This window comes from Ochrobactrum sp. PL_is483 (genome assembly GCF_055816855.1).
The window spans coordinates 1-57671 of sequence record NZ_JBVPGS010000034.1; the positions used below are offsets into that span (position 1 = coordinate 1).

The 57671-nt window shown below is 59.7% G+C and carries 48 protein-coding genes and 2 pseudogenes (1 of these 50 running past the window's edge); 20 read left to right on the forward strand and 30 right to left on the reverse strand.

The genetic code is table 11. From position 1 onward, the window contains the following. Positions 1-112, forward strand: a 112-nt coding sequence (locus AC0TNJ_RS10310) for an IS3 family transposase (protein ID WP_473770730.1), incomplete at its 5' end; no start/stop codon positions are given. Between the two features lie 228 nt (positions 113-340). On the opposite strand, the gene selB is transcribed toward AC0TNJ_RS10310, so the two are convergent. The 6 genes from selB to fdnG form a co-directional block, all read right to left on the reverse strand. Beyond that, positions 341-2284: a selenocysteine-specific translation elongation factor gene (selB, locus tag AC0TNJ_RS10315; protein ID WP_473771036.1), complete on the reverse strand. Its 1944-nt coding sequence runs from the start codon at positions 2282-2284 to the stop codon at positions 341-343. Beyond that, positions 2281-3684, reverse strand: coding sequence for an L-seryl-tRNA(Sec) selenium transferase (gene selA, locus AC0TNJ_RS10320; protein ID WP_473771037.1), 1404 nt, complete (start codon positions 3682-3684; stop codon positions 2281-2283). The genes selB and selA overlap by 4 nt, the downstream gene beginning before the upstream one ends. A 6-nt stretch (positions 3685-3690) precedes the next feature. Next, positions 3691-4602 (reverse strand): formate dehydrogenase accessory protein FdhE, encoded by a 912-nt coding sequence (gene fdhE, locus AC0TNJ_RS10325; protein ID WP_473771038.1) that lies wholly within the window; start codon positions 4600-4602, stop codon positions 3691-3693. A gap of 73 nt (positions 4603-4675) precedes the next feature. Continuing rightward, positions 4676-5383, reverse strand: a complete 708-nt coding sequence (locus tag AC0TNJ_RS10330) for a formate dehydrogenase subunit gamma (protein ID WP_473767680.1) — start codon at positions 5381-5383, stop codon at positions 4676-4678. Continuing rightward, positions 5380-6321, reverse strand: coding sequence for a formate dehydrogenase subunit beta (gene fdxH / locus AC0TNJ_RS10335; protein ID WP_473767681.1), 942 nt, complete (start codon positions 6319-6321; stop codon positions 5380-5382). The genes AC0TNJ_RS10330 and fdxH overlap by 4 nt, the downstream gene beginning before the upstream one ends. 12 nt (positions 6322-6333) lie before the next feature. Next, entirely contained in the window at positions 6334-9420 is a 3087-nt protein-coding gene (gene fdnG / locus AC0TNJ_RS10340) for a formate dehydrogenase-N subunit alpha (RefSeq protein ID WP_473771039.1), read from the reverse strand. 503 nt (positions 9421-9923) lie between these two features. Here fdnG and AC0TNJ_RS10345 point away from each other — a divergent pair. The 4 genes from AC0TNJ_RS10345 (at position 9924) to can (ending at position 14321) form a co-directional block, all read left to right on the forward strand. Continuing rightward, entirely contained in the window at positions 9924-11024 is a 1101-nt protein-coding gene (locus AC0TNJ_RS10345) for a transglutaminase-like domain-containing protein (protein WP_473771040.1), read from the forward strand. Between the two features lie 13 nt (positions 11025-11037). Continuing rightward, entirely contained in the window at positions 11038-12090 is a 1053-nt protein-coding gene (gene selD / locus AC0TNJ_RS10350; protein ID WP_473771041.1) for a selenide, water dikinase SelD, read from the forward strand. Positions 12091-12259: 169 nt separating this feature from the next. Beyond that, entirely contained in the window at positions 12260-13549 is a 1290-nt protein-coding gene (locus AC0TNJ_RS10355) for a solute carrier family 23 protein (protein WP_473771042.1), read from the forward strand. Positions 13550-13658: 109 nt separating this feature from the next. Then, complete coding sequence (gene can / locus AC0TNJ_RS10360; protein WP_473771043.1) at positions 13659-14321, forward strand: carbonate dehydratase; 663 nt, start codon at positions 13659-13661, stop codon at positions 14319-14321. Here the strand turns inward: can and AC0TNJ_RS10365 are convergent. The 10 genes from AC0TNJ_RS10365 to AC0TNJ_RS10410 all read right to left on the reverse strand — a co-directional run bounded on the left by AC0TNJ_RS10365 (position 14306) and on the right by AC0TNJ_RS10410 (position 23202). Next, the gene (locus tag AC0TNJ_RS10365; protein WP_473771044.1) at positions 14306-14725 is read right to left on the reverse strand and encodes an acyl-CoA thioesterase; all 420 of its coding nucleotides are present in this window, start codon (positions 14723-14725) and stop codon (positions 14306-14308) included. The two genes, can and AC0TNJ_RS10365, sit on opposite strands and share 16 nt — an antisense overlap. After that, complete coding sequence (locus tag AC0TNJ_RS10370; RefSeq protein WP_122001206.1) at positions 14722-15750, reverse strand: histone deacetylase family protein; 1029 nt, start codon at positions 15748-15750, stop codon at positions 14722-14724. Before AC0TNJ_RS10370 ends, AC0TNJ_RS10365 begins: the two co-directional genes overlap by 4 nt. Further along, positions 15747-16274: a GNAT family N-acetyltransferase gene (locus AC0TNJ_RS10375; protein WP_473771045.1), complete on the reverse strand. Its 528-nt coding sequence runs from the start codon at positions 16272-16274 to the stop codon at positions 15747-15749. The genes AC0TNJ_RS10370 and AC0TNJ_RS10375 overlap by 4 nt, the downstream gene beginning before the upstream one ends. Continuing rightward, on the reverse strand, positions 16274-17221 hold the full coding sequence (gene kce, locus AC0TNJ_RS10380) for a 3,5-dioxohexanoate:acetyl-CoA acetone transferase (protein ID WP_473771046.1): 948 nt from the start codon (positions 17219-17221) through the stop codon (positions 16274-16276). Before kce ends, AC0TNJ_RS10375 begins: the two co-directional genes overlap by 1 nt. 12 nt (positions 17222-17233) lie before the next feature. After that, positions 17234-18601 (reverse strand): aminotransferase family protein, encoded by a 1368-nt coding sequence (locus AC0TNJ_RS10385; RefSeq protein ID WP_473771047.1) that lies wholly within the window; start codon positions 18599-18601, stop codon positions 17234-17236. 12 nt (positions 18602-18613) lie between these two features. Next, a complete protein-coding gene (locus tag AC0TNJ_RS10390) occupies positions 18614-20254 on the reverse strand; it encodes a N,N-dimethylformamidase beta subunit family domain-containing protein (protein ID WP_473771048.1) in 1641 nt (546 codons plus the stop codon). Positions 20255-20263: 9 nt separating this feature from the next. Then, positions 20264-21010 (reverse strand): amino acid ABC transporter ATP-binding protein, encoded by a 747-nt coding sequence (locus AC0TNJ_RS10395; protein ID WP_473771227.1) that lies wholly within the window; start codon positions 21008-21010, stop codon positions 20264-20266. A gap of 23 nt (positions 21011-21033) precedes the next feature. Next, complete coding sequence (locus AC0TNJ_RS10400; RefSeq protein WP_473771049.1) at positions 21034-21693, reverse strand: amino acid ABC transporter permease; 660 nt, start codon at positions 21691-21693, stop codon at positions 21034-21036. A gap of 10 nt (positions 21694-21703) precedes the next feature. Beyond that, positions 21704-22351 (reverse strand): amino acid ABC transporter permease, encoded by a 648-nt coding sequence (locus tag AC0TNJ_RS10405; protein ID WP_122001213.1) that lies wholly within the window; start codon positions 22349-22351, stop codon positions 21704-21706. A gap of 65 nt (positions 22352-22416) precedes the next feature. Continuing rightward, on the reverse strand, positions 22417-23202 hold the full coding sequence (locus AC0TNJ_RS10410; protein ID WP_176024815.1) for an ABC transporter substrate-binding protein: 786 nt from the start codon (positions 23200-23202) through the stop codon (positions 22417-22419). 134 nt (positions 23203-23336) lie between these two features. Here AC0TNJ_RS10410 and AC0TNJ_RS10415 point away from each other — a divergent pair, with 134 nt between their 5' ends. After that, positions 23337-24296 carry a LysR family transcriptional regulator gene (locus AC0TNJ_RS10415; protein ID WP_473767692.1) on the forward strand — a complete coding sequence of 320 codons (960 nt, stop codon included), beginning with the start codon at positions 23337-23339 and terminating at the stop codon, positions 24294-24296. A gap of 35 nt (positions 24297-24331) precedes the next feature. Here the strand turns inward: AC0TNJ_RS10415 and AC0TNJ_RS10420 are convergent, their stop codons facing one another. Next, positions 24332-25564: an MFS transporter gene (locus AC0TNJ_RS10420; protein ID WP_473771050.1), complete on the reverse strand. Its 1233-nt coding sequence runs from the start codon at positions 25562-25564 to the stop codon at positions 24332-24334. A 123-nt stretch (positions 25565-25687) separates the two neighbouring features. On the opposite strand from AC0TNJ_RS10420, the gene AC0TNJ_RS10425 reads away from it, so the two are divergent. Further along, positions 25688-26281, forward strand: a complete 594-nt coding sequence (locus AC0TNJ_RS10425; protein ID WP_122001217.1) for a TetR/AcrR family transcriptional regulator — start codon at positions 25688-25690, stop codon at positions 26279-26281. Between the two features lies 1 nt (position 26282). Here AC0TNJ_RS10425 and AC0TNJ_RS10430 read toward each other — a convergent pair whose 3' ends face one another. After that, the gene (locus tag AC0TNJ_RS10430) at positions 26283-26990 is read right to left on the reverse strand and encodes a DeoR family transcriptional regulator (RefSeq protein WP_473771051.1); all 708 of its coding nucleotides are present in this window, start codon (positions 26988-26990) and stop codon (positions 26283-26285) included. 367 nt (positions 26991-27357) lie between these two features. Here AC0TNJ_RS10430 and AC0TNJ_RS10435 point away from each other — a divergent pair, with 367 nt between their 5' ends. The 8 genes from AC0TNJ_RS10435 (at position 27358) to AC0TNJ_RS10470 (ending at position 37439) form a co-directional block, all read left to right on the forward strand. After that, complete coding sequence (locus tag AC0TNJ_RS10435) at positions 27358-28404, forward strand: autoinducer 2 ABC transporter substrate-binding protein (protein WP_162997307.1); 1047 nt, start codon at positions 27358-27360, stop codon at positions 28402-28404. Positions 28405-28484: 80 nt separating this feature from the next. Further along, positions 28485-29987, forward strand: a complete 1503-nt coding sequence (locus tag AC0TNJ_RS10440) for a sugar ABC transporter ATP-binding protein (RefSeq protein WP_473767696.1) — start codon at positions 28485-28487, stop codon at positions 29985-29987. Between the two features lie 11 nt (positions 29988-29998). Further along, complete coding sequence (locus tag AC0TNJ_RS10445; RefSeq protein WP_122000741.1) at positions 29999-30976, forward strand: ABC transporter permease; 978 nt, start codon at positions 29999-30001, stop codon at positions 30974-30976. Between the two features lie 13 nt (positions 30977-30989). Then, positions 30990-31988 carry an ABC transporter permease gene (locus AC0TNJ_RS10450; protein WP_473767697.1) on the forward strand — a complete coding sequence of 333 codons (999 nt, stop codon included), beginning with the start codon at positions 30990-30992 and terminating at the stop codon, positions 31986-31988. A 6-nt stretch (positions 31989-31994) separates the two neighbouring features. Further along, a complete protein-coding gene (locus AC0TNJ_RS10455) occupies positions 31995-33077 on the forward strand; it encodes an aldose 1-epimerase family protein (protein ID WP_473771052.1) in 1083 nt (360 codons plus the stop codon). Positions 33078-33096: 19 nt separating this feature from the next. Then, entirely contained in the window at positions 33097-34041 is a 945-nt protein-coding gene (rbsK, locus tag AC0TNJ_RS10460) for a ribokinase (RefSeq protein WP_473771053.1), read from the forward strand. Between the two features lie 30 nt (positions 34042-34071). Beyond that, positions 34072-35031: a deoxyribose-phosphate aldolase gene (gene deoC, locus AC0TNJ_RS10465; protein ID WP_122000745.1), complete on the forward strand. Its 960-nt coding sequence runs from the start codon at positions 34072-34074 to the stop codon at positions 35029-35031. An 11-nt stretch (positions 35032-35042) separates the two neighbouring features. Further along, positions 35043-37439 (forward strand): aldehyde dehydrogenase family protein, encoded by a 2397-nt coding sequence (locus AC0TNJ_RS10470; RefSeq protein ID WP_473771054.1) that lies wholly within the window; start codon positions 35043-35045, stop codon positions 37437-37439. A gap of 40 nt (positions 37440-37479) precedes the next feature. Here the strand turns inward: AC0TNJ_RS10470 and AC0TNJ_RS10475 are convergent, their stop codons facing one another. Next, positions 37480-38016: a lipocalin family protein gene (locus AC0TNJ_RS10475; protein ID WP_473771055.1), complete on the reverse strand. Its 537-nt coding sequence runs from the start codon at positions 38014-38016 to the stop codon at positions 37480-37482. Between the two features lie 141 nt (positions 38017-38157). Between AC0TNJ_RS10475 and AC0TNJ_RS10480 the strand changes: the two genes are divergently transcribed. From AC0TNJ_RS10480 to AC0TNJ_RS10490, 3 genes are read left to right on the forward strand one after another with little or no spacing between them, the layout of a single operon-like run. Further along, complete coding sequence (locus tag AC0TNJ_RS10480; RefSeq protein WP_473771056.1) at positions 38158-39237, forward strand: ABC transporter ATP-binding protein; 1080 nt, start codon at positions 38158-38160, stop codon at positions 39235-39237. A gap of 35 nt (positions 39238-39272) precedes the next feature. Then, the gene (locus AC0TNJ_RS10485) at positions 39273-40235 is read left to right on the forward strand and encodes an ABC transporter substrate-binding protein (protein WP_473771057.1); all 963 of its coding nucleotides are present in this window, start codon (positions 39273-39275) and stop codon (positions 40233-40235) included. 20 nt (positions 40236-40255) lie between these two features. Then, a complete protein-coding gene (locus AC0TNJ_RS10490) occupies positions 40256-41935 on the forward strand; it encodes an ABC transporter permease (protein WP_473771058.1) in 1680 nt (559 codons plus the stop codon). 39 nt (positions 41936-41974) lie between these two features. On the opposite strand, the gene AC0TNJ_RS10495 is transcribed toward AC0TNJ_RS10490, so the two are convergent. The 5 genes from AC0TNJ_RS10495 to AC0TNJ_RS10515 all read right to left on the reverse strand — a co-directional run bounded on the left by AC0TNJ_RS10495 (position 41975) and on the right by AC0TNJ_RS10515 (position 47545). Continuing rightward, positions 41975-43579 (reverse strand): FGGY-family carbohydrate kinase, encoded by a 1605-nt coding sequence (locus AC0TNJ_RS10495; protein ID WP_473771059.1) that lies wholly within the window; start codon positions 43577-43579, stop codon positions 41975-41977. 12 nt (positions 43580-43591) lie between these two features. After that, on the reverse strand, positions 43592-44320 hold the full coding sequence (locus AC0TNJ_RS10500; RefSeq protein WP_122000762.1) for an SDR family oxidoreductase: 729 nt from the start codon (positions 44318-44320) through the stop codon (positions 43592-43594). A 19-nt stretch (positions 44321-44339) separates the two neighbouring features. Further along, complete coding sequence (locus AC0TNJ_RS10505) at positions 44340-45584, reverse strand: sugar ABC transporter permease (RefSeq protein ID WP_063882537.1); 1245 nt, start codon at positions 45582-45584, stop codon at positions 44340-44342. Further along, positions 45584-46414, reverse strand: a complete 831-nt coding sequence (locus AC0TNJ_RS10510; protein ID WP_473771060.1) for an ATP-binding cassette domain-containing protein — start codon at positions 46412-46414, stop codon at positions 45584-45586. Before AC0TNJ_RS10510 ends, AC0TNJ_RS10505 begins: the two co-directional genes overlap by 1 nt. An 84-nt stretch (positions 46415-46498) precedes the next feature. Then, positions 46499-47545, reverse strand: coding sequence for an ABC transporter substrate-binding protein (locus AC0TNJ_RS10515; protein ID WP_473767874.1), 1047 nt, complete (start codon positions 47543-47545; stop codon positions 46499-46501). Between the two features lie 323 nt (positions 47546-47868). Here AC0TNJ_RS10515 and AC0TNJ_RS10520 point away from each other — a divergent pair, with 323 nt between their 5' ends. Further along, positions 47869-48882 (forward strand): substrate-binding domain-containing protein, encoded by a 1014-nt coding sequence (locus AC0TNJ_RS10520; RefSeq protein ID WP_473771061.1) that lies wholly within the window; start codon positions 47869-47871, stop codon positions 48880-48882. A 144-nt stretch (positions 48883-49026) separates the two neighbouring features. Continuing rightward, positions 49027-49134 (forward strand): annotated as a pseudogene (locus AC0TNJ_RS10525) (transposase); the annotation flags it as partial. A gap of 55 nt (positions 49135-49189) precedes the next feature. Here the strand turns inward: AC0TNJ_RS10525 and AC0TNJ_RS10530 are convergent. The 6 genes and pseudogenes from AC0TNJ_RS10530 to AC0TNJ_RS10555 all read right to left on the reverse strand — a co-directional run. Further along, positions 49190-49730: pseudogene (locus AC0TNJ_RS10530) on the reverse strand (IS6 family transposase); the annotation flags it as partial. Between the two features lie 17 nt (positions 49731-49747). Beyond that, a complete protein-coding gene (locus AC0TNJ_RS10535) occupies positions 49748-51742 on the reverse strand; it encodes a DUF4139 domain-containing protein (RefSeq protein WP_473771062.1) in 1995 nt (664 codons plus the stop codon). Positions 51743-51952: 210 nt separating this feature from the next. After that, a complete protein-coding gene (locus AC0TNJ_RS10540) occupies positions 51953-54280 on the reverse strand; it encodes a penicillin acylase family protein (RefSeq protein ID WP_473771063.1) in 2328 nt (775 codons plus the stop codon). A gap of 17 nt (positions 54281-54297) precedes the next feature. Then, positions 54298-55431, reverse strand: a complete 1134-nt coding sequence (locus tag AC0TNJ_RS10545; protein ID WP_473771064.1) for a M20/M25/M40 family metallo-hydrolase — start codon at positions 55429-55431, stop codon at positions 54298-54300. Then, on the reverse strand, positions 55428-56609 hold the full coding sequence (locus AC0TNJ_RS10550) for a M20 aminoacylase family protein (RefSeq protein ID WP_473771065.1): 1182 nt from the start codon (positions 56607-56609) through the stop codon (positions 55428-55430). The genes AC0TNJ_RS10545 and AC0TNJ_RS10550 overlap by 4 nt, the downstream gene beginning before the upstream one ends. A gap of 59 nt (positions 56610-56668) precedes the next feature. Next, positions 56669-57671: the 3' portion of an ABC transporter ATP-binding protein gene (locus AC0TNJ_RS10555; RefSeq protein ID WP_473771066.1), read on the reverse strand. 644 nt of this gene lie beyond the right edge of the window; the window shows 1003 of its 1647 coding nt (coding positions 645-1647); the start codon falls outside the window, past its right edge; it ends in the stop codon at positions 56669-56671.

Genomic DNA, 57671 nt, shown 5'->3' on the forward strand with positions numbered 1-57671 from the left:
TATCAATGAAGTTGATGGCTACATTCGGTGGTACAACGAGAAACGGATCAAGATATCGCTTGGCGCTCGAAGCCCAATCGAATATCGAAACAGTCTTGGCTTTGTGACGTAAAACCAGTCCAAGTTTTTATCCGCACCCCCCCGGGTCAGTTCTCAGTGGCAATCAACAGTGAATCTCATATTTCTGCAAGTGATCAAATAGAAGCCACAGGAAACGCCTTATTAATAACGTGAGAGCTCTCTATGAAGTTGTCAGCCGACATAAGACGTCGGATGCTCCGTTACCCAACTATTCGATAGCAGAGACCCTCTGCGTTGCGCTGCTGTGACGCTCACGACATTATCCCCCTTGAGCGAAATCGCCGAACAAGTCCAGCTTGCGGCGGTTAAGGCGGCGCATGTCCCCACGCCTTATCGTGACGCTGTTGCGGTCGAAGAATTCCAATATCTGGATTGCCACCTTGCGGCCGCTATCGACCCGGTCACGAAAGCGCGCCGCGATGAACCAGCCGCTGTCGAAGGCCGCATCCATATCTGACAATATGCCAATCATTTCGGCGATCGTCGCCCGCAGGAAGAAGTGGTCGTGCGCCACTTCATGCACCCGGCCCATGCGCCCGGCGAGCTTGAGCAGGCGGCGAATATCCTCCTCCCGCTCGTCGAGGACACCCGCAATATCGCGCACGCGCGGCGGACGGAAACGGGCGGCGCCGCCAAGCAGCGGCGCGATGCGCTGCCAGAGCGCCTCGTCGGCATCGCTCATCGTCACTTCATGATCGCGAAGGCGCAGCCACGCACCGTCCAGTCTCAAAAGGTCGGCCTCGACCAGCGCGGCAATGGCGGCGCGAAAAGCCGGTGCGGGCAGGCGCGGTTTCAACAACAGGCGCAGCCGTTCGACACCCATGCCGATCAGGTCCGGATTTTCCGCATGAAAAACACCAAGGCGCGCCAGAATATCCTCACGCAGTGCATTCCACCGCTCCGGCAACAGCAGGAGCACGGAATTCGGCTGCGGCAGCATCACGGCATCGAGCGCTTGCGCCAGACCTTGCGGATCGTCGGCCAAGGCGCGGTCGCGCAGGAATGCCGCCGCATCAAGATAATAAGGCTCGCCAGACAGCAGCGCCCGTGCCGCCTGCACGGGATCATCGATGGAATGAGCGTCGAGTTGCGCCATGCGCTCCGGGCTGCGGCGCTTGCGCTGCGGCGGGCGCAAATCCAGAAAACGACCGCCGCCGATGGTGCGTTGTGCAGAAACATCCCGGATGACGAAACGATCCCCCGCCGCCGCCGCAATGGGGCGATCCAGCACCAGTTGCACCCGGTCTTCCGCGCCGGGCCGCAGCTCCTCATCCCGCAGAAGCACGATGCGCGCCCCAACCTCGGCTGCGGCATGATGCAGGCGGACCGGGAACCACTGGCCGACCGGTTTTTTCTCCGAAGGCAGGATTTGCAGCGATGCATCAATGCGGTCCGCGGGGCGGTGAAGGCCGGGCGGCACCAGCATGTCGCCCCGATGCACCGCCTCTTTCGCTATGCCCTCGCCCGCCAGATTGAGCGCGCATCGATCACCCGCCTCAGCAGTTTCGCTCGGCCTGTTCTGCGCATGGATGGTGCGGACACGCGCTTCCCTGCCGGACGGGCTGATGAGAAGATGGTCGCCGGTGGCGACCTTGCCGGAAAGCACCGTGCCGGTGACCACGGTTCCAGCGCCCTTGAGCGTAAAGGAACGATCCACCGCAAGACGAAAACGTCCCGAGGCCCGGCGCCCGCCGAATGCATGCGCTTCATTTTCCAGCAAGGTTCTGAGTTCGCCGACCCCGGCCCCGGAAACAGTGGAGACCGCCAGGACAGGAATATCGGCCAGTCCCGTCAGCGCCAGTTCATTGCGGATGGCGATTTCGACCTCTGCGAGGCGTTCCGGCGCGGCAAGATCGGATTTGGTGATGACGGCGACGCCGCGCCGGATGCCGAGCAGATTGACGATTGCCAGATGTTCCCGCGTTTGCGGCATGATCCCGTCATCGGCGGCGACGACCAGCATGACGAAATCAATGCTCGCCGCCCCGGCAAGCATCGTATGCACGAATTTTTCATGCCCCGGCACGTCGACAAAGCCGAGAATATGCTTTTCATCGCCGGAGAGAGGCAGATAGGCAAAGCCGAGATCGATGGAAATTCCGCGTTCTTTTTCTTCTTTCAGCCGATCCGTATCGACCTTGGTCAGCGCGCGCACCAGCGCGGTCTTGCCATGATCGATATGTCCCGCCGTTCCGACGATCATGAACGGCGCGCCGCAAGAGACGACAGATTGTGCAGAAAGCCGTCTTCATCCTCAAGGCAGCGCAGATCGAGCACGAAGGCACCCTTTTCGATCCGCCCGATGACGGGCAGAGGCAAAGCGCGCAATGAACTGGCAAGCGCTGTCAGCGCCGTGCCGCTGCCATCCTTCGGCACAATCGACAATCCGGCGCTTGGAACCGTTGAAAGCGGCAATGCGCCGGAGCCGATCTGGCTGGCGCAATCCGTCACCGCCACAGTGAAAGCCGGACCAAGCGCTTTTTCAAGCTGCGGTTTCAGCCTCGCCGCCTGCGCGGCGATTTCCGGCTGCGGGCGCGCGAGATAGCGGATGGTCGGCAGCTTTTCGGAAAGCCGTTCCGGGTTGCGATAAAGTTTCAGCGTCGCTTCCAGGGCCGCCAGCCTGATCTTGTCGACCCGCAAGGCGCGCTTCATCGGGTTCTTGTTGATGCGGGCAATCAAATCGCGCCGCCCGACGATGAACCCCGCCTGCGGTCCGCCGAGAAGCTTATCGCCGGAAAAGGTGACAATATCCGCACCTTCGGCAACCGCCTCACGCACTGTCGGCTCATGGGCGAGGCCGAAAGCAGCCAGATCGGCAAGCGTGCCGGAGCCAAGATCATTGACCAGTGGCACGCCCTTGCCTCGCGCGATTGCCGCCAGTTCCGGTGCCGTGACTTCCCGCGTGAAACCTTCGATGCGGTAATTGGAGGTGTGGACCTTCAGCACAAGGCCGGTATCGGGGTTGATTGCATTCTCGTAATCACGCGGATGGGTGCGGTTGGTGGTGCCGACTTCGACAAGCCGCGTCCCGGCGCGGGTCATGATGTCCGGCATGCGGAACGCGCCGCCGATCTCGATCAGTTCGCCACGCGACACAATGGCTTCCTTGCCCGATGCAAGGCTGTTCAGCACCAGAAGCACCGCGGCGGCATTGTTGTTGACGACGGTTGCGTCTTCCGCGCCCGTCAGTTCGCAGACAAGTGCGCGCAGATGGTCGTCGCGCTCGCCACGCGATCCCGAGGCGAGATCGAATTCAAGTGAAACGGCCTGCCGCATGGCTTGTGTGGCGGCCTCGATAGCGGCGTCGGCAAGGATAGCGCGACCCAGATTGGTGTGCAGAACGGTTCCCGTCAGGTTGAACACCGGGCGCAGGCTCGACTGCCCGGATGCTGCAAGCAGATGGAGAGCCCGTTCCGCCAGATGCGTATTGCTGGAGAGCGAAGCACCGGATTTCACCGCCTCGCGCTCGTCGTGCAGAACCTTGCGAACGGCCTCCGTCAGCGATGCGTGGCCGAAATTCTCCGCTGCCTCGGCAAGTTCGGGCATGTGCAGGATGGCGTCCACAGACGGCAGATGACGCAGTGAAGTCTTGATCTGGTCCATGCCGCCTCACAATCCGGCAAGAAGCGGGGAGAAGCCACCTCGCCTGTAAGACGTCTCGCGCATCAGCATATCGAGGCCAAGGCTTGCAACATCGTCGGCCACCGGATCGGCATCCGCCGACAGATGCTGGTAGATGATCTTGACCCAGCTTTGGCATTCGTCGCAGGTTTCGGCCTTGATGATGCCGCCGCCTTCTTCAACATGCTTGTAGCCAATGCCCTTTGTGGAACCGCAGCACACGCATTTGACCCGCACATAATGCCAGAGCGTGTTGCACACGGAACAGGAGCAGAAGCGCGCGCCATGCGCACCGAGCCAGCCGACGACCATCGAGCTTGACGGCATGCTGCCGCAAGACGGGCAGACGCCATCGGCGACCGGCTTCACCGATTTGGCGTCGAGCGCCGAGGCGAGCCGCGTGAAATGGAGCTGCAATCCCGCCCAGATATAGATATGTTCGGCAATCGCTTCCGGCGGCAGAACCCCGGCGAAAAGCGCCTCGATCATCCGGCGGCGCTCATCAGTGCTGCTTTGCGCCACACGCTCCAGCGCATCGGCGGCATCCTGCGGCTTGGCGATTGTGTCGGCGCGCGCGAAAAGCCGGTCGAAGATGGTGTCGAGCGCCTCGTCCGATAGGACATCCGCACGATCGATCGACGGCATGCCGAACTCGCGTCCCCGGTCGTTCTCCTGGAGCGCAACGACAGGACCGAGACCAGCCTCGATTTCTGACTGCGCCTCGCTCAGATCGGCGATGAATTCCAGATAGGGTTTCAGCGGGCTGACCGAGGCCAGAAGACGCAGGCGCTCCGCTCGTCTGGCGAAAAGTGCGCCGGGGTCCGGCAATTGCACGAAGGGTGGGGTCGATATTTCGCCGATGACCGTCGGGTCCGGCACCAGATCTTTCTTGCCTGCCATGTCACTCCTCACGAACCCAACGGGCCACGTGGACCACTGAATATGGTCGCCCTCAAATGACGACCGCGTAAGTTCAGGCGGCAGGCTTGCTGCCGCCCTGTTTCACTTTCTGCTTCGATGCCAGTTCGCGCAACCATTTGCGGTGGTGCCGCCATGCCCAGCCGCCGCTCACCGTGCCCCGCGTCATGGCATGAATGGTGCCCTTCACCCAGATCGCGGCATAGACATGCACGATCCAGACGCAGATTGCCGCCACCGCCGCCATGGAGTGAACAAACAAGGCCCAGCGCTGCTGGTTGATGCTGGTATAAGACCCGAAATATTCGTTCCAGATCATCAGGCCGGAACCGATCAGGATGATAATCAGGAGCGACATGGACCAGAAAACCAGCTTCTGACCGGCATTATATTTGCCGACTTCGGGCAGTTTTTCCTCATTGCCGGCAATCACGTCATTGGCCTGCGCCAGCCATTGGCTGTCTTCGCGCTTCCATAGATTGGCGCTCCAGAAGCGCAGAAAAAGCCCGAGGAAACTGAAGAACAGGACAACGCCGATCCATGGATGGATGGCGCGTGTCCATTGTCCGCCGCCGAACAGGCCCGACAGGAAAAACAGCGACGGATGAAACATGGCAAGGCCGGAGAGTGCCAGAAGCACGAGGCTGATGGCGGTGATCCAGTGGTTGAGGCGCGCGCCGCCGGAATAGCGATGCACCCGGACCGGCTTGCCGGGCTCTATGCCGTCGCCGCGTTCAACATCCTTGAAATCGGTCCTGCTCATGAGCTTTTTTCTCCCGTGAGCTTTTCGGCCTGTTCCTCGTCATGCTCCGTCACGACATTCGGCCCCTTGAAGATATAATGCAACAGACCCGCCGCCGCGGCCAGCCCCATTGCCGCCATGCCCGCATATTTGGACACGCCCTTCCACGCCTCGACAACCGGGCTGATGCGCGGATTGTTCGGCAGGTTGGCATAGATTTCAGGCTTGTCGGCATGATGCAGTACATACATGACATGCGTGCCGCCAACGCCCGGCGGATCGTAAAGCCCGGCATTTTCAAAGCCGCGCGATTTCAGGTCCTTTATGCGGCCATCGGCCCATTCCTTCATCTCGTCCTTGGTGCCATAGACGATGGCCTGCGTCGGGCAGGCCTTGGCGCAGGCTGGCCCTTGCCCCACCGCGATGCGGTCGGAACAGAGCGTGCATTTATAGGCCTTGTTCGTCACCGGCGAGATGCGCGGAATGTCGAACGGACAGCCCTTGATGCAATAGCCGCAGCCGATGCAGTTCTCATGGATGAAATCGACGATGCCATTGGAATATTGCACGATTGCGCCCGGCGCCGGGCAGGCCTTGAGACAGCCGGGGTCCTCGCAATGCATGCAGCCATCCTTGCGGATCAGCCATTCCAGATTGCCGGTATCGGGATTGTCCCACTCGGTAAAGCGCATCAGCGTGAAGGTATCGGGCGTCAGGTCGTGCGGATTGTCATAGACACCGACATTGACGCCCACTTCCTCATGCGTGTCGTTCCATTCGGCGCAGGCCGACTGGCAGGCCTTGCAGCCGATGCATTTCGACACATCGATGAGCTTCGCCACCTCGGTCTGGCGCTCAGTTGGCGGCGTCACGTTCGACGCCGACCGCCTGATCAGGTCCTTGTCACCGAAACGCGGCTGTTGCGGCGTGACATCGGGATTGGGAACGGGTGGAAACATCTCTAATCCCTCCTATGCCACTGGCGCGCTTGAGCGCTCGATATTGACCAGAAACGCCTTGAACTCCGGCGTCTCGATATTCGCGTCGCCGACGAAAGGCGTCAGCGAATTGGGGCCGAAGCCCTTGCGGGCGGCACCCATGAAGCCCCAATGGAGCGGGATGCCCACCACATGCACCGTCTTGCCGTCGCAGATGAGCGGCTTGATGCGCTTGGTGACCACGGCCTTGGCCTTGACCGAGCCGCGCTTCGACCACACGCGCACCCAGTCGCCCTTGGCGATGCCCTTTTCCTTCGCCAGCTCCTCCGAAATTTCCACGAAGAATTCCGGCTGCAGGACGGCGTTCACATGAACATGCTTGGTCCAGTAGTGGAAATGCTCCGTCAGACGGTAGGAGGTTGCGGCGTAAGGGAACTCCTCCGAAGCCGTTTCCGCGAACTGCTTGAAGTCGTCGTTGAAGACACGCGCCACCGGATTGCCCCGAACCTTCGGTGCAATCACATTGGCGACCGGCGATTCAAACGGCTCGTAATGGGCCGGGAACGGACCGTCGCGCATCATGCCGCGGCTGAACAGGCGCGAGGAGCCTTCCGCATTCATGATGAACGGCCCGACTTCCTGCGGCTTGGCGGTCGGCGCAATGTCCGGCACGTCATAGCCACTCCATTTCGAACCGTCCCACTCGATGAGCTTGCGGCTCGGGTCCCACGGCTTGCCGTCAATATCGGCGGAAGCGCGGTTATAGAGAATGCGGCGGTTGGCCGGCCATGCCCACGACCAGTTGAGATAGGCGCCCGTCTCATCCGGATCGTGATTGTCGCGGCGGGCCATATTGTTGCCCGCCTCGGTGAAGCAGCCGGAATAGATCCAGCAGCCCGATGCCGTCGAGCCGTCGTCGCGCAGCGCCGCGAAGCCGGACAGAAGCTTGCCCGCCTCGGCAACGACCTTGGTCGGATCGGTCGGGTCCGTCACCGTGGAAAGCGCGCGGCCGTTCAGTTCCTTGGCCAGCTCTTCCGCCGTCGGCTCGCCCTCATCCGCATAATCCCAGGTGACGTTGAGGATCGGATCGGGGAAAGCGCCGCCTTCCTTGCGATAAAGCTCCCGCAGCCGCAGGAAAATCTGCGCCATGATCCAGTTGTCGGTCTTCGCCTCGCCGGGTGGCGTTGCGCCGGGCCAGTGCCATTGCAGCCAGCGCCCGGAATTGGTGAGCGAACCCTCATCCTCGGCAAAGCAGGTGGAGGGAAGCTGGAACACTTCCGTCTGAATGGAAGCCGAATCCACATCGTTATATTCGCCGTGGTTTTCCCAGAAGCGCGAGGTTTCGGTTTCCAGCGGGTCCATGGTCACGAGGAATTTCAGCTTCGACAAGGCGTCGGTCAGCTTCTTGCGGTTCGGCACCGCCATCAGCGGATTGAACCCCTGACAGACATAGCCGTTGACCTTGCCTTCATGCATCATGTCGAAGATGCGCAGCATGTCGTAGTTCGGCACGTCAAGCTTCGGCAGCCAGTCATAGGCAAAGTCGTTCTCGACCGTCGCCGCATTGCCCCACATGGCCTTCTGGAAACTGACGAAGAACTTGCGATAGTTCTGCCAGTAGCTCATCTGGTTCGGGCGCAGCGGCTTGAAACCGCGTGTCGACATATAGGTCTCGAGATCGGTTTCCTTTTCGACCGGGATATTCATATAGCCCGGCAGGAGGTTGGACATGAGGCCAATATCGGTCAGCCCCTGAATGTTGGAGTGGCCGCGCAGCGCATTCATGCCGCCGCCGCGCACGCCGATATTGCCAAGGATAAGCTGCAGCATCGCCATGCAGCGAATGTTCTGCGATCCCTTAGAGTGCTGCGTCCAGCCGAGCGCATACATCGACGTCATCGTCTTGTCCGGCGCCGAGCATTCGGACATCATCTGCGCCACTTTCAGGAATTTCTCCTTCGGCGTGCCGCAGATGCGCTCCACCATTTCCGGCGTGAACACGGAAACATGCTGCTTCAACAGGTTCCACACGCAGCGCGGGTTCTGCAATGTGTCGTCGACGACCGCATAACCATCATCGCCAATCACATAGTCCCAGCTTGAGCGGTCATAATCCCGCTTTTCCTCGTCATAGCCGGTAAACAGCCCGTCCTTATATTCGAAGCCATCCTTGATGATGTAGCTGGCATTGGTGAAATGCTTCACATAATCCCACTGCACCTTGTCATTCTGGATGCAGTAATTGATGACGCCGAGCAGGAAGGCGATATCCGAGCCTTGCCGGATGGGCGCGTAGAAATCCGCGACCGATGCCGTGCGCGTGAAGCGCGGATCGACAACGATCAGCTTCGCGCCGCGATGGTGCTTGGCCTCCGTCACCCATTTGAAGCCGCACGGATGCGCTTCCGCCGCATTGCCGCCCATGACGACGACGAGATCGGTGTTCTTGATATCGGTCCAGGAGTTGGTCATTGCTCCACGGCCAAATGTTGGGGCGAGACTCGCCACCGTCGGGCCGTGTCAGACGCGTGCCTGGTTATCGAATGCAACTATGCCTGTGCTGCGCACCACCTTGTAGGTGAGGAACGCCGTTTCATTGGTGGTGGCCGAAGCCGCGAGGAAGCCAGTCGAGGTCCAGCGGTTGACCGTGGTGCCCGCCGCGTTCTTCGCGATGAAATTGGCGTCGCGGTCGTCCTTCAGATGCCGCGCGATACGGTCGAGCGCATCTTCCCAGGAAATCTGCTTGAATTCGGACGAGCCCGGCTCGCGCACCCGCGGATTTTTCAGGCGGGTTTCCGCCTTCACGAAATCCTTGAGCGCTGCGCCCTTCGGGCAAAGCGTGCCGCGATTGGTGGGGTGATCCGTATCGCCTTCGACGTGGATCAGTTCTGCCTTCTCGCCCTTGCGCACATCGCCCCTGGAATAAAGGATGACGCCGCAGGCGACCGAGCAGTAAGGACAGGTATTGCGGGTTTCGGTCGTATTGGTCAGCTTGAAGGGGCGAATGGATTCGGCATAGGCGCTTTCCACCGCACCGAAACCGAAGGACCCAAGCGCCGAAGCCGCCACCACCGCCCCCGTTCCGCCCAGAAACTGGCGGCGTGAGAGCTCCACATTCATTGCGCTGCACCTCCCTGACCCTCGGAAGAAATGCCAAAGCACATTCTTCCTTAAATTGGACTTGCCTGACAACAGTTCACCGCAATAAACCCAAGTTGTCAACCGAACGGCAGGTTAATTTAATTAACAATAAGACCTATTTATCAATAACATGAATTTCACTGTCATGTATTAATACATCAATCGTTTCACAGGATTGACTTGAAAGCGTGCCGGCTGATTGACGTTACCGTGTAAAAACGCCAGACTGACAAGGTGGCTTCTTTTGTTGCTCCCGAGTTTCGGGGCCTGAATTTTGAGCAGCTCCTGCCTCGCCTCGGCTTCCTTGCTCCGATGCGACGGGTTGGTTTGGCCCTCGGTTCAGGCAGTTTCCAACCGGGCAAAGCCGCATCCGGATTTCCTGAAATCATTGCATGTTCGACACTTTCCGGCCTGGAGGCCGCGAAGCGATTTTTCTCGCGCCAACGCAACAAGAGCAATTCAAAGCATAAAAGGGGATCGTCATGAACCGTCGGGAACTTCTCAAATCCGGCGCGGCCTGTGCCGCCGCCAGCATCCTGCCGAATTTTGCATTTGCCGCCTCCAACATATTCGCGCCGCAGCCTTCGGACTGGCGCAGCTTCGAGATCACCACCAGCATCACGCCTGCCGCTTCAAAGGAGGTCATTCGTGTCTGGGTTCCGCTGGCAGGGTTCAATGCCGATGACTGGAACCGCCCGGAGGGCAATCGCTGGACGACCAATGCCAAGGTCGCACGGCTCGACCGCGATCCGGCGAGCGGCACCGGCCTGCTTTATCTCGAATGGGATGGTGGCGAAGAAAACCCGCAGGCCGAAATCATCAGCCTCATCGCCACCCGCGACCGCGCAAGCAACCTTGATGCCTCGGTCAAGGCCGTGCCGCTGACCCGCGCCGAACGTGACCGCTATCTGGCCGGGACGCGCCTTGCGCCGGTCGATGGCATCGTCAAGCAAACCGCTGACAAGATCGTCGCGGGTGCGGACAACGATCAGGAGAAGGCCCACCGGATCTACGATTGGGTCGTCGCCAACACCTACAGGCGCGCCGCGACACGCGGCTGCGGTGACGGCAATATCGTCGCCATGCTCGACAGCGGCGATCTCGGCGGCAAATGCGCCGACATCAATCCGCTGTTCGTGGCCCTCGTCCGGGCAGCGGGAATCCCGGCTCGCGACCTTTATGGCGTGCGCGTTGCGCCTTCCGCCTTCGGCTACAAGAGCCTCGGCGCGAAGAACGAGGTCATCACCAAGGCCCAGCACTGCCGCGCCGAAATTTACCTCGACGGCATCGGCTGGGTGGCGACCGATCCGGCGGATGTACGCAAGGTGATGCTGGAAGAGGAAAAGGACGGGCTTGGTGCCGACGATCCGCGCGTCGCCGCCGTGCGGCAGAAGCTGTTCGGTTCATGGGAGGGCAACTGGATCGCCTTCAATGATGGCAGCGATATCGCCTTGCCGTCTTCGCATGGGCCGGAACTCGGCTTCCTCATGTATCCGCAGGCCGAAGTCGCAAGTGCCCGGTTGGACTGCCTCGATGCGGACAGTTTCCGCTACGCGATGACCGCGCGCGAGATAACCATATAATTCCGAGGGTATCATGGATATTGCATCGCCTATTCGTCTCAGCACGCTCGCCCATGGCGGCGGCTGCGGCTGCAAGCTCGCTCCAGCCGTTTTGCAGGACCTGCTGTCGGACCAGCCGATCATGCAGCCTTTCAGCCAACTTCTGGTCGGCACGGAAACCGGCGACGATGCCGCCGTCTGGCAGCTGGACGACGAAAACTGCGTGATCGCCACCACGGATTTCTTCATGCCGATGGTGGACGATCCGTTCGATTTCGGACGCATCGCAGCCACCAATGCGATATCCGACGTTTACGCCATGGGCGGAACACCGATCATGGCGCTGGCGATCCTCGGCATGCCGGTGAACAAGATGCCCGCCGAAATGATCCGTGAAATCCTGAAAGGCGGCTCCAGCATCTGCGCTGAAGCGGGCATTCCGGTCGCGGGCGGGCATTCCATCGATGCGCCGGAACCGATCTACGGACTAGCGGTCATCGGCACCTGCAAGCTTTCGAACCTGCGCAAGAACAGCGGCGCACGTCTAGGCGACACGTTGATCCTGACCAAGGGGATCGGCGTCGGCATCTATTCCGCCGCCTTCAAGAAACAGGAACTCGACCGCGCCGGTTATGAAGAAATGATGGCGTCGGTCACGCTCCTGAACCGGGTTGGCGCCGAACTCGGCAAGGATGACGCCGTCCACGCCGTCACCGATGTGACCGGCTTCGGCATTCTCGGCCATGCGCTGGAAATGGCGCGCGGCTCGAATGCAGGCATTACGCTGGACTATGCCGCCCTACCCTTTCTCCATCAGGCTGAACATCTGGCGCGGGGCGGTTTCGTCACCGGAGCCTCCACCCGAAACTGGGCAAGCTACGGCCATGATGTGCGGCTCCCCGGTAATTATCCGCTCTGGAAACAGCAATTGCTGACCGACCCGCAGACATCCGGCGGCCTTCTCGTATCCTGCGCGCCGGAGGAAGCTGAAAGGCTTCTGGGCAGCATCCGCACAGCCGGTTATCCCTCTGCAAGCATCATCGGAAAGGTGACGGATGATAAGGGCCGCGTGACTGTGGCCGATTGAATGGAATTGAGACGGCTCATCAACAGTTCGCTTCGCGGATAGGTCAACGCCCTCTGGAAATCGCTGCCGCGAGGCGATAAAGGCAATAGCGCGTCCCGAAAAGTGCGAAGCGGTTTTCGGAAAAGATGCGCGTAAAAAACAAATGGATAATATTTTCCAGAGGGACATTATGGGCTATTTTCCAAGTTGGCGTTTGACATCAAACGCCGTCGTGCTTCCCGACGAGCGCCTTCCAGCCTCCGCCGCCATTCCGATGGGCGTGCAGCATCTTCTTGCCATGTCCGGCTCGACCATCGTCGCGCCATTGCTGATGGGTTTCGATCCCAATGTGGCCGTCTTCTTTTCCGGCATCGGCACGCTTCTGTTCTTCCTGCTGACGGCAGGCCGAGTGCCGAGCTATCTCGGTTCATCCTTCGCATTCATCGCGGTCGTCATCGCCGCGACGGGCTATGGCGGCTCCGGCCCCAATCCCAATATCGCAATCGCGCTTGGCGGCATCATCGCCTGCGGCGCGCTTTATGCGCTTATCGGCCTTGTGGTCATGGCCATCGGCACGGGCTGGGTCGAACGGCTGATGCCCCCGGTCGTCACCGGCGCCATCGGCGTTTCCATCGGCCTCAACCTCGCGCCGGTTGCTGTCGGCCAGTTGAAGGGAAGCGGAACGCATATCACCATCGCTCTGCTTACCGTTCTCTGCATGGGCATGATCGCCGCCTATGGGCCGCGTGGAACCAAACGCCTGTCGGTGCTCTTTGCGCTGCTGTTCGGCTACCTGCTGGTCCTGATCCTCGGCAACGGCCTCGGCATCGTGCCGGGCATCGATTTCACCGCCGTCAGCAATGCCGCATGGTTCGGCCTACCGCATTTCACCGCGCCGGAGTTCAACTGGCAGGCGATCACCCTCATCGCGCCGGTCGCCATCGTGCTGGTGGCGGAAAACCTCGGCCACATCAAGGCGCTCGGTTCCATCACCGGCCAGAGCATGGACCGCTACATCGGCCGCGGCTTTCTCGGTGACGGCATCGCGACCATGATTTCCGGCTCGGGCGGCGGCACCGGCGTCACCACCTATGCGGAAAACATCGGCGTCATGGCGATGACCAAGGTCTATTCGACGCTGATCTTCGTTATCGCCGCCGTCATGGCGCTGATCCTCGGCATGTCGCCAAAATTCGGCGCGATCCTGCAAACAATCCCGGCTCCAGTTCTGGCCGGTCTTGCCGTTTCGGTGTTCGGCCTGATCGCTTCGGCCATGGCGCGCATCTGGATCGTCAACAAGGTGGATTTCGCGGATTCCCGCAACCTGTTCACCGCCGGCGTGGCGCTGATTTTCGGCGCTGGCGACTTCACCTTGAAGATCGGCGAATTCGCGCTCGGCGGCATTGCCACGTCGACCATTGCCGCACTGGTTTTCTATCAGCTGCTTGGCATCGGCCGCCGCGACAAGCCGGCCGAATAAAGCAAGCCAGCCAAATAAAACAGGAAAGAGCGGGCATCCGTCCGCTCCTTCTACTGCCGAAGCAGGTCCTGCTTGATTGGCATCAAATACTGCATCTCTATATTCGTCTATGTCCGAGAACGACGATCAATCGGATGAGACGGGTTCCATGCTGTCAGACCTTTTCGAACATAACCGGCAGTGGGCCGCGGAAAAACGCCGGGAAGACCCTGAATATTTCAGCCGGCTGTCATCCATGCAGCGCCCGGAATATCTCTGGATTGGCTGTTCCGACAGCCGGGTTCCGGCCAATGTCGTCACCGGATTGCAGCCGGGCGAAGTGTTCGTGCACCGCAATGTCGCCAACCTCGTCCACCGCGCCGATCTCAACCTGCTGTCGGTGCTTGAATTCGCGGTCGAGGTGCTGGAGATCAAACACATCATCGTCTGCGGTCATTATGGATGCGGCGGCGTGCGCGCCGCCATGGCCGGTTATGGCCACGGCATCATCGACAACTGGCTGCAGCCGGTGCGCGATATCGCGCAGGCCCATGAACAGGAGCTGGACCGCTTTACCGATCCCGAAGAGCGCCTGAACCGGCTTTGCGAGCTGACCGTCGCCTCGCAGGTGGAAAGCCTGTCGCGCACGCCGGTTCTGCAATCGGCCTGGAAACAGAACAAGGATATCGTCGTGCACGGCTGGATTTACGGCCTCAAGGATGGCCTGTTGCGCGACCTTGAATGCGACTGCACGAAAAGCGTGCTGCATTTTTCATGTCAGCAGACGGGATAATCCGCAAGCAGCTTTTCGGCCCTGATGCGCATGTCGGGCGCAAGTTCGGCTGAGCGCCGCACAATCTTGTCGAAATAGACAGACGTTACCTCATTGACCGCACGCAGTTCACCGTCGAGCGAACCCAACATCGCCTGGCGAAACATGATCGATGAGCGCCCGACTTTCAGCACTTGCGAATAGATCGTCAGCAGGTCTCCGGCTGGCACTTCCTGCTTATATTCGGTTGTCGAACGCACATCCGCCCAGCCGAATGCGTCATCGGGAACCTTCCCTGCAATGTGACCAAGCAATTGAAAGCTCGCATCGTCGAACATCGCCGCATAATGGCGGACATTCATATGCCCCATGACATCGCACATCCACGGATGCGCGACGCCGACAAAGGTAACGAGGCCGCTCATCGCGCCACCGACTGATAACCGCCGAGGAAGGCTGTGAGATTATCGCCGAGCGCATCGCACAGATAGCCGCCTTCCTGCACGATGACGGTCGGCAGGCGAAGCTTTGCGATTGCTTCGGCGATGCGTCCGAAACCTCCGGTCGTGACTGACAATCCGCCGAACGGGTCGCCCTCAAACGGGTCGAGGCCGAGTGCGACCACAATCGCATCGGGCGCGAAGGCTTCGATGCGGCGGAAGGCCGTGTCGAGCGACGCGAGGAACTCGGCGTCGCCCGATTTGCGCGGCAGCGGCAGGTTGAGATTGTAGCCAAGCCCCGCCCCTTCTCCGCGTTCGTCGGCGTGTCCCCAGAAGAATGGATAGAAACGCACGGGATCGGCATGGATGGAGACGGTCAGCACGTCGGGGCGAGAATAGAAAATGCCTTGTGTGCCGTTGCCGTGATGCAGATCGACGTCGAGGATCGCCACGCGCTGGGCCTTTGAGCGCAGGCGCTCTGCCGCGACCGCCGAATTGTTGACGAAGCAGAAGCCGCCCGCCACATCGGCAAAGGCATGATGCCCCGGCGGGCGGCAAAGCGCATAGGCCGCCACCTCGCCGCCCAGCACCGCATCAGCGGCATCGACTGCGCTCCACGCACTCCAGCACACGCTTTCCCAAGTATGTTCAGCAATCGGGCAGGCCGTATCGGCCATGTGATAGCCGACCTGCCCCACGGCAGACGCCGGATAGCGGCCATCACGCGCCAGCGGATGGATGTTCGGAATTACTTCTTCCGATGCCTCCTCGATGCGCCGCCAGCGGGCATGGATGTGCTGAAGAAATTCCAGATATTCCGGCGTATGCACGGCTGCAATCGGGCCAAGGCCGTGATTTTGCGGGCGGATGATCTCGCAGCCTGCGGCCTTCGCACCAGCCAGCAGGCGCTCGACACGCTCCGGCTGTTCGGGGTTCGGCTGCGGCGCGCCGCTGGAAAGAAAGGCTTTCGGGTCGTGACGCTTCTGCTCGACGGCGTAAAAGGCTTTCATGACTGCTCCCTGCTTTGATTGATGCGGGCCAGGCGGGTGAAATCCTCGCCATAGGCGCCGTGATCGCGGTCGGATTCGATCCAGCCGATACCGAGCCGCTCATAAAATCTCTGCGCTGCAACATTGTCGCGGTCGACAGCCAGCCGCAGATAGACGCCGCCCCGCGCCATCGACCAGGAGGCGACATGGCGCAGAAGCACTTCGCCGATCCCGTTACCGCGAAAGGCTTCATCGACATAGAGGTCCTGCACATAGACGCCGGGCTTGCCGAACCATGTCGAGAAGATGGGAAAGAACAGGGCAAGCCCGGCAAATGCCCCGTCCACCTCGGCGATCAGGCTGGCGAAAGCAGCGTAGGGGCCGAAGCCGTAGCGGCGAAAATCCTCGACCGTGCTGGAGATTCTGTCGGCAGCGCCAAGCCCTTCGCCCATGATGCGGATCGCCTCATGGATCAATTCGGCATCGGCGGCTTCGCCAAGCCGTACCGTAACGCCTGTTTTGTTGTCCAACACGATTTTCGGCATCAGAACGCCACCCTGTCTCCGCCCTTGAGGCCCAGATATTCACGCGCCTCGTCGGGTGTCGCAACGTCCAGCGACAGGCCATCAAGGATGCTTCGGATGCGCCGTACCTGATCGGCATTGCTTTTGGCAAGCTGGCCGCGCCCGTCATAAAGGCTGTCTTCCAGCCCGACACGGACATTGCCGCCCATGGCTGCCGCCATGGTGATCATCGGGATCTGGTGCCGCCCTGCGGCCAGCACGGAGAAGGAATAATCGTCCCCGAACAGCTTGTCGGCAATCCGCTTCATATGCATGAGATTGTCGGGGTCTGCCCCGATGCCGCCCAGCACGCCAAAGACGAACTGGATGAACAGATGACCGGACACCAGCCCCCGGTCGCGGAAATGCGCCAGCGAATAGAGATGGCCGACATCGTAGCATTCGAATTCGAAGCGCGTGCCGCAGCCCTGCCCGAGACTGGTCAGAATGCCTTCCATATCCGCGAAAGTGTTCTTGAAGATCGAATGGCGCGTGGCTTCCAGCAGTTCCGGTTCCCACGCGTGTTTCCACTCGCGCGGCTTATCGAGTGCCGGGAACAGCGCGAAATTCATCGAGCCCATATTGAGCGAACACATTTCCGGCTGCGCCTTGAGCGGCGCGGCCAGCCGGTCTTCCAAAGTCATCAGCGACGAGCCGCCGGTGGAAATATTCACCACGGCAGATGTCGATTGCTTGATGCGCGGCAGGAACTGCATGAACAGGTCCGGATTGGCGGACGGCCTGCCGTCATGCGGATCGCGGGCGTGAAGATGCAGGATGGATGCGCCCGCTTCCGCCGCCGCAATGGCTTCGCTCGCAATCTCGTCCGGCGTCACCGGCAGATGTGGCGACATCGACGGCGTGTGCACCGAGCCTGTCACCGCGCAGGTGATGATCACCTTGCGACGCGTCTTCTTCTTGTCGGTCATGATCCGGTTTCCTCACGCATTTACAGGCAGATTGAGTTCACGCGCCAGAACCTCCAGCGTGTCGCCAAGAATGGCGGTGATCTCGCCGACCTGTTCGCGGCTAACGATCATCGGCGGGCAGACAAGGAAGTGATCGCCCTCGACGCCGCCGCGCGTGCGGCGCGAATAGATGATGAGCCCGCGCTCATAGGCGAGATCGACCATGCGCTGATGGGCATTCAACTCCTTCGGCAGCGGCTTCATGGTTTCAGGATCGGAAACAAATTCGGCAGCGAGCAGCAGACCCTTGCCGCGCACGTCGCCGATAAAGGGGAAGCGTTTTGCAAGCCCTTCCAGCTCGCCTTTCAGCGCATCGCCCATGCGGGCGGCATTGCCGACAAGGTCAAGACGATCAATCTCCTGCAACACCGCCTTGCCTGCCGCGCAGGCCAGCGGATTGCCGGCATAGGTGAAGCCATGCAGGAAGCCGCCCGCGTCCAGAACCGGCTGCACGATGCGGGCTGGTGCCGCCATCGCGCCTAGCGGGCAATAGCCGGAGGCAAAGCCCTTGGAAAGCGCAATCAGGTCCGGCTTGCAGTTCCAGTGGTCGCCGCCCAGAAACTTGCCGGTACGTCCGGCGCCGCTCATCACCTCGTCATGGATCAGCAGGATGCCATACCGATCACAGATTTCGCGGATGCGCGGATAATAGCTGTCGGGCGCAACAAGCGCGCCTGTGGACGCTCCGCCGATCGGCTCCATGATGAAGGCGAGCACGCTTTCAGGGCCTTCTTCCTGAATCTTTTCCTCCAGCATGTCGGCATATTTCTGGCCGCGCTGTTCCATCGAAAGATTGTCGCGGTCGAGATAGGCGGTCGGTGCCGGAACTTTCGGCATTTCACGCATGATCGGCGCGAAAGGCTCGCTCAAGGCCGCATAGCCGGTGACGGCGAGCGCGCCAAGCGTGCCGCCATGGTAGGATGGAAAGCGCGAGATCACTTTCCAGCGCTTGCCCTGCCCGGTGGCGACCGCCCATTGGCGGGCGAGCTTGATGCAGGATTCGACCGCTTCCGAACCGCCGGAAACGAAGAAAATCCTGTCCAGACCTTCCGGCATCCGCTCTGCGGCCATCCGCGCCAGATCTTCAGCCGGTTCATTTTCGAAATGCAGGCGATAGGCGAAGGTCACGCGATCCATCTGCTCTTTCATGGCATCAAGCACGTTGCGATTGCCATGGCCGATATTGACCACCATCGCGCCGCTCGACCCGTCGATGACGCGGCGTCCGTCCTGATCCCAGATGTAGATGCCCTCGGCGCGATCCACCAGCGGCCTGCGCAGGCGCGACTGGTAGAAAAGATGCGATGCCGGGCGTTCATTCTGTGCTTTTGTGTTGAGCATGGCGTTACTCTGTCAGCGCTTGAGATATTGGTTGAGAACATTGGCGGTCACGCGCTCGACCATGCGGTCGCCGCGCTTGAGGGCCGCCACCCATTCGCAGCTTCCGGCGTGGAAAACCTCGCCCTTGCCGCGCGGGAAATTGACGATCATGCCGCAGCCGCGCTTGATGCTTTCGACGGCTGCATCTCCATCATTGCCGATCAGCGTATCGGCCACGAATTTGGCATCGGCATCGGAAAGAAACTGGTCGTCGGCTGGAATATCCGCGCTCTCTTCCTTGAGCGACGACATGCCGAGCGCCAATATCTGCAATCCATCCGGCGCGCCGCTGCCTTCTTCCGGCTCCGGCAGACCGCCCCGGATCACATAATCTAGCCCGTCAACTTCATAACCAAAGGCGTGACCATCCGCGCCGAGAAGATCGCCGTAATAGATGCCGGTGCCAGCAAAGGCCCAGTGTTCGGGGCGATAGACCGGGAAACCGCGCACGCCGCGCGGGGCGCAACCGCCCCAGCCGACATATAGCCCGCGCAATGCGTTGAGGCCGAATGTTTGAGCGGCTGGCCGCCCGGTTTCTTTCGCTTCCCAGCAACCGCTGGTGCGGCGCGGATCGGCGGAGCGATAGACCGGGTCTTCAGCGCGGGCGCGATATTTGTAGCAGGTCTGGCGCTTGCCATTATCCTCAAGCCGGGTCTGCCACATGAAGTTGCCGGCAAAACGTGCCGCACGACCGCCGCCATCGACATAATTGTCGACGGCATCGCGCATTTCCCATGTCCAATATTCGTCGTGACCGACAAAAACCACGCAGTCATAACCGTCGAGGATTTCCGGCGAGAAATGCAATTCGTGCTGGCTGGCGAGATCGACCGCATAGCCTTCCCGCTCGGCCCAGCGGAAGAACAGGCTGTCATAGCTTGCCCAGCCGGAAGACGCATATTTCTTGGAATAGCCATTGGCATAAGCCCATTCCATATGCGGATAGCGCGGGGGGCTGGCTGGCGGCGTCACAAATTCCAGCGGCACGCGCGGCGCGTCGGATGGCAGCAGCGCGAAGCCACGACAGAACGGGCGCTCGATGCTCACCGTCGTCGCATATTGATCGCCATTTTGCCCGGTAATGCCCTGATAATGGTTGGAACCGCCCCAGGTGTTATAGGCGGTCCATGTGCCGGTTGCCGCGACTTGCAGGATACGGCCTGGCTTGCGGCCCGCCGCAGGACGCAGGATGAACAGGTGATGGCAATGGATCGGCTCTCCGTCATCGCCATGCGCTTTCAGCGTGATGCGATAAGCGCCGGAAGGCCAGTTCTCATCCGTCCTGAAGGCAAACGTCGTTTCCCATCCGCAGCCGACAACCGAACATTGCGCCGGTGTTTCCTGCCATTTGCAATCTATCCCGCGCTTGGCGAAGACTGGCGTTTCCACCGCCCCGTCCCGCACGATCTCGATATCGAAACGCGAGGCGGTCGCGCTTACCTGCAAATGGACGGTCGCGCCCGGCGGGTAGGAATAGGCGTCGGTGTAGCACCAGATTTCACCGCGCGGACCGTCCATGCCGGGATATTCGTAATAATGGCCGAGGACAGCCTCGCGCCGCTGCGCCGGGGTCAGCCCGAAATCGGGAAAATCGCTAGCGGTTCTCTCGTTCATTGCGGCACCTCACGCAGCCAGATATTTCTTGAGGAAGGAACGGGTGCGCTCCTGTACCGGATTGCTCAAAATCTGGTCCGGCGGTCCTTCCTCCACCACCACGCCGCCATCCATGAACAGGATGCGGTCGGCGACCTCGCCCGCAAAACGCATCTCATGCGTGACGATCAGCATCGTCATGTGTTCGGCGGCAAGCTGCTTCATGACGGCGTTGACCTCATCCACCAGTTCCGGATCGAGCGCCGAGGTTGCCTCGTCAAACAGCATCACTTTCGGCTGCATGGCGAGCGCACGCGCAATGGCGACACGCTGCTTCTGACCGCCCGACAGGCGTGAGGGATAGACATCGATCTTGTCGGCAAGCCCCACCTTCGACAATAGCTCCAGCGCCAGAGCGCGGGCCGCATCCTTGGCCATGCCCTTGAGCTTGATCGGGCCGAGCGTGATGTTTTCCAGCACGGTCAGGTGCGGGAACAGGTTGAAGTGCTGGAACACCATGCCCATCTGCTGGCGCACCGCATTGATGTGCTTTTCAAAGGCCGGTCCAGCCAGTGGCTGGTTGACCTGCACGCCATCGAGCCAGACCTCGCCGCCATTCAGCGTTTCCAGATGATTGATCGACCGCAGAAGCGTGCTCTTGCCAGAGCCGCTCGGACCGATAATCGCAACGATCTGGCCGCGCGCTACGGAAAGGTCGATGCCTTTCAGCACTTCCAGCGCGCCGTAAGCCTTGCGGGCGCCCTTCACCTCGACCATCGGCTTTGCCGATTTGGAGCTGCTCATCGCGTGACCTCCACTTTTCTTTCGATGCGCCGCAGGCCTGCCTCGAGCACGAGATTGACCACGTAATAGATGGCCGCGACGGTGATATAGAATTCAAACGGGCTGAAGGTTTCGCTGATGGCAAGCTGGGCGCTGTGCACCAGTTCCGCAATGCCGATGATCGAAACCAGCGACGTATCCTTCAAAAGAACGATCATGTTGTTGCCGATGGGCGGGATCGTGTTGCGGATCGCCTGCGGAATGACAATATAGCGCAAGGCCTGACCATGGCTGAAACCGATGGAGCGGGCACCTTCCATCTGGCCCGGATCGACAGCCACAATGCCTGCGCGGATGATATCGGCATTATAGACCGCGAAATGCAGGCTGAGGCCGATTATGCCCGCGCCAAGCGCCGGGATATCGATGCCGATTTGAACCAGTCCGAAATAGATCAGGAACAGTTGCAGCAGAAGCGGCGTGCCCATGAACAGCCACATGAAGAACCGCACCGGCCATGCAAGGAATGCGGGCGCATAAAGCACCACCAGCGCAAATGCGATGCCGAGCACGAAGCTGAAGAAGGCGGAAGCAACGGTCAGAACCAGGGTCCACCAAAGGCCGGTCAGAAGCAGGTCCGTATAGGGAGAGACGATGCTGAAATCGAGAGCTTGCATCCGGTCCCCCTCACTGCGCCGCGAAACGCTTGTCGAGAAGATCGACCCCGCGCGCCACGACATAGATGATGATCATGTAAAGAACGGCGGCGACGCCGAAAATCTCGAACGGCTTGTAGGTCGAGCCGATGAAGCGCTGCGCGGTATAGGTCAGTTCAACCACCGAAATGGTGGAAACCAGCGCCGAGCCTTTCAAAAGGGCGATGGCGTTGACGCCGAGCGGGCGGATCATCAGCCGGGCGGCCTGCGGCAGCACGACGAGCCGCATGGTCTGGCCTCGCCCGAAGCCGATGGAGCGCGCCGCTTCGCTCTGGCCGCGATCCACGCTCTGGATTGCGCCCCGGATCGATTCCGACATGTAGGCGCCGATATTCAGCCCGAGCCCGATGACGCCCGCGGCAAACGGCTCCAGATTGATGCCGATCTGCGGACCGCCAAAATAGAGGATGAATAGCTGGACAAGGCATGGCGTGCCGCGAAAGACGCTGACATAGGCAGCCGCCAACCCGCGCAGAATGGGGGAGCGCGACAGGCGCGCTGCCACAAGCAATGCTGCCACTGCAAGGCCAAGGATCAGGGCCAGCGCGGAAATTTGCACAGTCACCCATGCCGCCTCCAGAAAAAACGGGAGGACGCGCTGCATCAACGCAAAATCCATCGGAAAACTCCGGTCAATCGGTTCTCAACCGGCCCGGACATATGCCGGGCCGGGATGACGACAGATCAGCGAATGTCGCTGCCGACCCATTCCATCGAGATTTTCTCGTAGGTGCCGTCGGCCATGATCTCGTCGAGAGCCTTCTGCATGGCTGCCTTCAGCTCCGGATTGTTCTTGCGGATGGCAATGCCGATGGCCACGCTGCCGCCTTCAATGTCCGGTGTATCAAGCTTGCGGACCTTCTGCCCGGTTTCCTTGATCGCCACCATGACCGGGATATTATCAACGACGATGGCGTCGACGCGGCCCGAATTCAGTTCGAGCATCAGTTCCGGCAAGCCCTTATAGGTGCGAATGGTCCAGCCGCCCTGCTCCCGCGCCCATTTCTCATGGGTTTCGCCAAGCGTCACGCCCAGCGTCTTGCCCTTGAGATCGTCAAGCTTCTGAACGGCGGAATCTTCCTTCACGAAAACCGCGCGGCCCGCGTGATAATAGGGTCCGACGAAGTCCACCGCCTTCTCGCGTTCCGGCGTGATGGTCATGGAGCCGACGACCGTATCGAACTTGCCTGCACGAAGACCCGCGACGATACCGTCCCAGGCCGTGGTGATGAGCTGCGGCTTCAACTTCATGCGCTCGGCAATCGCCGAACCAATGGACGCATCGAAGCCCACGACCTCGTTCTTCTCGTTGACGAAATTGAACGGCGGGTACTGGCCGCTCATGGCGATCTTGAGTTCTCCCGATGCCTTGATCTTTTCAAGATCATCCGCCTGTGCAGGCGCAACCGCGAAGACTGCGGTGGCGGCAATAGCGGCGGCGGCAATGAAACCCGTGAATTTGCTAAACATGTTGTTCCCGACTTCCTCTTGTTGTTTTTCTTGAGGCTTGTTTCTGCCCCTCAATATTCATGATTGCTTTTATGGATGCATTTCGCAAATAGATAATGGGAATGGATCACATAGATTTCATGAATGGATAAACCATGTCGTTGCATCGCCCCGAACGCCTTGTCTGGGATCTGGACTGGAACCTGCTGCGCAGTTTCGTGGTGATCGCGGAGGTGAAAAGCATCACCCGCGCCGCCGAACGTCTCAACCTCAAACAGCCGAGCGTGAGCAATGCCTTGCGCCGTCTGGAAGACCGCATCGGCCAACGGCTGGTGGAGCGTGACGCCACCCATTTCGAACTGACGGAAGTCGGAAAGCTGCTCTATGAACAGAGCATTGAGGTCTTCGGCGCCATTTCGCAATTGCCGCAGCTGGTGCGCGGGGTGGGAGATGACGTGACCGGTCATGTTACCATATCGGTCGCAAGCCACATTATCTCGCCGATCTTCGATCAGGCGCTTGCTCTCTTCCACGAACAGCATCCCCGCGCGACCCTGACGATCAACGTATCCGCCAGCACTGAAGTCGCCCGGCTGGTACGGGAGAAGCGCGCTTCGTTCGGTCTGGGGCTGGTGAGCAATCGCGATCCAGCGCTGGACTACACCATGGTCTATCGGGAGTTCTTCGGCTTTTTCTGCGGGCCTCGCCACCGCATGTTCGGCCAGTCGGGACTGACGCTCGCCGATCTGAAGGGAGAACCCTCGGTGTCGTTCCAGACCGACCATATTGCCGACGCGTTGCGCCCTGTGGCCTTGCTGCGCAGCGAGGCGCGGCTTTCGCCGGAGGTGGTCGGCACGTCATCGAGCCTTGAGGAAGTGCGCCGGATGATCATCACCGGCCTTGGCATCGGCCCGCTGCCGCTGCATGTGGCGCGACGCGAGATCGATGACGGTCTTCTCTGGCGGCTGCCGCCCTATGAAAACCCTCCGGCAATCGATGTTTTCCTGATCCACAATCCGGAAACCAATCTCAACAAGGCGGAGAAGGCCATGCTGGCCGGATTAAAGGGACTGATTGCCTCCACGCCGCTGGAAGAGCGTATCTACGGCGATTGACGAGCGGGGGGGGGGGGCCCCACTCGCCTATAGGTTTATTCCGCCGGTTCTGCTGCGCATAGCGCATCGCATTCGGCGGTTTCCCCCGTAGCGGACAGGTTTGCCTGACCAAGCGCGACGATGGCCATTGCGCTGAGGCTCGCCACGACCGAAACCCAGAAGCCGTTTGCTGCGCCGAAATTGTCGACCACCCAACCGGAAACAAACGCACCGAACGCCATCCCGATACCAATGCCGGTCATGACCCAGGTTATGCCTTCGGTCAGCATCGTCTCAGGCACGCGGCGTTCGATGAGGCCGAAGGCGGTAATGAAAGTCGGAGAAATCGCAACACCGCTGACGAACACCGCCGTTGCCAGAAGCACGGTCGATGTACCCGCGAACGGGAGTGGCAATGCCGTCAGCGCCAGCACGCTGACCGCAATCAGTAACTGGCGTTGCAATGGAATGCGGATCGACAATGCGCCAAGCGTTATCCCCACAAGAAACGAACCAATCGCATAGACACCGATGACGATGCTGGCTGCGCCGGGCTGGCCAAGCTCACGCGTGATCGCCACCGCGCTGACTTCAGCCGTCGCAAAGGTCGAGCCGACGAAAACCAGCGCCAGCGTGATGATCTGAACGGGACGCGACCAAATCGCGGAACGTTGCGGATTGTTGAGGTCGAGCGCGCGCACCGGCGGCTCGCTGGAACGCTGAAGCAGGAAGGCAACCGTACCCACGGCTAGGAAAGCCGTGCTGATAAGCATTCCCGCTTCCGGAAACAGCGAAACCGCCAAGGCCACGGAAAGGGAAGCACCCGAAATATAGACCAGCTCATCCGCCGCCGATTCAAACGCAAAAGCCGTGTTCAGTTCAGGACGGTTGCGGAAAATTTCCGTCCATCTTGCCCGCACCATGGCCGGAATGCTGGGCATGGCACCGGCAAAGAATGCCGAGAGGAACAGGGTCCAGTTTGCCCAGCCCTGATTTGTGGCCAAGATCAGGAGGACGAAAGCTATCACCGAAACGACTGTAGCAGGCATGATGATACGGCTTTGCCCGTAACGATCAACGAGCCGTGAAATCTGCGGCGACAAGAACGCATTCGTCAGCGCGAAAGTCGCCGAAACGGCGCCCGCCAGCCAATATTCGCCACGGGTCTGCGCAAGCATGGCCACGATGCCGACCGGCACCATCGCGAAAGGAAGCCGGGCGAAAAAGGCAGCCGCCGAAAAACCGATAGCGCCCGGAGCGCTGAAAATCTCTCTGTATGGATTGGACATCGGAGTAGGTCCTTGAAAGGGGGAAATTGCATCACTTGCATACGGTCCGTATGTTAATTAAATAATTGATACGCGGCGTATGTCAACTAATATACGCGGCGTATCTGAATAAATGGAGCCGCCATGCGTAAACCCCGAAGCGAGATGATTGCCGAAACAAGGACGAAGCTGATGGCGGCGGGCCGCAAGGCCTTCGGCACCGTTGGTTACACGGAGGCTTCGATGGATGATTTCACCGCCTCCGCCGGGCTGACACGCGGCGCGCTCTATCATCATTTCGGCGACAAGAAGGGTCTTTTGCAGGCCGTGATCAACGAAATCGATTGCGAGATGGCCGCAAGGCTATGCACGATTTCCGCGAAGGCGCCCAACCGGTGGCAGGCCTTTGTCGACGAGAATGTCGCCTATATCGAAATGGCGCTTGAGCCTGAAATCCAGCGCATCATGTTTCGCGACGGACCGGCGGTGTTCGGCGATCCGTCCTGCTGGCCGAGCGCCAATGGCTGTATCCGCACCATCACCACAAGCCTCGATGCCTTGCGTGAGGAAGGCGTCATCGTCGATATCGATTCGGAGGCCGCCGCACGGCTGATCAATGCGGCCAGCAGCAGCGCGGCGCAATGGATCGCCAATTCAGACGATCCCCAGGCCACCTCGAAGCGGGCGGTCAAGGCATTCCGGACGCTTCTGGAAGGCCTGTTGAAGCGGGAGGGTTGAGCTAGCCCGAGACGATCGAGGTGAAATCAGCCATGCCCGCGAAACGGGCGGCGCGAACCTTGCCATATTTGCTCTTGTCGATGACAAGATGTTTTTCGACGGCGCGCTGCATGGCCATCTGCTTGATCGGTACTTCGTGAAAATGCGAGCACGTGACCCCGTGCTGCTCATCGACACCGCCAGCCGACAGAAAAGCCTTGTTGATGTTGACGCGCTTCAGGACATCGATCCCCTCGTCGCCCGAAAACGATGCCGCCTCCGGGTGGTAGAGCCCGCCCAGAACGATGAGGCGCACATCGCTGCGCTGCGACAGGATTTCGGCGATGTTGAGCGCGTAGCAGACGACCGTAATATGCTGGTTCTGCGGGATGCGGTAAGCCAGATGGGGCATCGTGGTGCCGCAATCGATGAAAACCGTGTCATAAGGTTCGATCAACGCGGCTGCTGCGGCACAAGCCTGCGCTTTTGCATTGGCATGGCTGTCCTTTTCAAAATCAAAGACATAGTCGCCGTTCGCGCCATCTTGTGTAGGAATAATGTAACCACCCAAACAATTGAGCGCACCGCCATCGCTGCCTATATCGCGGCGGATCGTCATTTCAGAAACGCCAAGACGCGCTGCCGCATCGCGCAGACGAAGCACGCCAACTTCATCGACCAGTGCCGCCAGTTCGGCGATCCGCTCTTCTTTCCGGCTGATTCTGCTCAAGCTGTCCCCATTTCCTGCAATCTGATCACCCGTTTATATGTCCGTGACATTTCACGCAATTGCGATCATCCGACCTTGACAGGTCGAACACAAATGTGAAACGATCCAAACATAATGATCGGATTGTAACATTATAATTCGCATTGTTGGGAGGATATGACAACAGGGTTTTGCGCGCGCCGGACAGAATTCCGTTCGCAGCGTCAAACAGGCGGGAAAGCAGATTGATTTCGCCCGGCAGGGAAGCCGGGCTTGGAGGAGAACGCCGACGCACTCACCGTTCCTGAGATGCGTCGGCGTAGCAACAGTTGTGCCTGTCTGAGCCATCCAAGGCAGACGGCCAGGAATTCCCAGGGAGGAAAAACCGGTGAAAAAATTTCTAGCATCCGTGGCGATTGCCATGTCCGTTGCCGTTCCGAACGCTTTTGCGGAGAGCGTCGTTGATACGTCGAAGATCAACAAGGAACTCATCACCACGGCCAACGACAAGAAGTACACCATCGCGACAGTTGTGAAGGTGGACGGCATTGCATGGTTCGACCGCATGCGCGACGGCGTCGACCAGTTCAAGGCCGATACCGGCAATGACGTCTGGATGGTCGGTCCGAGCCAGGCGGACGCCGCGGCGCAGGTGCAGATCGTCGAAAACCTGATCGCACAGGGCGTGGACGCCATTGCCATCGTGCCGTTCTCGGTTGAAGCCGTGGAGCCGGTTCTGAAAAAGGCGCGCGAGCGCGGCATCGTGGTCATCAGCCACGAGGCATCCAACATCCAGAATGTCGACTACGACATCGAAGCCTTCGACAACAAGGCTTACGGCGCCAACCTCATGAAAGAACTCGGCAAGTCGATGGGCGGCAAGGGCAAATATATCGCCACTGTCGGCGGACTGACCGCCAAGTCGCAGATGGAATGGATCGACGGCGCCGTCGAATACCAGAAGGCCAACTTCCCGGAAATGGAAGAAGCGACCGGCCGCCTCGAAACCTATGACGATGCCAATACCGACTATAACAAACTCAAGGAAGCGATGACCGCCTATCCGGATATCAAGGGCATTCTCGGCGCGCCGATGCCGACTTCTGCCGGTGCCGGACGCCTGATCGCCGAAGGCGGTCTCAAGGGCAAGGTCTTCTTCGCGGGCACGGGCCTCGTCTCGGTGGCTGGCGAATATCTGAAGAACGACGACATCCAGTACATCCAGTTCTGGGACCCTGCGGTTGCGGGCTACGCCATGAACATGCTGGCGGTCGCCGCGCTTGAGAAGAAGAACGACCAGATCAAGGCCGGTCTCAATCTGGGCCTGCCGGGCTATGAAAGCCTGCTTGCGCCGGACGCTGCCAGGCCGAACCTGCTCTATGGCGCAGGCTGGGTCGGCGTGACCAAGGAAAACATGGATAAGTACGACTTCTGATATCCATGGAGGTTGGATGGGAGGGGTTCCCCGGCCCCTTCCGCCCGACCAAACGCATTCCAGCCTTGCACGAGGCCCCAATGAGTGAAAATCTGATCGAACTGCGCCATATCGGAAAACGCTTCGGTGGCGTCAGGGCGCTGGACGATGTTTCGTTTGCCATCAAGCCCGGCGAAATCCACTGCCTGGCAGGCGAGAACGGCTCCGGTAAATCCACCATCATAAAGGTCATGTCGGGCGTCTACACGCCTGAGGACGGCGAGATACTGATCGACGGCAAGCCGGTCGGCAAGCTCGATCCGGTCAAGTCCGTTCATCACGGCATTCAGGTGATCTATCAGGATTTCTCGCTGTTCGGAAACCTGACCGTTGCCGAAAATCTGGCCATCAATACTTTTCTCATCGAAGGCCGCAAGGGCGTCGACTGGAAGCGCGTGCGCGAACTGGCGCAGAAGGCGCTGGACAGGCTTGGCGTCAGCATCGACCTCGACGCGGATGTGGACAGCCTGCCGACATCGGGCAAGCAGATCGTGGCGATTGCGCGCGCCGTCATGGCTGACGCCCGCCTCATCATCATGGACGAACCGACAACCGCACTGACGCGGCATGAAGTCGACGCGCTGTTCAAGATCGTGCGCGATATTCAGGCGCAGGGCATCGCCGTGCTCTTTGTCAGCCACAAGATGCGCGAGATGCTGGAAATCAGCGAAAGGCTGACCGTCTTCCGCAATGGCAAGAAAGTTGCCGAAGGCCCGATTTCCGATTTCGACGAGCCGTCGATCACCCGCGCCATGACCGGTCAGGAACTTACGTCGGACCATTATCACTGGACCCCGCGCGAGGGCGCTTCGGCCAGTCCGACGCTTGAAATCACCAATCTTTCCGTTCCCGGTTCCGTGGAAAATGCCAGCCTCACCCTGCATGCGGGCGAGATCGTCGGCATATCCGGGCTGATCGGCTCGGGCCGCACGGAACTGGCGCTGGCGCTCTTCGGCATGAAGCCGGATTTCACCGGCACCGTGCATATCGACGGCAAGCAGGTCCACCCGAAAACCGTGCAGGAAGGGATTGCCTGCGGCGTCGCCTATGTGCCGGAAGACCGTCTGACGGAAGGCCTGTTCCTGACGCAATCGATCGAGCGCAACATCATCGTCACCTCGATCGAGAAATTCGTGCGTGGTCTCTTCATCGACCGCGGACAAGCCGATGCCACCACCCGCGACATGTTTTCCGCAATGCACATCGTCGCCCCCGGTCCGCATACGCCGGTCAATCACCTCTCAGGCGGCAACGCGCAGCGCGTGGTGCTGGCGCGCTGGCTTCTGACGGGCGCGAAAGTGCTGATCCTCAACGGGCCGACCGTCGGCGTCGATGTCGGTTCCAAGGCGCAGATCCACAACATCATCCGCAAGCTCGCGCGCGATGAAGGGCTGGCCGTCCTGATGATTTCCGACGACGTGCCCGAGCTGGTGCAGAACTGCAATCGCGTGCTGGTGATGCATCGCGGACGTTTCGTCGATGAGCTTTCCGGTGAAACCATGACCGAAGATGCCGTCAATGACCGGCTCAAGACGCTGAATTGAGGAACCGGCACATGAAATTCTTCCGCAGTACCGAATTCATCATTGCCTGCGTTCTGTTCGCGGCGATGGTCATTATCGGCCTCATCAATCCGGCATTCTGGTCTCTGGACAACATCTTCGGCCTTCTGCGCTCCAATGTCGTGATCGGCATCATGGCGCTTGGCGTTCTGCTGGTGATGATTTCCGGCGGCATCGATGTTTCCTTCACCGCCTTTGCCATCGCGGCCATGTATCTGACCGTCCGCGCCATGGTCTATCTCGGCTATGACGGCGTGTTTATTCCGTTTGTGGCGGCAACGCTGATCGGCCTGCTGCTCGGCGCATTCAACGGCTTCATCATCCATCGCTTCAAGATGATCCCGCTGATCGTGACGCTCGGCACCGGCTCCATCGTGCGCGGGCTGGTGCTGGGCCTTGTCGGCACCAGCATCGTCAACATCAACAAGATGCCGAAGGAACTGATCGAGTTCGGCAAGACAGACGTGATCTCACTGACATCGGCTTCCGGCACGGCATTCGGCCTGACGGCAATGTTCGTCGTCTATCTGGCGCTGGCGCTGCTGATCCACCTGATCCTCAACCATACGATGATCGGACGCAGCGTTTATGCCTATGGCGGATCGCCGGAAGCGGCAAAGCGCGTCGGCTTCAACACCCGCCGCACGATCTTCTTCGTCTACTGCGTCGCCGGGGCGCTCGCAGGCTTCGCGGGGCTTCTGCATTCCTCGATGATCTGGCTTGCCAATCCGCGCGATTTCGTCGGGCTGGAGCTGGACGTGATCGCAGCCGTGGTTCTGGGTGGCGCATCGATCTTCGGCGGGCGCGGCACGGTTCTCGGCACGCTGATGGGCGTCTTCATGCTCGTCATGGTCAAGAACTCGCTCATCATCATGAAGGTGGACACCACATGGCAGCGCGTCGTCGTGGGTCTCATCATCATCGTGGCCACCGCCATCACCGCATGGCGCGACCGCAAAAGCATAGCCTGAGGAGACAAGCGACATGAAACAGTCATTCGACATGCGCCGCATCCTTGGCGGAGACAACAACATCATCCAGCTCATCGTCATCACCGTGCTGGTCTTCGCGCTGATGACCTGGATGAACCCGGACAAGTTCCTGCGCTATTACAACTTCGAATCCATCAGCTACATCATGCCGGAGCTTGGCATCCTCTCCATCGCCATGATGATTGCCATGCTGACGGGGGGCATCGATCTTTCTGTGGTGGGTATCGCCAATCTGGCGGGCATCGTCGCGGGCGTCTATTTCCACTCCTCCATGGTGCAGGCGGCACAGGCTTCCGGTTCGGGAATGCTGTTCTACACCATCATCGGCATATTGCTTGCACTGCTGGTCGGGCTTGTGTCGGGGCTGGTCAACGGCCTTCTGATCGCCCGGCTGCGCATCACGCCGATCCTCGCCACGCTCGGCACCGGACAGGTGCTGATGGGGCTTGCCCTGGTTCTGACCGGCGGGCCTGCCATCGTCGGTTTTCCCGATGCGTGGAACTGGGTCGGCAACGGCAAGCTGTTCGGCATCGCCACGCCTTTCCTGCTGTTCATCGCGGTGTGCATCCTCGTGGCAATCCTGCTGACGCGCACGACGCTTGGCATCAATCTTATGCTGATCGGCACCAACCCGCGGGCGGCCGTCTTTGCCGGTATCCGCAAGGAGCGCATGGTCCTCTATTCCTACATGCTGACCGGCGTGCTCGCCTCCATAGCCGGGATCATCCTCTCGGGCCGCACCAACGCCGCCAAGTCGGACTACGGCGCATCCTACCTGCTGCAAGCCGTGCTGATCGCCGTTCTCGGCGGCACCAATCCGGCAGGCGGCAAGGGGCGGGTGCTGGGCATCGCCATCGCGCTGGTGGCACTGATGCTGCTTTCCTCCGGCTTTCAGATGATGCGGTTCTCCAACCACCTCATCGATTTCATCTGGGGCGCTTTCCTCATTCTCGTCATCGCGATCAACGCATCGCGCAATCAGGGCAGGTGATCCCTTATGCAGGACATCGAGTTTCATCTTCGCCGTCAGGATTTTGTCCAACAGCCGCATGTGATCGCCAACACCTATGGCCTCAGCGTCACCGCCTTTCGTTATCCAAGCGGCATTGAGGCGCTGCTGGTCGAGAACGAACGCGGCAACATCATCGTGCTGCCCTTCATGGGCCAGATGATCTGGGGCGCGGAATTCGACGGCGTGGACCTTACCATGGGCAACAGCTTCTCCATGCCGCGCCCGGCAACCACCATCGTCGAGACCTATGGCTGCTTTGCATTCCACAGCGGCATCCTGCGCAATGGCTGTCCTTCGCCTCAGGATAATCATCTTCTGCATGGCGAAATGGCCTGTGCGAAAATGGACAAGGCCGGTCTTCTGTTTGGCCAGGACGAGCGCGGCGCCTTTGTCGAAATTACCGGCGAATATGAATATGTGATGGGCTTCGGCGCGCATTATCTGGCACGGCCGAGCGTGCGGCTTCATGCCGACGAAACGCTGTTCGACATCACCATGGACGTGGAGAACCTTTCATCCGCCCCGATGGAGCTGATGTATATGTGCCACGTCAATTTCGCCTATGCGGAAGGCGCGCGGATCGTGCAGCCGGTGCCCTATACGCCGGATCACGTGCAGGTGCGCACCGCCGTTCCGGGCCATGTTACGCCCAACGACGATTACCTTTCGCTGATCGATGAACTGGCCGCCGATCCGGCCGCGATGGAAGTGCTGGACGAGCCGGAGCGCTACGATCCCGAGCAGGTCTTCTATATTCGCGGCCTGCCGGAAGATGCCGACGGCAACACGCATCTGATGATGCAGCTTCCCGAGGGCGACGGTTTCGGCATTTCCTACCCGACCGACATCTTCCCCAAGACCGTGCGCTGGATTCTTGTGAACGGGGACGCTCAGGTAGCAGCCTTTGCCCTCCCCTCGACCTGCGAGCCGGAAGGCTATCTGGCCGAAAAAGCCAAGAACAATGTGCGGCTGCTGGCGCCGGGCGAGCGCGCCGTTTTCCCCGTGCGCGTCGGCTATCTCGATACGACAGCCGCCGAACGGTTTGAAGCCACGATCAAGGCACTCTGACATTTCAAAGGAACGTCTCATGACCAGAAAGATCGGAGTGGTCGGCTCCAACATGGTGGACCTCATCACCTATGTGAACCGCATGCCCGGCCCCGGCGAAACGCTGGAAGCGCCGACATTTGAAATCGGCTGCGGAGGCAAGGGCGCCAATCAGGCGGTAGCTGCCGCGCGCCTTGGCGCGGATGTAATGATGGTCACGCGCGTGGGCGACGATATTTTCGCCGACAACACCATCCGCAACCTGAACGAGTTCGGCGTCGATACGCGCCATGTGCGCAAGGTGCCCGGCAAGTCGAGCGGCGTCGCCCCCATTTTCGTCGAACCGTCCGGCGAAAACTCGATCCTGATCGTCAAGGGCGCCAATGCCGATCTTCTGCCCGCCGAAGTCGACAAGGCGGCCGGCGATCTGAAAGCTTGCGGCCTCATCTTGATGCAGATGGAAGTTCCGGTCGAGACCGTCTACCATACCATCGCCTTTGCCGCCGAAAACGGCATTGAAACCATTTTGAATCCTGCGCCTGCCGCTGCCGATCTCGATCCCGAGTTGATCCGGCAGGTGACCTTTCTCGTGCCGAACGAGAGCGAATTGGCAATTCTCTCCGGCCTGCCGACCGGCACGGATGACGAAATCGTCACCGCAGCGCGCTCGCTCATCGCGCGCGGCATCCGCACCGTCATCGTTACGCTTGGCGGGCGCGGCGCGCGCATGATTACGGCAAGCGAAATCGTCAATATTCCGCCGGTCAAGGTCACGCCGAAGGATACGACCGGCGCAGGCGACGCCTTTATCGGCTCCTTTGCCCGCTTTTATGCCGAAACCGGCGATATGGAAGCCTCGCTTCGCAAAGCGGCCCTTTATGCAGCCCATTCCATCACCCGACCCGGCACGCAGAAGGCCTATGCCAGCCGGGAAGAATTCGAAACGTTCTGCCGCGATCACGCCCCCTCGACCGAATGCGCCTGATCGCAACTGAACCCATGAACGGACAATGAAATGACCGAAGCCCTCCCCCGCAATAACGGGACACCGCTCAAGCCGGAATGGTTTGAGGACGTGTCCGTCAATCGCAGTGCGTCCGAGCGCCGCGCCGCCACGATCAGCGCTCGCCGTTCGGTGAAGAAGGAATATCAGGCCGCGTGGCTCATCCGCGCCATTCAGTGCATCGACCTGACGACGCTTGCGGGCGATGATACGGCGGGCCGCGTACGCAGGCTCTGCGCCAAGGCGCGCCGCCCGGTGCGCGAGGATATTCTGGAAGCGCTGGGCCTCGCGGATGCAGGCATCACCACCGGCGCGGTCTGCGTTTATCCGACCATGGTTCCGCACGCTGTCAAGGCGCTTGAAGGTTCCGGCATTCCGGTCGCCTCGGTAGCGACCGGCTTTCCCGCCGGTTTGACGCCGTTGCCGCTTCGCCTTGCCGAAATCACCTATGCGGTGGGTGAGGGCGCGCATGAAATCGACATTGTGATTACCCGCGAGCATGTGCTGACGCAGAACTGGTCAGCCCTCTATGACGAGATTGCAGCCATGCGCGAAGCCTGCGGCGACGCGCATATGAAGGCGATCCTCGCCACCGGCGATCTCAACACACTGACCAATGTCTATCGCGCTTCGATGGTGGCGATGCAGGCAGGCTCGGATTTCATCAAGACCTCGACCGGCAAGGAAGACGTCAACGCCACCTTGCCCGTAAGCCTGACCATGGTGCGGGCACTGCGCGATTATGGGGAGCTTTCCGGCCAGAGCGTCGGCTTCAAGCCTGCGGGCGGGCTCAAGACCGCCAAGGATGCGCTCGCCTGGCTGACGCTGATGAAGGAAGAACTTGGGCTTCGCTGGCTGGAGCCTGATCTGTTCCGCATCGGCGCATCGTCGATGCTCGGCGATATCGAACGGCAATTGGAGCACTTCGTGACCGGACGCTACTCCGCCGCCAACCGTCACGCTGCTGCATAAGGAATTCCAGAATGCGACCCATCAAGGACATTCTCAAGACCATGGAATACGGACCTTCCCCCGAAGCAAACGGCGATGTGAACCTGTGGCTGGAACAGCATGGCCGCTGTTTCGGCCACTATATCAACGGTGCATTCGTCAAACCGGAAGGCCGCAAGGCGATTGCCGTCGCCAATCCGGCCAGCGGCGACAAGCTCGCTGAAATCATCTGCGGCAATGCGGAAGATGTCGATCAGGCCGTGAAAGCCGCGCGCGCGGCTTTCGGCAAATGGTCGAAACTCTCCGGCGATGAGCGCGCCAAATATCTCTATGCCATCGCCCGCCATATCCAGAAGCGCGAACGCTTTCTGGCCGTGCTGGAAACCATGGACAATGGCAAGCCGATCCGCGAAACCCGCGATATCGACATTCCGCTCGCCGCCCGCCATTTCTACCATCATGCGGGCTGGGCCGAGATGGCAGAAGATGAGTTCAAGGGCTTTTCGCCGGTCGGCGTCTGCGGTCAGGTGATCCCATGGAACTTTCCGCTTCTCATGCTTGCCTGGAAGATCGCGCCAGCACTTGCCGCCGGTAACACGGTGGTGCTGAAGCCTGCCGATCTGACGCCGCTTTCGGCCATTGCCTTTGCTGAAATCTGCCATGAAGTCGGCCTGCCTGCCGGTGTCGTCAACATCGTGCAGGGCGACGGCACCACGGGCGCGGAAATCTGCGGCCATGACGGCGTGGACAAGGTGGCCTTCACCGGTTCCACACAGGTTGGCCGCGTCATCCGCGAACAGATTGCCGGATCGGGCAAAAAGCTGTCGCTGGAACTGGGCGGAAAATCGCCCTTCATCGTGTTTGAAGACGCCGATCTCGATGCCGCCGTCGAAGGCGTGGTCGATGCGATCTGGTTCAATCAGGGCGAAGTGTGTTGCGCCGGTTCGCGCCTGCTGGTGCAGGAAGGCATTGCCGACCGCTTCTATGCCAAGCTCAGAAAGCGCCTGGAAAGCCTGCGTGTTGGCGATCCGCTCGACAAATCCACCGATGTCGGCGCTATCGTCTCCCCCGGTCAGGTGAAGCGCATTTCCGATCTGGTCCAGAAGGGCATCGAGGAAGGCGGCGAACTGTGGCAGACGCCGAACCCGCTTCCGACAAAGGGCAATTATATTGCGCCCGGCTTCTTCACCGGGGTGGATCAGGCCTCGACTGTCTGTCAGGTGGAAATCTTCGGGCCGATTGCGGCAGCGACGACGTTCCGTACTCCGGATGAAGCCGTCTCTCTGGCCAACAATACACGTTATGGGCTTGCCGCGTCGATCTGGTCTGAAAACATCAATGTCGCGCTTGATCTTGCAGCGCGGGTGAAGGCTGGTGTCGTCTGGATCAACTGCACCAATATGCTGGATGCGGGCGCAGGCTTCGGCGGCTACCGCGAAAGCGGCTTCGGTCGCGAAGGCGCGCGCGAGGGCATGTACGAATACCTCGTTTCCGACTGGGAAAAGGCACTCCCTTCGGCCAAGGTTGCGGAAGCCTTCGTGCCATCGGCATTGCCCTCCGGTGATGACAAGATCGCCGTCGACGGCATCGACCGGACAATGAAGAACTATATTGGCGGCAAGCAAGCGCGCCCGGATGGCGGCTACAGCTATTCAGTCATCGGCAAGGGCGGCGCGGTCATCGGTCAGGCTGGCATCGGCAACCGCAAAGACATCCGCAACGCGGTGGAAGCGGCGACCAAAGCCGGAAGCTGGGGCGCAGCAACAGCCCATAACCGGGCGCAGGTGCTCTATTATCTTGGCGAAAACCTTGATGCCCGCCGCGCGGATTTCGTGGCACGGCTGATCGAAAGCACCGGCGTCAACGAGAAAAAGGCGGAAGAGGAATTTGAAGCCTCACTGCGCCGCATCTTCTATTATGCCGCGCAGGCCGACAAGTTCGATGGTGCGGTGCACTCCACCAAGTCGCGCCATGTAACGCTGGCGATGAATGAACCGTGGGGCGTGATGGGCGTCGTCTGCCCGGACGAAGCGCCACTTCTCTCCCTCGTTTCGCTCGTGCTTCCCGCCATCGCCATGGGCAACCGGACTGTGGTGGTGCCCTCGAGCCGCCATCCGCTGATCGCAGGCGATTTCTATCAGGTGCTCGACACGTCCGACGTGCCGGGCGGCGTGGTCAATATCGTCACCGGAGAGCGCGACCTTCTGACGAAGACGCTGGCCGAACACGACGATGTTGCGGCTATCTGGTATTTTGGCTCACGCGAGGGCAGCGCGATGGTCGAGAAGGCTTCTGCCGGCAATCTCAAGGCCACCTGGGTCGGCAATGGCCGTGTCCCCAACTGGCTTAACAAGGCCGACGGACAGGGCCGTGATTATCTGCGCCGGGCCATTCAGGTGAAGAATATCTGGGTGCCTTACGGAGCATAAAAGCTGAAAGGCCCGCTTCGGCGGGCCTTTTGCTGAGCATTTACTGTGGCACCCACAGAATGGCGTCCGGATTAATCCCGAGCAGCAGCGCCTGCGCAACCGCGCGCGCCTTCAACTCTTGGCTTGCTTCCGGATCGCGCGACAGCACCCAGAAGTAACTGCGCGTAGAACCGACGACAATCGACCACTGATAGCCCCCTTCGTCGATATCAACGATATTGTAGCCGCCATAGAACGGCCCGAAGAAGGAAACTTTCAGCGCGCCTTCGTCGGGAGACAGGACAAAACGCGCGGTCCCGGTGGCTTGCGTCCAGCGTCCTTTCCACGGATCGAATCCGCGATTGACCACTTTGACCGTTTGATCGGGATTCAAGGAATATTCCGCAGTCGTGCGGGTCAGGCCGCGCTCAAAACGGTTTTCAAGCCGCCCCACTTCGTACCACTTGCCGAGATAGCGTGTGAGATCGAAGGGGTTAACAGGAACTATTCCCGGCGGAATTTGCGGCGAACTTGCCCGTGTCAGCGCGTATCCCACCGCCAATCCCGTCAGGCCGAGGGCGAGTTTTCCAATTCTCATCGTTTTCCCTTCCTTTGCAGCATGAAGAGAAAAACCGATGCCTAGGCGATTGGTTCCCACAGCAGGCAGGACGCCCCGCAACGTCATCCAACTGTCACGCAATCCGAATAAAAGCTCCCAAGTCATTTGGATTGCGGGAAAATGTTACACTCCTCTAATATAAAAGCGGATATTGCCGTTCGGGCAGAGGGGCTGAATCTTGCCTACGGTCCGGCCACGATATTGAAAAATATCGATCTTTCACTGCCGCGAGGACAGACGCTCGCCCTGCTGGGGCCGTCCGGTTGCGGCAAGACCACCCTGCTTCGTCTCGTCGCCGGTCTTCTCGCTCCAACGAAGGGATCGATCACAATCAACGGCATCACCGTTGCAGATGCCGCGACGGGCACCTTCGTCCCGCCTGAAAAGCGGCACCTCGGCATGGTGTTTCAGGATTATGCGCTCTGGCCGCATATGACCGTTTTCGGCAATGTATCCTTTCCGCTCGAAATGCGCGGACTTGGTCGCACCGAGCGGGAAAAGCGCGTTGCCTCAGCGCTCGCCCGCGTTGGCCTCGCCGGGTTCGGCGAGCGTGCGATCAGCGATATGTCGGGCGGCCAGCAGCAGCGTGTCGCCATTGCCCGCGCCATCGTTGCCGAACCGGGACTGGTCCTGTTCGACGAGCCGCTTTCCAATCTCGACCGGGAACTGCGCGAAAACATGGTCACCGAGATCGGGCAGCTTGTGGCCAATCTGGGCCTGACCGCGATCTATGTCACCCACGACCAGAGCGAGGCATTTTCGCTCGCCGATCAGGTGGCTGTCATGCGCGCCGGTGTGATCGAGCAACTGGCGGCACCTGAGGCGCTTGTCGCCGAACCCGCCACGCCGGAGGTTGCCGATTTCCTGCGGCTCGGTTGTGTCGTGCCAGTCGACCAGCGCGACAATGCCTACAAGATCGCGCGCACCGAAATCCACATCGCCCACGGGTCCGCCGCCGGACAGGCAACGCATGTGCTGTTGCCGTCACGCTCCGTGCGCAGCGTTCCCCATCACGAAGCAGCAATTCCCGCGACCGTGCTGCGCTCGCAGTTTCGCGGTGACGGTCATCTGACCACAGTGCGCATCGGTTCTGAGCAGGACGGTCACGAACTGACCTATCTCGACAGCATCCGCCTTTCACCCGGCGTTCCGGTCGGTATTTCGGTCGATGCCAATCAGCTCCGCTGGTTCTCGAAATAAGACCATTCCATCAGGCAACATCTCAGGAGACACAGATGAAAAAATCCATTCTCGGCGCGGGGCTTGCGCTTGTCACCGCTTTGCTGGCCAGTACGGCAGCCTATGCAGACATCACCGTCTATTCGGCTGGTCCCGGCAGCCTGATCGAAAAGCTTGCCGCAGGTTTCACCGCCAAGACCGGCGCGAAGGTCAACGTCTTCCAGGCCACAACCGGCAAGGTGATGGCGCGCATCGAAGCGGAAGCCGCCAATCCGGTTGTCGATGTTCTGATTTCGGCATCCTGGGACACGGCAACCGACTTCGCCAAGCGCGACTGGCTGGTGCCCTATACCAGCCCGAATGCCGAGAAAGTGCCGGACTTCCTCAAGAATGAAACCGCTGTCGCGCAGGGCGTTTCGGCCCTCGGCATCGCCTGGAACCCGGCCAGCAAGACGCCAAAGCCTGCCGAGTGGGCCGATCTCGCCAAGCCCGAATACAAGGATCTGGTCAATCTGCCGGACCCGGCACAGTCGGGTGCAACCTTCGAGCTCATCGCCGCCCTTCAAGCCCAGCAGGGCTGGGATCTGTTCAAGAACCTGCATGAAAACGGCGCGACTGTCGCCGGTGCCAATGCGGAAGCCTTGAACCCCGTCCTTCAGGGCGCGAAGGCCGCCGTGTTCGGTGCCGTCGACTACATCTCGCTTGCCGGCAAGGCGAAGGGTGAATCCATCGACGTCATTTTCCCCACGTCGGGCACCGTGATCGCGCCGCGCCCGGCCATGATCCTCAAATGGTCGAAGAACCAGGATGAGGCCAAGCAGTTCATCGACTACATGCTGTCCGATGAAGGCCAGAAAATGGTTGCCGACACCTATCTGATGCCTTCGCGCACCGACGTTCCGGCCAATCGCCCGCTGATCGGCGATCTGAAAATCCTGCCGATCGACGCGAAGGAAGTCTACGGCAAGCGCGACGAGACGCTGAAGGAATTCGGCGCCGCCTTCACAGCCAGCAACTGATATTTGAGGGGCAGAAAGACATGACGACAGGCAGTACGGCGGCTCGCAATCCGCTCGGGTTCGTTGCGGTTGCCGGGCTAGCATTCATCGTCGCGGTGCCCTTTGTCTTCATCGTTCTTCAGGCTGTCTTTCCGCAACTGGGGAGAGGCTCGCTGGCCGAGCCTTTCCTGCACCTCCCGGCCCTGTTTGAAGACCCCAAGCTTTTGCGCATGAGCGGCAACACTGTGCTGCTGGGGCTTTCGGTGGTCGTGCTTTCCGCCTTCATCGCTGTTCCGCTCGCCGTTTTCCGCGCGCTCTACAAGGTGCCCTTTGCGGTGCTGTGGGATGTGCTGATGCTCGTGCCTTTCATGATCCCGCCCTATATCGCCACCCTTGGCTGGATCATGACCCTGCAGCCGCGCGGCTATCTGGAGCAGCTTGCCGGTTTCAATCTGGCACCCTTCCTGTTCTCGGTCGCGGGCATGAGCTTCGTCATGGCGCTGAACACGTTTCCGCTCGTCTATTTTGCGGTGTCGCGCACGATCGAAGCGGTTGGTGCGCGCTATTCCGATGTCGGTCGCGTATTCGGAGCGTCCCCATGGCGATCCTTCTTCCGCATCACCCTGCCGCTGGCAACACCGGGACTTGCGGCAAGCCTTCTTCTGGTTTTCGCCGCAGCCATTGAGGAATATGGCACGCCAGCAGCCCTTGGACGCCGTTCCGGCTTTGAAGTTCTGGTGACGGAGATCGATCTGCGCATTTCCGACTGGCCCATTGACCTGGCAGGTGCTGCCGTCTTTTCGCTGGCGCTTGTCAGCCTGTCGCTGGCGGCTTTTCTGGTCCAGCGCTGGATATTGACGCGCCGCTCCTATGTGACGACCGGCGGCAAGCCGCAGGCTAAGGACAAGCGCCCGCTCGGAGCGCTCACCGTTCCTGTGGTGGCTCTCTTCGCCCTCGTCGCCTTTGCTGCAACGGGCGTTCCCCTTTTGGCCATTCTGGCGACCGCTCTTTCGAAAACGGTGTCCGGCGGGCTGGTAGCGTCGAACCTCGGCTTCGATAATTTTGCCGCCATTGCCGAAAACAGCGCGGGCGGTATGCGTGCGCTCGCCAACAGCCTGTCACTTGGCGTTGCAAGCGCCCTGCTGACCGGACTGCTCGGCGCGGTTGCTGCCTATGCCGTCGTGAAGATGCGTTTTCGCGGGCGCTTCTGGCTCGACATACTGACCGTGCTGCCCAATGCCTTGCCCGGCGTCGTTGTCGCGGTCGGCCTCATTCTGGCCTGGAACCAGCCCGCCCTGCCCGTGTCGCCCTACAACACACCGCTGATCCTGCTGCTTGCTTATTGCTGCATTCTTCTGCCGCAGCCGATCCGCTACGCATCGGCTGCCTTCCACCAGATCGGCGACAATCTGGAGGCTGCAGCACGTGTTTGCGGCGCAAACAGCTTCACCGCTTTCCGCCGCATCATGCTGCCGCTGATCGCCCCGAGCCTCATAACGGCGATGCTGCTGGTCTTTGCCGTTGCCACGCGCGAACTGGTCGCGTCCATTCTGGTCGCGCCGGTTGGAATGCAGACCATTTCGATCTTCATCTGGCGGCAGTTTGAACAGGGATCTGTCGGCCTCGGCATGGCCATGGCATTCATCGCCATCCTCATCACCACGCTTCTGCCGCTCGTCCTGATGGGCTTGTTGAAGCGCTCCGGCCTCGTGAGGATATGACACAAATACCGCACCGCCCGGAGACGATGCGGATTTCTGTTAAAGCGTGCGGATTTTGCGAGCGGTTGCCTGCAACAGCGTGAACGCCTCGAAACGCCTGTCGTGCCATCTGGCGCGTTCGGCATCCGGCCTGTTCACCGCACCAAGTTCCGACATGGCGTGCATGGCGGCGGCAAGATCGGGATACGCGCCAGACGCAACCGCGCCCAGCATGGCCGAACCGAGCAGAACCGGCTCCGGCGACGTAGACGCGGCGATGACGAGGCCCGTCGTATCGGCAAGCACCTGCCGCACGAGATTGGAACGCGCCGCGCCGCCGGAAACCACGATAGTATCGGTTTCGATGCCCTTGGCTGTCTGCGCCTCCACAATCTGCCGCGCGCCATAGCCAAGCCCGCACAGACCGGCGAGATAAAGCCCGGTCAGGCTGTCGAGCCCAGCATCGAGATCGAGCCCGGCAATGATCGCGCGCGCATCGGGATCAGCGAACGGCGCCCGGTTGCCGAGAAATTCCGGCACGACATGAAGGTCACCGATAATCGCAGCCGTGTTTTCAACACCACCCCTTGCTTCCACTTCGGCAGCGAGGCTGTCGGCCAAGCTCTTGCCCTGCGTAGCCGCCTGCTTTTCGGCTTCCGCAGCGAAAGGATGCATGTGGATCAGGTGATCGATAGCAGCACCCGCCGCCGACTGCCCGCCTTCATTGAGCCACAGGCCCGGCACCATGGCCGAATAATACGGCCCCCAGACGCCATCCACGAAAACCGGCTGTTCGGTTGTGGTCATGGTGCAGGCCGACGTGCCGAAGACATAGGCCATGCGCGACAATATCCGGCCTTCCGAACCGCGCGCGCCCACCGTTCCGATACCGCCCGCATGGGCGTCGATCAGACCGGCGGCAATCGCCGTGCCTGGCACGAGACCAAGCTCGGCCGCTGCCTCTTCGCTCAGGCCACCCAGCTTTTCGCCGCCAGCACGAACGTTGGTACCGATGCGGGCGAAATTTTCGTCCGCCAGTTCGCCGAGGCCGACTTGCCGGAAATAGGCTTCGTCCCAGCGCTTTTCATGGCTGAGATAAGTCCATTTGCAGGTGACTGTGCAGGCGGAGCGCGCCAGACTGCCGCAGGATTTCCACGTGAGGAAATCGGTCAGATCGAAAAACTGCCAGGCAGCGGCGAAGGTTTCCGGCTTGTTTTCCTTCAGCCACAACAGCTTCGGCGTTTCCATTTCGGGCGAGATAGTGCCGCCAACATAGTCGAGAACCTTGGCCTTGGTCGCATTGATGCGCTCGGCCTGAGCGACTGCGCGATGATCCATCCACACGATGATATCACGCACGGGATCGTTGGACGGGCCGACGGCGAGCGGCTTGCCGCCCTCGCCCAGCACCGCCAGCGAGCATGTGGCGTCATAGCCGATACCGGATATTCGCGCCGGATCGACGCCGGCGATCTTGACGGTCTCGCGCACGCTTTCGCACACCGCCTGCCATATATTGGCGCTCGACTGTTCGACAATGCTGCCCGCCTCGCGCCAGATGGTAATGTCGCGCTTGGCCGAAGCAAGCATGGTGCCGCTGCCATCGAAAAGACCGGCGCGGGCGCTGCCGGTACCGACATCGACGCCCAGATAATAGCTGGTCATGGTCGCTCCCATCTACAGATCAAGGCTCTGCGGAAGAATGACCAGATCGCGAATGGTGATGTTGCGCGGGCGCGTCAACATGAACATCACAGATTCCGCAACTTCTTTCGCTTCCATAAGGCTGCCATTGGCCAGCGCCTCGTCCAGCTTGGCCTTGGGCCAATCGCTGATGAGCGCGGTGACGACCGGGCCCGGCAGGACGCCGCCGACGCGGATACCATGCGGGGCGACCTGACGGCGCACCGTATGCACGAAGGCCTGAACGGCATGCTTCGACGCCGTATAGATCGGCTCCCAAATCACCGGCACGACACCGGCAACGGAGCTTGTCATGATGATATCGCCGGTCTTGCGTTCCATCATGTGCGGCAGCACGGCATGGATGGTGCGAAAGGCTGCATTGATGTTGAGGTTCAACATGCGGTCCCATGCATCCGGGTCGCCTTCCCACAAGGGGCCGCCGATATAGGCACCGGCATTGGCGTGAAACACATCGAGTTGGCCAGCCTGTTCGAGAATCTGCGGCATCATGGTGGCGACCGACGCCGGATTGAGCAGATCGATGACCAGCGGCTTCGCCTTGTCGCCGAGTTCGGCGCATTTTTCGGCCAGCGCCTTCTCGTCACGGTCGACGAGAAACACCGTCATGCCCGCTTCGATCATATGCTTTGCACATTCAAAGCCGATGCCGGAGGCGGCACCGGTGACGGCGCCCACTTTTCCATTGAGATCCTGAGCCATTTTTTCAGTCCTTAGCGGTTTAGGCGCGGCCGTGCGACTGGCGCGAGCGGCGGGCAAGAGAATCGACGATCACGGCGATGGCAAGCACTGCGCCTGTAATCATGTAGCGAAGCGAAGAGGACAGATCGAGCAGCGTCAAACCACTGGCAATCGACTGGATGACGATAATGCCGAGCAAGGCCGACCATGCGCTGCCGCGTCCGCCAAAGAGGCTGGTGCCGCCTATGACGGCTGCCGCGATGGCGTTGAGATTGACGTCACCGGTACCGGCCTGCTGGCTGGAGGAGGCAAGGCGCGACGCTGCGAGAATGCCACCGGCTGCGGCGAGAACCGAACAGGTCATAAAAGCCGACATATAGATGAACTTCACATTGATGCCGGCGCGGCGCGCAGCTTCGCGGTTGCCGCCGACGGCCTGCATGGCGCGGCCCCATTTGGTGCGGGTGAGCGCGTAATTCATCGCGATCACCAGCGCCACGAACAGGCCGAACATCCACGGCACGCCGCGCGACTGGTTGAGATAAAACACCGCACCACCGACAATAACGGTGATGACAATGGCCTTGAGCGCGATCCCGGCTGACGACGGCGCCGACAGTCCGGCCTCACGGCGGCGCTGGGCGGAGCGAAATCCGGTGAAGAAGATGGCAAGCCCGGCAATCAGCACCAGCGCATAGGAAAGCGGACGCGGCATGACCAGAAGCTGGCCGAAGCTCACGAGCCAGGAGCCGTAAGGCAGGTTGATCGAGCCGGTATTGCCGAGCAGATAAAGCTGAAGGCCGAGCGCTGCCAGCAGGCCAGCCAGCGTGGAAACGAAGCTTGGCATGCTGAAACGGTTATAGAGAAAGGCGTAAAGCAGGCCGATCAGTGCGCCGGTGCAAAGTGCCGCCAGCATTGCGATCCCGACAGGCCAGCCATGATTGACCCAGAGCACGCCGACGATGGCCGACGCCAGACCGCTGACCGAACCGACCGAGAGGTCGATTTCGCCAAGCATCAGGATGCAGACGATGCCGAGTGAAATCACGCCGATGGTCGAGCAGTCGAACAGCAGGTTGACGAGGTTGTTGCTCGACAGAAAGACCGGGTTCAACGTCTGGAAGACGGTCCAGATGATGACGAGGCCGACGATAACCGGCAGCGATCCAAGATCGCCCGAACGAACACGGTCGAAGAAATTGCGCAGCGCGCCTGAAACGCCTTCGTCGTGGCGCACGCGTGTATCCTGGCGGTCGAGAGGGGTATTTCCGGTTGCCTGGTTCATTATGCTTCTCCCTGATCATGGGACTGACCGGCTTCATGCTGCGCCTGCCGCCGTTCAGCGCGGCGGGAAACGGAATTGCTGCTCGCTCCGGTAATGGCGGCGACCAGTTCCTCGTTCGAAGAATCCGGGTAGAAAACACCATTGTTCCGGCCAAGGCGCAGCACGACGATGCGGTCTGCCACGGCGCGCACGTCTTCCATATTATGGCTGATCATCAGGACGCCGAGCCCGCGGTCGCGGACGCGCTCGATAAGATCGAGAACCTCAGCCGTCTGCGCAACGCCCAGCGCTGCCGTCGGCTCATCGAGCATGATGAGCTTCGGATCGAGCAGCAGCGAACGCGAGATCGCAACCGTCTGGCGCTGGCCACCGGAAAGCGAAGCCACCGGCTCGCGCACGCTTGGAATGCGCGCCGACAATTCGTTCAGAAGCTTCCACGCCTTGATTTCCATCGACACTTCGTCGAGGCGACAAGGGCCCATTTCGCGGCCAAGAAAAATATTGGCGACGACATCGAGATTCTCGCACAGCGCCAGATCCTGAAAGACCGTCGCGATGCCGAGATCAAGCGCCACGCCGGGCGAAGAAAGCACAACCTTCTCGCCATTGAATTCGATTGTGCCGGACGTCGGCTGATGCACGCCTGCCAGCGTCTTGATGAGGGTAGACTTTCCCGCGCCATTATCGCCGACAAGCGCGACAACCTCGCCCGGAAATACTTCCAGATCGATATCGGTCAGCGCTGAAACAGCGCCGAAATTCTTGGATATGCCGCTGAGGCGCAACACTGGTTGCCGCGACGATGCGGTTGGTTTTTTTTCCTGGGACATGGTTCGCTTTCCCCGGCATATCGTACGATATGCCATTATCGCATGAACTCGCCCGACCAGAATACTGGCCGGGCGTATCGTTGCTTACTTGGTGATGCCGAGCTTCTTGCAGCCTTCGGCATAGCGGTCGACGCACAGCGTATCAGCGGAAACGATGTTCTTGTCGATGATCTCTGCCTTGAGGTTTTCAGCCGTCACGACCACCGGTACGAAGAGCTTCGACGGCGTGTTGTAGAGCGTGGCTTCGGCCTTCGGGGTTTCGCCGTTCAAAAGCTGACCCGCAACGCGTGCAGCTTCCGCAGCGACAATTTCAGACGGCTTGTTGATCGTGTTGTACTGATCGCCCGAAATGATGAGCTGAAGTGCTGCAATCGTCGCATCATTGCCGGTAACCGGCGGAAGCGGATCGATACCGGCGGCCTTCATGGCTGCAATCGCGCCGCCTGCGGTGCCGTCATTGGCAGCCACCACCCCGACGATCTGGTCATTGAAGCGAGTAATCTGGCCGCTGGCCCATTGCTGCGCCTTGCTCGGCGCCCATTCCGGCGTGTCATATTCGGCAAGCGTCTTGTAGCCGCTATCCTTAAGTCCGGCATGAATGCCGTTCTTGATGAGACCGGCTGCGGCATCGGTCGGCGAACCGTTGATTTGCAGAACGCCGCCCTTGTCGCCCGGCACGCCCTTGTCCTTCAGGTTCTTGACCAGCGATTCCGCAATCGACTTGCCAATGGCTTCATTGTCGAACGACACGTAGAAATCCGACGTCGCATCCGGGATCGGGCGGTCATAGGCGATGACCTTGATATCCTGCGACTGGGCGAGCTTGACCAGCGAAGCTGCCGCTGCCGTGTCAACCGCATCGAGCACAATCACCTTCGCGCCCTGCGAAATGACCGAGTTGAACTGCTGCTGCTGCTTGCTCGCATCGCCATCGGCGTTGAGATAAAGCACCTTGCAGCTTTCGCAGATTTTCTTCATCTCTGCGGCAAAGCCCGGATAATCGCGCTCCTCGTAACGTGTCGATGCCTGATCCGGCATCAAAAAGCCGACCACCGCATCCTTCACTTCCGCCTGCGCATTGCTTGCGAAAGACGACAGCATCACCGCAGCGAAAGCTGCCTTACCAAACATATTCTTCATGTCTCACTCCCACTGTTCTTCAGCTCCGGTTCGCACAACCTGGCAAGCGGATTCCAATCCCGCCCGGCTCCGTATTTCTCAGGTAGTGGCCTCCCACTCCATGATCCCGCTCCTTCGTAGCCTTCGCATTGCGGCCTATCAGAGCAAAATCATGTTGCACCATCGATAGTGCAGCATCACCATCGCTTAACATCCCCTATCCGGTCAAGAGGGAAATGATGAAGAAACAGGACCAATTGCCACCCGCCCCACTTGCAGCCAGCGGTCTCGACCCGCTAAGATCATGCTTCCATTCCAACGGATAAGCATGTTTGATGAGTGTTTCCCGCAAAGTAACCATCTATGATATATCGGAGAGAGCGGGCGTATCCGCCTCTACAGTTGCTTCCGTCATGAATGGGTCGTGGGAAAACCGAAGAATTACCAAAGCAACGGCGGATAAGGTCAGAGTAATAGCCGGCGAGCTCGGCTATACAATCAACCTTCAGGCGCGAGGGCTGCGCATATCGAATTCCGGCCTGATCGGCATGATCTTGCCTATGCTGGACAATCGCTATTTCAGTTCGATGGCGGCCTCGTTCGAAACGGTGGCACGTTCAAGGAATCTTATTCCCGTTGTGGCCAGCACATTGCGCGACCCGCAGCAGGAACGCAGTACTGTGGAAACATTGATTGCCCATAATATCGATGCCCTGCTGATCGCAGGCGCCACAGACCCCGACAGTGTCGCCAAACTCTGCGAAAAGGCCCACCTGAAGCATATCAATGTAGACCTGCCGGGCAAACACGGCGCCTCCGTAATCAGCGACAATTACGATGGCGCTCGTCAGCTTACCCGTCACATTGCCGAACGCAGGTTACGTCGCAAGGAAAACAGTTTCTATTTTATTGGTGGCGTCGACAGTGACCACAACACGCGTGCACGCGTACGGGGCTATCAGGATGAGCTGGCTGCGCAGAAACTTCCGGTTCACGCTGGCACGATCATGACAAATGGCTACGGCCCCGATATCGCTGCAAAAACGATCCGGGATATCTACAACGAATTGAACGGACTGCCCGAGGCATTGTTCGTCAACTCGACGAGTCCCTTTGAAGGCATCGTGAGCTTTCTAAAAACGCTTCCGGTTGACGAGGTTCGAGAATGTTCCATCGGATGCTTCGACTGGGACCCCTTCATCGAGGTTCTCCACTTCCCGGTCGTTATGGCCCGGCAGAATGTTCAGGCAATGATCGAACGTGCCTTTGAACTTCTCGATGAACCCGCCCAAACAACCGATCTGCCGGAAATGATACCTACGGAACTGATCATCCCTCGCGGTGTTTGAACTTCAATCGATTGACCATCGAAACATGTCAGCCAAAGAGCCTCTCAGCGATGGGCGGACAGAGGTGGCTCGGGAAAATTGAACCGTTGTGATAAGTGGCTTTCGGCTTTTGAACACGGCAGTATGCCGGGAACAGGAGCCAAGATGACGAAACGCTCCCGCCGCAATCATAGCCCCGCCTTTAAGGCGAAAGTCGCGCTCGCCGCTATCAAGGGGGAAAAGACAATGGTCGAACTCGCGCAGCAGTTCGACGGGATCTGTTGCAAAAATTTCGGTTGGGCAAAGCGTGGCCTACCGCTGGACGCAGTTATGCTACGAGTTTGGCGAATTGCCGTTTGAGCGATGGCGCTTTCGCTGTTGCAAAGATGCCCTGCTGCTTGCGCATCATGTGAACCAGTTCAATACCGGCAAGCGTGATCCGGGCGGCGGCTTCGGACTTGAAGCCACGCATCGACCGGATCCGGCGCTTGACACGGCAGTGATCTTGCTCGATGGCATTGTTCATGTATTTGCTGGATCGGATAGCGATGGGTCCTCGGCCTGCCGCAACGGTTCTCCGCATCGCACTGCATGATGGCCATGCGGTTGGTCTGGCTGCCGTCAATGGTGATCCGCTCCAGCTTGCCATGGCGCGCCAGAGCCTTGCGCACAAAGCGCTTCGCGGCCTGGAGATCGCGGTTTGCGGTGAAGTAGAACTCGACCGTATCGCCATAGTTGTCGATGGCGCGATACAGATAAAACCACGCGCCTTTGACCTTTACAGAAGTCTCATCGAGGTTCCATTGCCGCGGGACCTCGCCTTTTCTCCGATTGAAGCAGTCAATCAGCTTGTGGCTGAAATGCAAAACCCGAGCTTCGAGCCCAATCAAAATTGGCGGATCGTCTCACGCACCTGATCATCAATATGATCCGTGACTTTCTTGGCGGCTTCACGTTTTTCGGTGGCCCGAACGATACTCGTTTCGCTCTCTTCAAGAATTTTCAGATACTTGGTTTTCAAGTCGCTATTCTCGGGGACGGCACCGATGTTTTCTCGGATGCGCTCCTGCTCTTCAGCAAGCCGCTGAATATCTTCACTGGTTTTTTCTAATTCCCTGTGCGCATCGACCTGCTTCCTGCGTACCTCGGCCAGCTGTGCAAGCTTTTCCGCTACTCCCTTGTCGGCGGCGGAAGACGACCAGCCAAGCAGAACGTCCGGTTCCGCGTCAGCCAGTGTGTAGCTGTTGCTTAGGAGCAATTCGTCTACCGCGGTGACGGAAGCTTCGCCCCCCGCTTCAACATTTGCCTGCAACCGGTGATGCGTAGCGGTTCGACCGTTCTCTGCTTGCGACACAAACGACCAGCCATCACGAACTGGATGTTCGATCACGATTGTCCGTTCACCATCCAGAGCACCCGAAATCGTATAGGTCGTGGTTTCCAGCAGTTTTTCTGTCGTGCGGATCGTCCCATCCACGATTTTGATATCCACGATCTTCTGCGTTGGCTTGCGATCCTCGGTTACGGTCACTTTCCGGTCAGTGGCAAAACTTGCCATGCGTGTATCGCCCTTGGGCAAGCCCGCGAGTTCGGCATCACCAATATAGCCTGCACTGGCATCATAAACGGTCAGGATACCGCCCGGCATGCTTGCGCCGGTCGAATTGCTGATCTTGATCGCTGCAATCGGATGGCGCAGCTTGCTTCCCGCAGTATAGACAGAAACCATCCGTGCTTCCACCGATGCATCCGCGATAGGGACCGAGAGGGTATCGCCATTTGCCAGATCGTAGCTGCCGGGCAAGTCGAACGTGGCTGAAGTATCGCTTTCGGTGGCAGTTGCGCCAGTCTCCGCCTCGCCCGTCGCGCCCCCGTCGCCAGCAGGAGCCGGGGCTACTGCCGCCTGGTCCGCTACAGTCTCCATGGTTGGCGCCATCATGGCTTTTTTATCGGAAGCGGCGCGCGCCCGAACTCGATTTGACAAGTTGCCTGTATCGGGAGCCGCCACATTATCCGACGCCGTGTTGACGACGACTTCAGACCGTTCTTTCCAGTAGAGCTGATGCAAGCGCTGTTTCAGCGTAACGGGATCGGCGGAGGACAGCGCGATCTTCACACCTTTCCAATCTACTCCGCTGGCATTTTCAAGTATGGCCCACGCCTGAAGACGAGCTTTGGCGTCCTTGCCGACGACCACCCGATAGGCTGTCTTCCAGATCGGCGCGGCGATCACATAGCTAAGCCGAACTTCTTGTCCACCAGCTCCGGCAATATGTACATTAACGACACGTGCACCGTCATTTTTTGCGCGTCCCGTCGCCGCAACCGCGTCGGCCAGTTTCTGGCGCATCTCCGGATCTTCGACTGTCAGCGCGGCATCGTCGCCCAATTTGAGTGTGTCAATCCTGTCGTCCTTGCCAAGCACCGTCAGCAATGCACGTTCTGCCGTTTTCTCGCTGCCGCGCGTTTCCACGCCAAGAACCTTGCCCATCACTGTTTTTCCGCCACTCGTGACCGATACCACCGTGCCTTGCATGGACGCGAGCAGTGCAGGCGCTGACACCAGAGTTTCAGGCGTGAACGGCAGGCCCTTGAAAGTCTCCTCGAGAGGCCTGGGTCCGGCGAGCGATATCCGATCGATCGTTCCAGCGTTGCCATTCAAGACGAGGCTTTTCAGAATATCGTCCACCTGGTCGAAAGGCACTTCGATCTGTATCGTTCCGTCAGCCGTTAGGGTGGCTTTTCTGGAAATTTCCGCCAGTCCGCCAGAGGACAACCGGATCGCGTCGATCCCACCGCTATCACCTGCTACGGCGATACCGGAAAGTGCAGTACCAAGGAGCAATGCGGCAGCCCCGGCTACATGGATGCGTTGGAACACGGTTAATCTCCTCAGAACAGAATCGGCGTAGGGCCTTATCGTTTTCGGAATTTCGGTCAAAACTTCGGCTTCGTCGTGGCTTTTTCCGCCATACAGACGTTAATCATCGATTTGATCCCAGAATAGGAAGCCTGCATAGCCATCCACAAGTGTCTTATGGAGGATGGCCAGCCCCGATACGACGGAAGGCCGGACGAGCGGCCTTGTTGGCTATGCTTCCAGCATAATCGTGTGCACGGTCGCAGCCTGCACGGCTTTTGGCGAATAGACCAGGGGACAATGGTCGCCCTCAAGCCAGCGAGGAAGAAGGTCCTTATAATGGGGCGAGCCGGGCAGGCCAGACTGTCCCGGATTGTTGACAAACAGGCTGTTGTCCCATTCTCCCACATCGATCACTATCCGAACCGACGGACCAGCCAGAACAGAAAAATCATTGAAGCGGTAATTGGCATAATTGAGAGTGGAGCTGCTACCGCCCAACTCCAAAGCCTCGAGGGACCAAGCCTCCTCCGTCAGAAATTGCAAGGGATGAGACAGCTTGAGTTGATGAACACGGCCCCAAGACCATTCCTCCGGTCTCTCTCCCATCAATGACACGCATTCTGCCCAGGCGTCATCAAGACTTTGTGCAATATCCCTGTGGACGTCAACCGGCACCGCTTCTTCCAGCCATTCCACGATGCTGGGAGCATCGAACGGCATGAGCATCGGAATGATATGGGGCTCCGCGCCCTCCCTTCGGGCGACAAGTGGGCCGAGATGCTTGCTGAGCCAAACTTCAAATAAAGCGGCAGGAGCTGAATTTGCTGCCAGATTACCGTCCCAGTTTCGAAGCAGTTGCCATGCAGCGGTTTCGTCCGTCACTTCCATCGCTTTCAGGCATTTCAGAGCGCGCGCAGCAATCGGCGAAAAGGTCGAACATTGCAATTCCACGCAATCCTCAAGGGAAATCAGCGTATCGCGCGACAGTTCCCGATGCAGCGTGTCATGCCTGCTGCTGTCGAGCCATTCATAGCCAATGGTCGGGCTTGCAGCAGCCCACTCATCCGGTACGTTCATCGCATTGGCGGTCGCGATGAAACCACGCGCGGGATTGATCTCGGACGGACCTGCTTGCGGGAGCAGATAACCGTTCCATTCGTAGCGCCCATCACCGGGAACGGGTAACAAGCCATCCCAATTCTGACGTATGGGCGACGCACCGGAAGGTTTCCATGCAATCTTATTGGTCGTATCCGCGTAAATGTGATTGACGGACGGACAGCCCCATCCATTCAACGCTTCGGCATATTCCGCATAGCTCCTTGCCTTCATGACGGAGAGGCTGGCCATGTAAGGTGCCATACCAGCATCCATCCAGACGGTTCGCAGTCCAAAAGCCCTATTGTTCTCAGCATCCCGATAGATGACAGGACCATGGCGGGTGAACTCCAGCGTCACCGTCTGGTCTGGACAACCTTTTACTGGAACGGCTTCCGCAATGGTCGTGACTTTTTCCCAACCATCCCGATAGGCATATTGTTCAGGATCATCTTCACGGGTCCGATAGACATAGATATCTTCCTGATCCGCCCCGAAAATGGTGAGCCCGAAAGCGGCAGTCCCGTTATGGCCCATCGATATCCCCGGCACCATCGGTTCACCGGCACCGATCACATCAAGGCCCGGCGCAGACAGATGCACTACGTAACGGATAGACGGCAAGACATGCGTTCGATGCGGATCAAGCGCCAGTATCGGGCGCCCTGTAGTGGTTTTCTCGGCTGAGATTGCCCAATTGTTTGAGCCTTCTTCGAAGGAAGCCCTGATGATCTCTCCAGAGGGCGCAACGGTCGTCCAGAGAGCTGCGTTCTCAAGCGTGGCCGCAAGCCTGTCACGGGAAAAGGTCGCCGGACTGACGGCAAGGTTGAAATCACGCAAAACTCGATCCGTCATGATCGCCGGATCAAACCCGTTGACCGGCTTTGAGACAACGCCATGCGACAACTGCTTGCGCAACCTATCAAGCCTTGCGCCAAGCTCGCTTCCAACAGCGGCCATCACCTTTGACCGTAACAATTCGGAAGATGCATTGCGTGTCAGCGAGTGGGTTCGCACACGCACCACATCTTCCGCCTTCCATCGGTCGGGGCGATGGCCAAGCAGCGTAAATTCCGGCGGAAGTGGTATCGAACCCGCATCGCAGGCATCAATATAGGTATTGATCCCGTTGGCGAATGCGGAGCAGATTTCTTCCGAGTGAGGACCGTAGGCTTTCCATTCGGGTGCCATATCGCCACGATAGAGAAACAGCCGCGCTGCCCTGTCCTGTTCGAGATAGCCGGGACCGAAATCCCGCGCCAGCAGACCAAGACCGCGCTTGCGCGCGATATCGATCTGCCAGAGGCGATCACGTGCGGCATTCCAGCCTTGCGCGAAGAAAAGATCATGAAGATTGTTCGCCTGGATATGGGCTACTCCCCACCGGTCCACCCTGATCGCAACATCTTCCTTAAGGCCTGGAACCTCATGGGCTGCAAGTCGCTTCTCGTCGCGCATGGCCGCATCCGTTTTGTTCAGTTGAGCCGCAGAAACAGCCCTGCGTGGAGACGCGCCCGTTCTATCAGGCTGTCCTCGAAGATATGTTCACCCAGGGTATGAAGACCTTCGCCCCGAACGCCGATGGAATCGAGCGTCGGCACGCCAAGCGCGCCTGTGAAATTGCCGTCCGAACCACCGCCCGAACTCTGGGCCGTCATCGTGAACCCGATCTCCTTCGCAATGTCATTGGCGAAGTTGAAGAGCGCCATATCCTGGGGTTGTCCGTGTTCCCAGACGGGGCGCGTCACGCCGCGTGTGACGATGAACTCCACATCATCTTTCTCGCCCGCAAGCGCCATGATGCGAGAAACACCGTCCTCCAGATCCCGCTGGGTCTTGGCCATGCTGAGTGCTTCGGCCTTGCAGCTCGACGAAACGCAATTGACCCATTGTCCGGCCTGAATGACACCGACCGAAAAGGTGCAGTCATCTGTGGTGAGCGCTTCAATATCGATGATCTTTTCCGCCATGCGGCGGATGGCGGAACGGCCTTCCTGAAGCATCCAGCCAGCATGGCTCGGACGTCCAACGGTTTCGAGATTATAGCGCGCAATCGCGTAACGCCCCACGACGGCCCCGCCGTCGCGACGCGCCGGCTCAGGAACAAGCACATATTTGTTTTTTAGTGCTTCCTGTTCGATCAAATCACGTGTGGAGGGCGTTCCGACTTCTTCATCGGGCGTCAGCAGGAACGTCACCGGCAGCTTTGTCGCCAGCCCCGAACGGGCGATCTGGCGCATTGCCTCGAAGGCCACGAAATTGCCGCCCTTCATATCCTGGATGCCCGGCCCGTAAATCTTGCCGTCCTCGCGGCGATAAGGGTTCACATTGATGACGCCGAGCGGATGGACCGTATCGAGGTGGCCGGAAACCAGAATACCCGGCTTGCCTTGATCCGCATGCGGAAAACGGGCGCGCAACGACCCGCCAAAGCCCATGCGTCCGGGTATGATTTCCACGCTCGCACCGGCAGCAGCAAAATCATAGGCCGCAGTGTCAACCATGCGGTTCACAGCGGTCGCGTCGAAGGTCGGACTTTCTGTTTCGATCCATGGACGCAAGCGGGCAATCATATCATCGAGATCAAACGGCAATTCATGCGCACTCATGCGGAAAGTTCCTTATTCACTGGCAAACGGGTTTCCACGATCCGGGCATAGATCGACGATCCGATTGGCAACGTCGCGGGATCGAGCGTAAAGGCGGGATTGTGGAGGGCGGCTTTGCCGCCATGCAGCACATTGATGTAAGCACCGGGAACGCGGGCGAGCATGTCGGCGAAATCTTCGCTGCCCATGAAAGCAGGACAATCCTCGGTCACGTTTTCCTCGCCCAGCACATCGCGTGCTGCGGCGATATAAGCGTCGGTTAATTCATGATCGTTGCGCAGAACATCAAACACGTTGCGGATATCGACATCGACAGTAATGCCGTAACCTGCAGCGATACCGGCACAGATCTCGCGCAGGCGGGTTTCGGCAAGATCGCAGACCCGCTTTTCGAAATAACGGATCGTGCCGGTGATCGTGGCGACTTCCGGCACGATGTTATAGGCGCTGCCGGTATGGAATTGCGTGCAGGAGACGACACAGGCTTCCGTAGCTGGAATATTGCGGGACACGATGGTCTGCAGTTGGCCGACGAGATCGGCACCGATCACCAGCACGTCACGCGCATTATGCGGCTGGGCCGCATGGCTGCCCTTGCCGGTCAGCTTGATGTCGAAAAAGCTGGCGCCCGCCATGGCTGCGCCCTTGCGGATCGCGGCTTTGCCCAGTGTACCAAGAGGCTGATTATGCATTCCATAGATTTCATCACAGGGAAATCGCTCGAAAAGCCCTTCCGAAATCATCCTGCGCGCTCCACCAAGGCCTTCTTCGGCTGGCTGGAAGACGAAAACCGCGCTGCCTTCGAAATTGCGCGTTGCCGCCAGATACTGTGCGGCGCCAAGCAGCATTGTCGTGTGTCCGTCATGACCGCACGCATGCATGCGCCCCGGATTCTGCGAGGTGTAAGGGACGCCGGAAATCTCATCGATGGGCAGTGCGTCCATATCGGCGCGCAGGCCGATGCGGCGATTGCCACCATTGCGCCCCTTCAGTATGCCGACGACGCCGGTGCTGGCGATGCCGGTATGAACTTCATCGAAACCCCATCTTTCCAGCAGACCGGCCACAACGCCGGAAGCGTGTTTCTCCTCGAAGCCAATTTCGGGATGACGATGGAGATCTTCGAAAACCGCGCGCATCTCGCCGGCTTTCTCCTCAATAAACGGTATGATGGGCATGATTTCATTCCTGTTAGAAACTTTGAAGAGGACCAGGGCCGCCACCGGCAGCCCTTCGATCAGGCTGCAGGACGTCCCGCGGCAAAATCCCAGAAGCGGCCCGGGGCGGCTTCGATCAACGAACGCGTATAGTCGTGGGAAGGATTGCCGAGCACGTCCGCGGCGTTACCCTGCTCCACAACCTGGCCGTGCTTCATTACCAGCACTTCATCGCAAATCTGTGCCGCAACACGCAGGTCATGCGTGATGAAAATGATCGCGATGCCGGTATCCTTCTGCAATTCTGCCAGAAGATCGAGAACCTGCGCCTGCACGGAGACATCGAGCGCAGACACGGCTTCGTCGGCAACGAGAATGTCCGGGCGAAGAGCGACGGCACGCGCAATCGCGATGCGCTGGCGCTGTCCGCCCGAAAACTGATGCGGATATCGTTTCAGCGCATCTTCCGGCAATGAAACGATCTTGAGCAAACGCCTCGCTTCGGTGACCGCATCCTCATAGGGAACGCCATAGTTCAGCGGCCCTTCGGTCAGGCTCTGTTCGATGGTCCAGCGGGGATTGAGCGAGCGGAACGGGTCCTGAAAGACGACCTGAAGTTTTTTGCGAAACGGCTTCATGTCGCGTTTTCCAAGATGTGCAATGTCACGTCCACCCACGACGATTTGTCCTTCCGTCGGCTCAATCAGGCGCATGATCGAACGCGCCACAGTGGTTTTGCCTGAACCGGATTCGCCAACAATGCCGAGTGTTCGGCCCGGCTGGAGGTCGAAGCTGACCGCGCGCGATGCCTTGACGCCGGGCTTTCTGCTGAAAAGGCCCCCGCTTCGATAAGTCATACCGAGATCACGCACCCGGATGACGGCTTCGCGCTCTTCCTGCCCGCGCGCAGGGCGAGGAATGAGACTTGGTACGGAGCCAAGCAGATCCTTCGTGTATTGCTGTTGAGGTTCAGACAGAACCTGACGAATGGTGCCACGCTCCACGATTTCGCCGCTGCGCATGACGCAGACCCGGTCCGCGATCTCGGCAACGACGCCCATATCATGCGTGATGAACAGAACC

What these genes read in the sequence shown, in the direction of transcription:
- AC0TNJ_RS10440 (WP_473767696.1), top strand. Translation starts at nt 28,485, where the DNA reads ATGAGTGAAAATCTGATCGAACTGCGCCATATCGGAAAACGCTTCGGT.
- AC0TNJ_RS10390 (WP_473771048.1), bottom strand. Translation starts at nt 20,254, where the DNA reads ATGAACGAGAGAACCGCTAGCGATTTTCCCGATTTCGGGCTGACCCCG.
- AC0TNJ_RS10455 (WP_473771052.1), top strand. Translation starts at nt 31,995, where the DNA reads ATGCAGGACATCGAGTTTCATCTTCGCCGTCAGGATTTTGTCCAACAG.
- AC0TNJ_RS10375 (WP_473771045.1), bottom strand. Translation starts at nt 16,274, where the DNA reads ATGCCGAAAATCGTGTTGGACAACAAAACAGGCGTTACGGTACGGCTT.
- AC0TNJ_RS10385 (WP_473771047.1), bottom strand. Translation starts at nt 18,601, where the DNA reads ATGCTCAACACAAAAGCACAGAATGAACGCCCGGCATCGCATCTTTTC.
- kce (WP_473771046.1), bottom strand. Translation starts at nt 17,221, where the DNA reads ATGACCGACAAGAAGAAGACGCGTCGCAAGGTGATCATCACCTGCGCG.
- rbsK (WP_473771053.1), top strand. Translation starts at nt 33,097, where the DNA reads ATGACCAGAAAGATCGGAGTGGTCGGCTCCAACATGGTGGACCTCATC.
- AC0TNJ_RS10445 (WP_122000741.1), top strand. Translation starts at nt 29,999, where the DNA reads ATGAAATTCTTCCGCAGTACCGAATTCATCATTGCCTGCGTTCTGTTC.
- AC0TNJ_RS10410 (WP_176024815.1), bottom strand. Translation starts at nt 23,202, where the DNA reads ATGTTTAGCAAATTCACGGGTTTCATTGCCGCCGCCGCTATTGCCGCC.
- AC0TNJ_RS10420 (WP_473771050.1), bottom strand. Translation starts at nt 25,564, where the DNA reads ATGTCCAATCCATACAGAGAGATTTTCAGCGCTCCGGGCGCTATCGGT.
- selA (WP_473771037.1), bottom strand. Translation starts at nt 3,684, where the DNA reads ATGGACCAGATCAAGACTTCACTGCGTCATCTGCCGTCTGTGGACGCC.
- AC0TNJ_RS10370 (WP_122001206.1), bottom strand. Translation starts at nt 15,750, where the DNA reads ATGAAAGCCTTTTACGCCGTCGAGCAGAAGCGTCACGACCCGAAAGCC.
- AC0TNJ_RS10400 (WP_473771049.1), bottom strand. Translation starts at nt 21,693, where the DNA reads ATGCAAGCTCTCGATTTCAGCATCGTCTCTCCCTATACGGACCTGCTT.
- AC0TNJ_RS10515 (WP_473767874.1), bottom strand. Translation starts at nt 47,545, where the DNA reads ATGTTTGGTAAGGCAGCTTTCGCTGCGGTGATGCTGTCGTCTTTCGCA.
- AC0TNJ_RS10405 (WP_122001213.1), bottom strand. Translation starts at nt 22,351, where the DNA reads ATGGATTTTGCGTTGATGCAGCGCGTCCTCCCGTTTTTTCTGGAGGCG.
- selB (WP_473771036.1), bottom strand. Translation starts at nt 2,284, where the DNA reads ATGATCGTCGGAACGGCGGGACATATCGATCATGGCAAGACCGCGCTG.
- AC0TNJ_RS10345 (WP_473771040.1), top strand. Translation starts at nt 9,924, where the DNA reads ATGAACCGTCGGGAACTTCTCAAATCCGGCGCGGCCTGTGCCGCCGCC.
- AC0TNJ_RS10415 (WP_473767692.1), top strand. Translation starts at nt 23,337, where the DNA reads ATGTCGTTGCATCGCCCCGAACGCCTTGTCTGGGATCTGGACTGGAAC.
- AC0TNJ_RS10395 (WP_473771227.1), bottom strand. Translation starts at nt 21,010, where the DNA reads ATGGTCGAGGTGAAGGGCGCCCGCAAGGCTTACGGCGCGCTGGAAGTG.
- AC0TNJ_RS10490 (WP_473771058.1), top strand. Translation starts at nt 40,256, where the DNA reads ATGACGACAGGCAGTACGGCGGCTCGCAATCCGCTCGGGTTCGTTGCG.
- fdhE (WP_473771038.1), bottom strand. Translation starts at nt 4,602, where the DNA reads ATGGCAGGCAAGAAAGATCTGGTGCCGGACCCGACGGTCATCGGCGAA.
- AC0TNJ_RS10540 (WP_473771063.1), bottom strand. Translation starts at nt 54,280, where the DNA reads ATGCGCGACGAGAAGCGACTTGCAGCCCATGAGGTTCCAGGCCTTAAG.
- can (WP_473771043.1), top strand. Translation starts at nt 13,659, where the DNA reads ATGTCCGAGAACGACGATCAATCGGATGAGACGGGTTCCATGCTGTCA.
- AC0TNJ_RS10355 (WP_473771042.1), top strand. Translation starts at nt 12,260, where the DNA reads ATGGGCTATTTTCCAAGTTGGCGTTTGACATCAAACGCCGTCGTGCTT.
- AC0TNJ_RS10510 (WP_473771060.1), bottom strand. Translation starts at nt 46,414, where the DNA reads ATGTCCCAGGAAAAAAAACCAACCGCATCGTCGCGGCAACCAGTGTTG.
- AC0TNJ_RS10425 (WP_122001217.1), top strand. Translation starts at nt 25,688, where the DNA reads ATGCGTAAACCCCGAAGCGAGATGATTGCCGAAACAAGGACGAAGCTG.
- AC0TNJ_RS10480 (WP_473771056.1), top strand. Translation starts at nt 38,158, where the DNA reads ATGTTACACTCCTCTAATATAAAAGCGGATATTGCCGTTCGGGCAGAG.
- AC0TNJ_RS10545 (WP_473771064.1), bottom strand. Translation starts at nt 55,431, where the DNA reads ATGAGTGCGCATGAATTGCCGTTTGATCTCGATGATATGATTGCCCGC.
- AC0TNJ_RS10505 (WP_063882537.1), bottom strand. Translation starts at nt 45,584, where the DNA reads ATGAACCAGGCAACCGGAAATACCCCTCTCGACCGCCAGGATACACGC.
- AC0TNJ_RS10550 (WP_473771065.1), bottom strand. Translation starts at nt 56,609, where the DNA reads ATGCCCATCATACCGTTTATTGAGGAGAAAGCCGGCGAGATGCGCGCG.
- AC0TNJ_RS10500 (WP_122000762.1), bottom strand. Translation starts at nt 44,320, where the DNA reads ATGGCTCAGGATCTCAATGGAAAAGTGGGCGCCGTCACCGGTGCCGCC.
- AC0TNJ_RS10495 (WP_473771059.1), bottom strand. Translation starts at nt 43,579, where the DNA reads ATGACCAGCTATTATCTGGGCGTCGATGTCGGTACCGGCAGCGCCCGC.
- selD (WP_473771041.1), top strand. Translation starts at nt 11,038, where the DNA reads ATGGATATTGCATCGCCTATTCGTCTCAGCACGCTCGCCCATGGCGGC.
- fdxH (WP_473767681.1), bottom strand. Translation starts at nt 6,321, where the DNA reads ATGTTTCCACCCGTTCCCAATCCCGATGTCACGCCGCAACAGCCGCGT.
- AC0TNJ_RS10520 (WP_473771061.1), top strand. Translation starts at nt 47,869, where the DNA reads ATGAGTGTTTCCCGCAAAGTAACCATCTATGATATATCGGAGAGAGCG.
- AC0TNJ_RS10365 (WP_473771044.1), bottom strand. Translation starts at nt 14,725, where the DNA reads ATGAGCGGCCTCGTTACCTTTGTCGGCGTCGCGCATCCGTGGATGTGC.
- AC0TNJ_RS10470 (WP_473771054.1), top strand. Translation starts at nt 35,043, where the DNA reads ATGCGACCCATCAAGGACATTCTCAAGACCATGGAATACGGACCTTCC.
- AC0TNJ_RS10485 (WP_473771057.1), top strand. Translation starts at nt 39,273, where the DNA reads ATGAAAAAATCCATTCTCGGCGCGGGGCTTGCGCTTGTCACCGCTTTG.
- deoC (WP_122000745.1), top strand. Translation starts at nt 34,072, where the DNA reads ATGACCGAAGCCCTCCCCCGCAATAACGGGACACCGCTCAAGCCGGAA.
- AC0TNJ_RS10475 (WP_473771055.1), bottom strand. Translation starts at nt 38,016, where the DNA reads ATGAGAATTGGAAAACTCGCCCTCGGCCTGACGGGATTGGCGGTGGGA.
- AC0TNJ_RS10330 (WP_473767680.1), bottom strand. Translation starts at nt 5,383, where the DNA reads ATGAGCAGGACCGATTTCAAGGATGTTGAACGCGGCGACGGCATAGAG.
- AC0TNJ_RS10450 (WP_473767697.1), top strand. Translation starts at nt 30,990, where the DNA reads ATGAAACAGTCATTCGACATGCGCCGCATCCTTGGCGGAGACAACAAC.